The sequence below is a fragment of the Hwanghaeella sp. 1Z406 genome (assembly GCF_048892425.1).
Classification (GTDB): Bacteria; Pseudomonadota; Alphaproteobacteria; order UBA8366; family Aestuariispiraceae; genus Pacificispira.
In genome coordinates, this window is record NZ_JBLZHU010000006.1 from 171,792 (window position 1) to 229,462 (window position 57,671).

At 54.6% G+C, this 57,671-nt stretch carries 51 protein-coding genes and 1 tRNA gene (1 of these 52 only partly in view); 37 read left to right on the forward strand and 15 right to left on the reverse strand.

Features of this window, described 5'->3' with window-relative positions; translation table 11 throughout:
- Nucleotides 1-103: 103 nt before the first annotated feature.
- The 6 genes from hfq (at nt 104) to ACOSDR_RS13440 (ending at nt 5,935) form a co-directional block, all read left to right on the forward strand.
- Nucleotides 104-361 (forward strand): RNA chaperone Hfq, encoded by a 258-nt coding sequence (gene hfq, locus ACOSDR_RS13415; RefSeq protein WP_420723985.1) that lies wholly within the window; start codon nt 104-106, stop codon nt 359-361.
- A 6-nt stretch (nt 362-367) separates the two neighbouring features.
- On the forward strand, nt 368-1,726 hold the full coding sequence (gene hflX, locus ACOSDR_RS13420) for a GTPase HflX (protein ID WP_420731589.1): 1,359 nt from the start codon (nt 368-370) through the stop codon (nt 1,724-1,726).
- Nucleotides 1,727-1,914: 188 nt separating this feature from the next.
- Nucleotides 1,915-2,202: a co-chaperone GroES gene (gene groES / locus ACOSDR_RS13425; RefSeq protein WP_420724112.1), complete on the forward strand. Its 288-nt coding sequence runs from the start codon at nt 1,915-1,917 to the stop codon at nt 2,200-2,202.
- A gap of 92 nt (nt 2,203-2,294) precedes the next feature.
- Entirely contained in the window at nt 2,295-3,944 is a 1,650-nt protein-coding gene (gene groL, locus ACOSDR_RS13430; RefSeq protein WP_420723987.1) for a chaperonin GroEL, read from the forward strand.
- A gap of 159 nt (nt 3,945-4,103) precedes the next feature.
- On the forward strand, nt 4,104-5,120 hold the full coding sequence (locus tag ACOSDR_RS13435) for an Ldh family oxidoreductase (protein ID WP_420731590.1): 1,017 nt from the start codon (nt 4,104-4,106) through the stop codon (nt 5,118-5,120).
- Nucleotides 5,117-5,935, forward strand: a complete 819-nt coding sequence (locus ACOSDR_RS13440) for an inositol monophosphatase family protein (RefSeq protein ID WP_420731591.1) — start codon at nt 5,117-5,119, stop codon at nt 5,933-5,935. Before ACOSDR_RS13435 ends, ACOSDR_RS13440 begins: the two co-directional genes overlap by 4 nt.
- On the opposite strand, the gene ACOSDR_RS13445 is transcribed toward ACOSDR_RS13440, so the two are convergent.
- Nucleotides 5,932-7,215 (reverse strand): tetratricopeptide repeat protein, encoded by a 1,284-nt coding sequence (locus ACOSDR_RS13445; RefSeq protein WP_420731592.1) that lies wholly within the window; start codon nt 7,213-7,215, stop codon nt 5,932-5,934. The two genes, ACOSDR_RS13440 and ACOSDR_RS13445, sit on opposite strands and share 4 nt — an antisense overlap.
- 104 nt (nt 7,216-7,319) lie before the next feature.
- On the opposite strand from ACOSDR_RS13445, the gene ACOSDR_RS13450 reads away from it, so the two are divergent.
- The 4 genes from ACOSDR_RS13450 to ACOSDR_RS13465 all read left to right on the forward strand — a co-directional run bounded on the left by ACOSDR_RS13450 (nt 7,320) and on the right by ACOSDR_RS13465 (nt 11,251).
- Nucleotides 7,320-7,844, forward strand: coding sequence for a hypothetical protein (locus tag ACOSDR_RS13450; protein ID WP_420731593.1), 525 nt, complete (start codon nt 7,320-7,322; stop codon nt 7,842-7,844).
- Between the two features lie 88 nt (nt 7,845-7,932).
- Nucleotides 7,933-9,282 (forward strand): proline--tRNA ligase, encoded by a 1,350-nt coding sequence (gene proS / locus ACOSDR_RS13455; protein WP_420731594.1) that lies wholly within the window; start codon nt 7,933-7,935, stop codon nt 9,280-9,282.
- 33 nt (nt 9,283-9,315) lie between these two features.
- On the forward strand, nt 9,316-10,560 hold the full coding sequence (locus ACOSDR_RS13460) for a lipoprotein-releasing ABC transporter permease subunit (protein WP_420731595.1): 1,245 nt from the start codon (nt 9,316-9,318) through the stop codon (nt 10,558-10,560).
- A complete protein-coding gene (locus tag ACOSDR_RS13465; protein ID WP_420731596.1) occupies nt 10,553-11,251 on the forward strand; it encodes an ABC transporter ATP-binding protein in 699 nt (232 codons plus the stop codon). The genes ACOSDR_RS13460 and ACOSDR_RS13465 overlap by 8 nt, the downstream gene beginning before the upstream one ends.
- Before the next feature lie 36 nt (nt 11,252-11,287).
- On the opposite strand, the gene ACOSDR_RS13470 is transcribed toward ACOSDR_RS13465, so the two are convergent.
- Both ACOSDR_RS13470 and ACOSDR_RS13475 read right to left on the reverse strand, forming a co-directional pair.
- Complete coding sequence (locus ACOSDR_RS13470; RefSeq protein WP_420731597.1) at nt 11,288-11,890, reverse strand: HupE/UreJ family protein; 603 nt, start codon at nt 11,888-11,890, stop codon at nt 11,288-11,290.
- On the reverse strand, nt 11,887-12,492 hold the full coding sequence (locus ACOSDR_RS13475; protein ID WP_420731598.1) for a HupE/UreJ family protein: 606 nt from the start codon (nt 12,490-12,492) through the stop codon (nt 11,887-11,889). The genes ACOSDR_RS13470 and ACOSDR_RS13475 overlap by 4 nt, the downstream gene beginning before the upstream one ends.
- A 100-nt stretch (nt 12,493-12,592) precedes the next feature.
- Here ACOSDR_RS13475 and ACOSDR_RS13480 point away from each other — a divergent pair, with 100 nt between their 5' ends.
- Complete coding sequence (locus ACOSDR_RS13480; protein ID WP_420723997.1) at nt 12,593-13,435, forward strand: SapC family protein; 843 nt, start codon at nt 12,593-12,595, stop codon at nt 13,433-13,435.
- A 5-nt stretch (nt 13,436-13,440) separates the two neighbouring features.
- Here ACOSDR_RS13480 and ACOSDR_RS13485 read toward each other — a convergent pair whose 3' ends face one another.
- The gene (locus ACOSDR_RS13485) at nt 13,441-13,872 is read right to left on the reverse strand and encodes a cyclic nucleotide-binding domain-containing protein (RefSeq protein WP_420723998.1); all 432 of its coding nucleotides are present in this window, start codon (nt 13,870-13,872) and stop codon (nt 13,441-13,443) included.
- 3 nt (nt 13,873-13,875) lie between these two features.
- A complete protein-coding gene (locus tag ACOSDR_RS13490; protein WP_420723999.1) occupies nt 13,876-14,325 on the reverse strand; it encodes a cyclic nucleotide-binding domain-containing protein in 450 nt (149 codons plus the stop codon).
- Nucleotides 14,326-14,605: 280 nt separating this feature from the next.
- Here ACOSDR_RS13490 and ACOSDR_RS13495 point away from each other — a divergent pair, with 280 nt between their 5' ends.
- The 3 genes from ACOSDR_RS13495 to ssb all read left to right on the forward strand — a co-directional run bounded on the left by ACOSDR_RS13495 (nt 14,606) and on the right by ssb (nt 16,280).
- A complete protein-coding gene (locus ACOSDR_RS13495) occupies nt 14,606-15,118 on the forward strand; it encodes a response regulator (RefSeq protein ID WP_420724000.1) in 513 nt (170 codons plus the stop codon).
- A gap of 32 nt (nt 15,119-15,150) precedes the next feature.
- Nucleotides 15,151-15,663, forward strand: a complete 513-nt coding sequence (locus ACOSDR_RS13500) for an Hpt domain-containing protein (protein ID WP_420724001.1) — start codon at nt 15,151-15,153, stop codon at nt 15,661-15,663.
- 122 nt (nt 15,664-15,785) lie between these two features.
- Nucleotides 15,786-16,280: a single-stranded DNA-binding protein gene (gene ssb / locus ACOSDR_RS13505; protein WP_420731599.1), complete on the forward strand. Its 495-nt coding sequence runs from the start codon at nt 15,786-15,788 to the stop codon at nt 16,278-16,280.
- Between the two features lie 17 nt (nt 16,281-16,297).
- On the opposite strand, the gene ACOSDR_RS13510 is transcribed toward ssb, so the two are convergent.
- Together ACOSDR_RS13510 and ACOSDR_RS13515 are read right to left on the reverse strand one after the other, a co-directional pair.
- On the reverse strand, nt 16,298-16,696 hold the full coding sequence (locus ACOSDR_RS13510; protein WP_420724003.1) for a hypothetical protein: 399 nt from the start codon (nt 16,694-16,696) through the stop codon (nt 16,298-16,300).
- Between the two features lie 86 nt (nt 16,697-16,782).
- The gene (locus ACOSDR_RS13515) at nt 16,783-17,499 is read right to left on the reverse strand and encodes a glutamine amidotransferase-related protein (RefSeq protein WP_420724113.1); all 717 of its coding nucleotides are present in this window, start codon (nt 17,497-17,499) and stop codon (nt 16,783-16,785) included.
- A 217-nt stretch (nt 17,500-17,716) separates the two neighbouring features.
- Here ACOSDR_RS13515 and gyrA point away from each other — a divergent pair, with 217 nt between their 5' ends.
- The 3 genes from gyrA (at nt 17,717) to ACOSDR_RS13530 (ending at nt 22,171) form a co-directional block, all read left to right on the forward strand.
- On the forward strand, nt 17,717-20,539 hold the full coding sequence (gene gyrA / locus ACOSDR_RS13520; protein ID WP_420724004.1) for a DNA gyrase subunit A: 2,823 nt from the start codon (nt 17,717-17,719) through the stop codon (nt 20,537-20,539).
- Between the two features lie 57 nt (nt 20,540-20,596).
- Nucleotides 20,597-21,103 carry a pantetheine-phosphate adenylyltransferase gene (gene coaD, locus ACOSDR_RS13525; protein WP_420724005.1) on the forward strand — a complete coding sequence of 169 codons (507 nt, stop codon included), beginning with the start codon at nt 20,597-20,599 and terminating at the stop codon, nt 21,101-21,103.
- A gap of 189 nt (nt 21,104-21,292) precedes the next feature.
- On the forward strand, nt 21,293-22,171 hold the full coding sequence (locus ACOSDR_RS13530; protein WP_420724006.1) for a hypothetical protein: 879 nt from the start codon (nt 21,293-21,295) through the stop codon (nt 22,169-22,171).
- 19 nt (nt 22,172-22,190) lie between these two features.
- Here the strand turns inward: ACOSDR_RS13530 and ACOSDR_RS13535 are convergent, their stop codons facing one another.
- The 3 genes from ACOSDR_RS13535 to ACOSDR_RS13545 form a co-directional block, all read right to left on the reverse strand.
- Nucleotides 22,191-22,649 carry a hypothetical protein gene (locus tag ACOSDR_RS13535; protein WP_420724007.1) on the reverse strand — a complete coding sequence of 153 codons (459 nt, stop codon included), beginning with the start codon at nt 22,647-22,649 and terminating at the stop codon, nt 22,191-22,193.
- Between the two features lie 222 nt (nt 22,650-22,871).
- Nucleotides 22,872-22,947: transfer RNA gene (locus tag ACOSDR_RS13540), tRNA-Lys, on the reverse strand.
- Between the two features lie 357 nt (nt 22,948-23,304).
- Nucleotides 23,305-24,003, reverse strand: a complete 699-nt coding sequence (locus tag ACOSDR_RS13545; RefSeq protein ID WP_420724008.1) for a Crp/Fnr family transcriptional regulator — start codon at nt 24,001-24,003, stop codon at nt 23,305-23,307.
- A gap of 119 nt (nt 24,004-24,122) precedes the next feature.
- Here ACOSDR_RS13545 and ACOSDR_RS13550 point away from each other — a divergent pair, with 119 nt between their 5' ends.
- From ACOSDR_RS13550 to ACOSDR_RS13580, 7 genes are all read left to right on the forward strand, one after another.
- Nucleotides 24,123-25,865, forward strand: coding sequence for a sensor histidine kinase (locus tag ACOSDR_RS13550; protein ID WP_420731600.1), 1,743 nt, complete (start codon nt 24,123-24,125; stop codon nt 25,863-25,865).
- Nucleotides 25,866-26,033: 168 nt separating this feature from the next.
- Nucleotides 26,034-26,756: a DUF502 domain-containing protein gene (locus ACOSDR_RS13555; protein ID WP_420724010.1), complete on the forward strand. Its 723-nt coding sequence runs from the start codon at nt 26,034-26,036 to the stop codon at nt 26,754-26,756.
- 135 nt (nt 26,757-26,891) lie between these two features.
- Entirely contained in the window at nt 26,892-29,240 is a 2,349-nt protein-coding gene (locus ACOSDR_RS13560) for a transketolase (RefSeq protein WP_420731601.1), read from the forward strand.
- 1,265 nt (nt 29,241-30,505) lie between these two features.
- Nucleotides 30,506-32,062 (forward strand): ABC transporter ATP-binding protein, encoded by a 1,557-nt coding sequence (locus tag ACOSDR_RS13565; RefSeq protein WP_420731602.1) that lies wholly within the window; start codon nt 30,506-30,508, stop codon nt 32,060-32,062.
- Complete coding sequence (locus ACOSDR_RS13570; protein WP_420731603.1) at nt 32,059-33,129, forward strand: ABC transporter permease; 1,071 nt, start codon at nt 32,059-32,061, stop codon at nt 33,127-33,129. Before ACOSDR_RS13565 ends, ACOSDR_RS13570 begins: the two co-directional genes overlap by 4 nt.
- Nucleotides 33,129-34,052, forward strand: coding sequence for an ABC transporter permease (locus tag ACOSDR_RS13575; RefSeq protein WP_420731604.1), 924 nt, complete (start codon nt 33,129-33,131; stop codon nt 34,050-34,052). The genes ACOSDR_RS13570 and ACOSDR_RS13575 overlap by 1 nt, the downstream gene beginning before the upstream one ends.
- Before the next feature lie 67 nt (nt 34,053-34,119).
- Complete coding sequence (locus ACOSDR_RS13580; RefSeq protein ID WP_420731605.1) at nt 34,120-35,202, forward strand: BMP family ABC transporter substrate-binding protein; 1,083 nt, start codon at nt 34,120-34,122, stop codon at nt 35,200-35,202.
- Between the two features lie 58 nt (nt 35,203-35,260).
- Here the strand turns inward: ACOSDR_RS13580 and ACOSDR_RS13585 are convergent, their stop codons facing one another.
- Nucleotides 35,261-36,910 (reverse strand): adenylate/guanylate cyclase domain-containing protein, encoded by a 1,650-nt coding sequence (locus ACOSDR_RS13585; RefSeq protein ID WP_420731606.1) that lies wholly within the window; start codon nt 36,908-36,910, stop codon nt 35,261-35,263.
- Nucleotides 36,911-37,198: 288 nt separating this feature from the next.
- On the opposite strand from ACOSDR_RS13585, the gene ACOSDR_RS13590 reads away from it, so the two are divergent.
- The 6 genes from ACOSDR_RS13590 to mazG all read left to right on the forward strand — a co-directional run bounded on the left by ACOSDR_RS13590 (nt 37,199) and on the right by mazG (nt 45,734).
- Nucleotides 37,199-38,050 carry an outer membrane lipoprotein-sorting protein gene (locus ACOSDR_RS13590; RefSeq protein ID WP_420731607.1) on the forward strand — a complete coding sequence of 284 codons (852 nt, stop codon included), beginning with the start codon at nt 37,199-37,201 and terminating at the stop codon, nt 38,048-38,050.
- 47 nt (nt 38,051-38,097) lie between these two features.
- Nucleotides 38,098-40,893: an MMPL family transporter gene (locus ACOSDR_RS13595; protein WP_420731608.1), complete on the forward strand. Its 2,796-nt coding sequence runs from the start codon at nt 38,098-38,100 to the stop codon at nt 40,891-40,893.
- A complete protein-coding gene (locus ACOSDR_RS13600; protein ID WP_420724019.1) occupies nt 40,893-42,287 on the forward strand; it encodes a hypothetical protein in 1,395 nt (464 codons plus the stop codon). The genes ACOSDR_RS13595 and ACOSDR_RS13600 overlap by 1 nt, the downstream gene beginning before the upstream one ends.
- 223 nt (nt 42,288-42,510) lie before the next feature.
- Nucleotides 42,511-43,455 (forward strand): DMT family transporter, encoded by a 945-nt coding sequence (locus ACOSDR_RS13605; RefSeq protein ID WP_420724041.1) that lies wholly within the window; start codon nt 42,511-42,513, stop codon nt 43,453-43,455.
- A gap of 102 nt (nt 43,456-43,557) precedes the next feature.
- Nucleotides 43,558-44,925, forward strand: a complete 1,368-nt coding sequence (locus tag ACOSDR_RS13610) for a glutamine synthetase family protein (RefSeq protein ID WP_420724042.1) — start codon at nt 43,558-43,560, stop codon at nt 44,923-44,925.
- A gap of 8 nt (nt 44,926-44,933) precedes the next feature.
- Nucleotides 44,934-45,734 (forward strand): nucleoside triphosphate pyrophosphohydrolase, encoded by an 801-nt coding sequence (gene mazG / locus ACOSDR_RS13615; RefSeq protein WP_420731609.1) that lies wholly within the window; start codon nt 44,934-44,936, stop codon nt 45,732-45,734.
- A gap of 206 nt (nt 45,735-45,940) precedes the next feature.
- On the opposite strand, the gene ACOSDR_RS13620 is transcribed toward mazG, so the two are convergent.
- Nucleotides 45,941-46,099: a hypothetical protein gene (locus ACOSDR_RS13620; RefSeq protein ID WP_420731610.1), complete on the reverse strand. Its 159-nt coding sequence runs from the start codon at nt 46,097-46,099 to the stop codon at nt 45,941-45,943.
- Between the two features lie 477 nt (nt 46,100-46,576).
- Between ACOSDR_RS13620 and ACOSDR_RS13625 the strand changes: the two genes are divergently transcribed.
- The gene (locus tag ACOSDR_RS13625) at nt 46,577-48,223 is read left to right on the forward strand and encodes an autotransporter outer membrane beta-barrel domain-containing protein (protein WP_420731611.1); all 1,647 of its coding nucleotides are present in this window, start codon (nt 46,577-46,579) and stop codon (nt 48,221-48,223) included.
- Nucleotides 48,224-48,279: 56 nt separating this feature from the next.
- Here the strand turns inward: ACOSDR_RS13625 and ACOSDR_RS13630 are convergent, their stop codons facing one another.
- Entirely contained in the window at nt 48,280-48,927 is a 648-nt protein-coding gene (locus ACOSDR_RS13630) for a glutathione S-transferase family protein (RefSeq protein ID WP_420731612.1), read from the reverse strand.
- Nucleotides 48,928-48,937: 10 nt separating this feature from the next.
- Nucleotides 48,938-50,194: a divergent polysaccharide deacetylase family protein gene (locus ACOSDR_RS13635; RefSeq protein ID WP_420731613.1), complete on the reverse strand. Its 1,257-nt coding sequence runs from the start codon at nt 50,192-50,194 to the stop codon at nt 48,938-48,940.
- Nucleotides 50,195-51,172: 978 nt separating this feature from the next.
- Here ACOSDR_RS13635 and ACOSDR_RS13640 point away from each other — a divergent pair.
- The 6 genes from ACOSDR_RS13640 (at nt 51,173) to lexA (ending at nt 56,150) form a co-directional block, all read left to right on the forward strand.
- Nucleotides 51,173-51,748 (forward strand): anthranilate synthase component II, encoded by a 576-nt coding sequence (locus ACOSDR_RS13640; protein WP_420724048.1) that lies wholly within the window; start codon nt 51,173-51,175, stop codon nt 51,746-51,748.
- Nucleotides 51,749-51,759: 11 nt separating this feature from the next.
- On the forward strand, nt 51,760-52,809 hold the full coding sequence (gene trpD / locus ACOSDR_RS13645) for an anthranilate phosphoribosyltransferase (protein ID WP_420731614.1): 1,050 nt from the start codon (nt 51,760-51,762) through the stop codon (nt 52,807-52,809).
- A complete protein-coding gene (gene trpC, locus ACOSDR_RS13650) occupies nt 52,806-53,609 on the forward strand; it encodes an indole-3-glycerol phosphate synthase TrpC (RefSeq protein ID WP_420724050.1) in 804 nt (267 codons plus the stop codon). Before trpD ends, trpC begins: the two co-directional genes overlap by 4 nt.
- A 2-nt stretch (nt 53,610-53,611) precedes the next feature.
- Entirely contained in the window at nt 53,612-54,100 is a 489-nt protein-coding gene (gene moaC / locus ACOSDR_RS13655) for a cyclic pyranopterin monophosphate synthase MoaC (protein WP_420724051.1), read from the forward strand.
- Complete coding sequence (gene glp / locus ACOSDR_RS13660; RefSeq protein WP_420731615.1) at nt 54,100-55,320, forward strand: gephyrin-like molybdotransferase Glp; 1,221 nt, start codon at nt 54,100-54,102, stop codon at nt 55,318-55,320. The genes moaC and glp overlap by 1 nt, the downstream gene beginning before the upstream one ends.
- Before the next feature lie 134 nt (nt 55,321-55,454).
- Entirely contained in the window at nt 55,455-56,150 is a 696-nt protein-coding gene (lexA, locus tag ACOSDR_RS13665; protein WP_420724053.1) for a transcriptional repressor LexA, read from the forward strand.
- On the opposite strand, the gene ACOSDR_RS13670 is transcribed toward lexA, so the two are convergent.
- A protein-coding gene (locus ACOSDR_RS13670) for a ComEC/Rec2 family competence protein (RefSeq protein ID WP_420731616.1) crosses the window boundary here: on the reverse strand, nt 56,147-57,671 show its 3' portion. The gene runs 665 nt beyond the window's last position; only the last 1,525 of its 2,190 coding nucleotides appear in the window; its start codon lies off the right edge, out of view — the gene reads right to left on this strand; its stop codon occupies nt 56,147-56,149. The genes lexA and ACOSDR_RS13670 overlap by 4 nt on opposite strands.

Here is a 57,671-nt window from a genome sequence, read left to right on the forward strand (position 1 = left end):
CAGGGTTTAAGAGCGTATTCTTGTGGAAAGTCCCCGATGATAGAATAACTTAGACTGCGCGTTTGTGCTAATAACAACAAAGTTGCAAGGAAAGGGGGCATTTATGTCGTCCGACAAGAACCAGAACCTCCAGGATACGTTTTTAAATCATCTCCGGAAGAACAAAGCTCCGGTCACGGTGTTCCTCGTCAATGGCGTAAAGCTGCAGGGCATCGTTACATGGTTTGATAACTTCTGCGTGCTTTTGCGCCGGGATGCGCATTCACAGCTGGTGTATAAGCATGCGATTTCAACCGTCATGCCGGCGACGCCGGTGCAATTATTCGAGCCATCCGAAACGGATGGTGTCGAGGAAAGCTAAGCGGATTTGACTGAAAAGCTTCAAGACTCTGGTGAGTGGGGCTGGTCGGAGACCGGCGCCCGCCGCGCCGCTGTGCTGTATCCCGAAATACCGGGCGTGACATTGAAACGCCGGAACCCGGACGCACGTCTGGAAGAAGCGATCGGCCTTGCCCGGGCGATTGAACTGGACGTTGTTCATGCGGAACATGTGCGCCTGAACAAGCCGGTTCCGGCCACATTGCTGGGCGGTGGTCTGGTTGAGCGTTTGCATGGTTTGTGTGCCGCGCTTGAGGTTGAATTGCTGATCGTGGATGCCTCGCTTAGCCCGGTTCAACAGCGCAACCTGGAACGCGCCCTGGAAACAAAGGTCATTGATCGTACTGGGCTTATCCTTGAGATCTTTGGAGCACGGGCGCGGACCCATGAGGGGCGCTTACAGGTTGAACTGGCGGCGCTGACCTTCCAGCGGTCCCGGCTGGTGCGCAGTTGGACGCACTTGGAGCGGCAGCGGGGTGGTCTGGGCTTTATCGGGGGACCTGGGGAAAGCCAGATTGAGCTTGATAGACGTTTAATTGATGAGCGAATTGTCCGCCTGAAGAAAGAATTGGAGCAGGTGGCCAGAACCCGCGGGCTGCACCGTAAGGCGCGGGAAAAGGTGCCTTATCCGGTTGTCTCTCTGGTTGGTTACACCAATGCCGGGAAATCCACCCTGTTCAATCGGTTAACTGATTCCGCTGTCATGGCGAAGGATATGCTGTTTGCGACCCTGGACCCAACCATGCGCAAGGTGGTTCTGCCATCGGGCCGCACCGCGATCCTGTCTGATACGGTGGGATTTATCTCTGACCTGCCAACGGATCTGATTGCGGCTTTCCGGGCGACATTGGAAGAAGTGCGCTCTGCCCAAGTGCTGGTGCATGTCCGTGATATCGCCGCCCTGGATACTGATGTCGAAAAGGCCGATGTTGAGAAAGTTCTAGGCTCTTTGGATATCGCACCCGATACGGTGGTTATGGAGGCCTGGAACAAGGTTGATACAATGCCAGCCGATATCCGCGCCGCGACGGAACAGCGGGCCGCGCTGATCCGATCCGGGGAAGAGGATGTTGATGCCTTTGCCATCTCTGCCATGGAAGGCACGGGGTTTGATCCCTTGCTGACGGCCATTGATGAGGCCTTGGCGCGGTTCCGCGTTGAAGCAAATGTTGAGATATCAGCCGGTGACGGCGCTGCTATGGCCTGGCTGCATGAAAATGGGGATGTGCTGGACGATTTGACAGATCGGGAAGCTGGAGACGGAACCTCGGTTCTTTTGACCGTGGCCCTGGATCCGACCGATTGGAAGCGGTTTGAACAGCGTTTTGGCTATAAAGCCCTGTCATAAAACTTTCTTTGGCGGTTTCCGGCTTATTTCAGTTCGTCTCCATTGACAATTACACAACAATTCGTATATGCGCTAGCACTCACTAAGGGGGAGTGCTAACAGCGCTTTCTCAGGACAGATTGGGGGCGATGGTTCACATCAGGTGGGCCCGCCTAGACCAGGACGAAGTTTTTGAAGGGGAAATGACCATGAAATTCCGGCCTCTGCACGATCGCGTACTAGTTAAACGCGTTGAGAGCGAGACCAAGACCGCAACAGGCATCATTATTCCTGACACGGCACAAGAAAAGCCGATGCAGGGTAAAGTGATCGCCGCGGGCTCTGGCACGATCAAAGAAGACGGCAGCGTTCGTAAGCTGGACGTCAAAAAGGGCGACACCGTCCTGTTTGGCAAATGGTCCGGCACCGAAGTCAAAATTGACGGCGACGATCTGCTGATCATGAAAGAATCTGACATCATGGGCATCATTGAATAACAGCGCGATGACGGGGCGGGGAAAGGATCCTCGCCTTTTTTATTGCCAGCTGATTATTCAGGCTCAAACCACTATTAAGGAGTCCTACTGCTATGGCAGCCAAGGAAGTTAAATTCGGCACAGACGCACGGGCAAAGATGCTCCGCGGCGTAGACATTTTGGCCGATGCGGTCAAAGTCACACTGGGTCCTAAAGGCCGTAACGTCGTGATCGACAAGGCTTTCGGCGCACCGCGCATCACCAAAGATGGTGTTACGGTCGCGAAAGAAATCGAACTGTCAGACAAGTTCGAAAACATGGGCGCACAGATGGTGCGTGAAGTTGCCAGCAAGACCAATGACATGGCGGGCGACGGCACGACCACTGCAACGGTTCTGGCCCAGGCCATCGTTCGTGAAGGTGCCAAGGCTGTTGCCGCTGGCATGAACCCGATGGATCTGAAGCGCGGTATTGATCTGGCTGTGGATGCGGTTGTCAAAGACATCGCCAAGCGCGCCAAGAAAATCAAAACCAGCTCTGAAGTTGCACAGGTCGGCACGATCTCTGCCAATGGCGACAAAGAAGTTGGCGAAATGATCGCTGCAGCCATGGAAAAGGTCGGCAACGAAGGTGTTATCACCGTCGAAGAAGCCAAAGGCCTGACCACGGAACTGGAAGTTGTCGAAGGCATGCAGTTCGACCGCGGCTACCTGTCTCCTTACTTCGTGACCAATTCTGAAAAGATGGTTGTCGAACTGGAAAACCCAATGATCCTGCTGCACGAGAAGAAACTCTCGAACCTGCAGGCCATGTTGCCCGTTCTGGAACAGGTTGTACAAAGCAGCCGTCCGCTGTTGATCATTGCTGAAGACGTTGAAGGCGAAGCCCTGGCGACCTTGGTTGTGAACAAGCTGCGCGGGGGCCTGAAGGTCGCTGCAGTGAAGGCACCGGGCTTCGGTGACCGTCGTAAAGCCATGTTGGAAGACATCGCCATCCTGACCGGTGGTACGGTGATTTCCGAAGACACCGGCATCAAGCTGGAAAGCGTCACGCTTGCCATGCTGGGCCAGGCCAAGAACGTCACCATCAACAAAGACGAAACCACCATCGTCGATGGCGCCGGGAAGAAGAAAGAAATCGAAGGCCGTTGCTCGCAGATCCGCCAGCAGGTTGAGAACACCTCTTCTGACTATGACCGTGAAAAGCTGCAAGAGCGTCTGGCCAAACTGGCTGGCGGTGTTGCCGTGATCAGCGTCGGCGGTGCGTCCGAAGTTGAAGTGAAAGAAAAGAAAGACCGCGTTGACGACGCCATGCACGCAACCCGTGCCGCTGTCGAAGAAGGCGTTGTCCCAGGCGGTGGGTCGGCTCTGTTGTATGCCACCCACGCCCTGAAGAAGATGGAAGGTGCCAACCATGATCAAACCGTGGGCATCGACATCGTGCGTCGCGCCCTGACGGCTCCTTGCCGCCAGATCGTTGACAATGCCGGTGAAGATGGTGCTGTCATTGTCGGTAAGATGATGGAGTCGAAAGACCACAACTGGGGCTTTGATGCTCAAAACGGCGAATTCTGTGATCTGGTGAAAGCCGGTATCATCGACCCTGCCAAGGTTGTGCGTTCTGCGCTTCAGGATGCTGCCTCGGTTGCTGGCCTGCTGGTCACCACCGAAGCCATGATCGCTGATAAGCCTGAGCCTAAGGGCCAGGGCGGCGGCGGCATGCCCGACATGGGTGGCATGGGTGGCATGGGCGGCATGATGTAAGCATCACGCTGACCTAGCCTACGCCTAAGAAACTAAAGATTGAGGCCGTCGGATCCGTCCGGCGGCCTTTTTCTGTATCAGGCGTCTGGATTGAGTCTTTAATCCTTTGGCGCATCCCATTAGGTTGGCTCCATAACAGTTACAAATGAGGCCCTCTTTATGTCCCGCACATTGATGCTTGATCAGGTTCATGCGCTCAGTAAGGCAGCACTGATCGGGGCAGGGACATTAGAAGAGTCTGCGTCCATTGTGGCTGACAGCATCGTCGATGCGGAGGCCGAGGGCATCCGCGCCGTCGGATTGGCCTATCTGCCTTACTATTGTCAGCATGTCCGCGTTGGAAAGGTTTCAGGCCTTGCGGTGCCGAAGGTGAAGCAGACCGGCAAGGCCGCCCTGATGGCCGATGCGCGCAACGGGTTCTGCCATCCCGCCTATGTGGAGGGGGAGAAGAAATTCTACACCCTTGCCCGAAATTGCGGCATTGCCGGGTTTGGTATTCAGCATTCCTATGCCTCTGGCGTGATCGGTTGGTTCGTGGATCGCATTGCCAAGGCCGGACTGGTTGGATTCTGCTTCACCAATGCCTCGGCATCCATGGCGCCGGCCGGGGGAAATCGTCCGCTGTTTGGCACCAATCCCATTGCCTTTGGCGTGCCCCGTGACGGCAAGCCGCCCCTGGTAATCGATCAATCCTCTACAGCCACATCCCGTGTCAGTATCGCGGCCAAGATGGAAGCGGGGGAGCCGATACCGGAAGGGTGGGGCCTGGATGCGATGGGCAATCCCTGTACCGATGCCAAGACAGTTCTGGGCGAGGGGTCTATGGCCCCGTCTGGCGGCTATAAAGGGGGCGGATTGGCGTTATTGGTGGAAATCATGGCCGCTGGATTGACAGGGGCGAATTGGTCCTTTGAGGCATCGGATTTGGGCAATGATGCCGGTGGCCCGCCGGATATCGGACAATTCTTTATGGCGATTGATCCGACCGCTTTTGGAGGCGCGAATTTTTCCGCCCGGATCGAAACTCTGTTTCAGGCGATGCTGGATCAGGACGGGGTGCGCCTGCCGGGGGACCGGCGCCACGCGCATCGCCTGAAGGCGGCACGGGAAGGGGTCGTGGTTCCAGATAATCTATTTCAGACGTTGCGCGACTATGCCCGCGGAGAGGCCGCGTGACAGCGGCGGCGCGGGTTGATCCGGATAAGGTTCAATCGATCCTGCGGGATGTCGCGGAAAGAATCGTCCTGCCGCGCTTTGATGGGTTGGCAAAGCATGAAATCATCGAAAAGGCCCCCGGTGATCTGGTCACCGTCGCGGATATCGAGGCGGAACATGTCCTGACAGAGGCTTTGTCGGCCCTGTTGCCGGGATCCCGTGTTGTTGGGGAGGAGGCTTATTCCAAATCCAATGACATCCTGGATCGGTTTGATACGCCAGGCCCTGTCTGGCTGATTGATCCGATTGATGGTACGAAGAACTTCACCAAGGCGAGTGAAACCTTCTGCATGATGGTGGCCCTGGTGGAGAATAACCGCCCGGTTATGGGCTGGATCCATGACCCCATTCCCAATCGCACCGTCTTTGCAGCAGAGGGTGAGGGGGCCTGGCTGGACGGAACACGGCTGATAATACCAGACCCGCCAGCAGATTCAGCGAAAGTCGGTTTGATCAATACTTGGTATTTTGATGAACCCAAGCGCAGCGCGTTGCGTAGTGCGGCGCGGGCGCGGTTTGGCGAATTGGTGTCCCTATCCTGCGCCGGCCATGACTTTTTGGCCCAAACATTGGGGTCGCGCCATTTCAGCTTTTACCGACGGTTATGGCCCTGGGATCATGCGCCAGGAACCTTGTTGATCCGAGAGGCAGGCGGCCATGTCGCGCGCATCGACGATGCCCCCTATCAGGCCGGAACACGCGTCCACGGTCTGTTGAGCGCACCAAACAAAGAGGTTTGGACGTCAATCCGCGATTACCTGTTGCTGGATTTTTAATCCACCAGAAGAACCAGTGCCTCTTCCGAGAAGGCTTGAATGGCAGCCTCTATCTTTTCATCGATCTTACCATCGATTGGGCCCTGATAGTATCCGCGCTTCTGGAGGTATTCCTGATACATCTGAACGCGATCTGCACCGCCTAATTCCATGGACAGGCGATAGAATTTCATCGCCTGACCCTGATCGCCCAACAGGGTATGAACCGCAGCCGCCGTATCAGCATTATCGGCATTTTCGTCCAGTTTCAGCGACTTTTCGACATAGTCCAATGCCGCTTTCGGGTCGCGAAAGGATTTGTCTTCCGCAGCGACAAGCAACCATGCGATGGAATTGTAATAGTCCGATATCGGCTGGATCTGGACCGCAACATTCAGATTATCAAACGCCTGTTGATAGTCTTTGCGGTCCATATAAATCATGCCGCGGCGATGCCAGGCAACGGCCCGTGTCGGGTCCAGATTGATCGCCTGGGTATAATCCGCCAGCGCGGCATCGATGTTATCGGTCCGCTGATTTGCCATTCCCCGGAACATAAGGGCATCCGGATTTTCTTCGCCATGGTCGATAGCGAAACTGAAATCTGTGAGCGCCTCTGTCGGATTGCCCCCGAACAGATAGGCCAGGCCCCGTCTGGTATACAGCGAATACCGGTTAGGATCGATGTCGATGGCCTTTGTATAGGCGGCCTGCGCGGTATCGAACTGCTTCAGTTCTACATGCAGATTACCCAGCGTCACCAATGTGTTGATGTCCAGCGGGTCAATTTTCTGTGCCTGATCAAGGTCACGCAGGGCGGCGTCAATATTGCCCATCTGGGCATAGCTGGAGGCACGACCGGCATAAAGTGCCGCTACCTTTGGCGCGATTTGTAGGGCCAGGTCATAGTCCTGTATCGCCTTTTGATGCTCCCCCATATCGTCAAATGTGCGGGCGCGCCCATCCAGAAAGCCGATATTGTTGGGCGCCAGATCAAGTGCTTCGGTAAAGTCTCTCAGCGCCGCAGTATAATCAAAGAGGTCAAGAAAGGCCGATGCGCGATAGGCCAGGGCGGTTGCGCGCCCCTCAGTGGACAGGATTTCACTATCCAGCAATGTTGTGCATATGTCGCGTCGTTGACTGGGCGTATTGCCTGCCCCCAGACAGCCCCTCAGCAATTGGGTCATTTTCTGCGGGGTGTCGCCGTCCGGGCTGTTGTTTAGCATCTGACCATAGCCGATCGTCGGCAGAAGGCAGGAAAGAAACAGGGTGAAAGCAAGGGTTCGAATGCGTACCATCATGAACTGAGCCTTTTGGATCGTCTGTTGCTATAACGTAACGCAGTATGGCGGTGTTTCAATCTGTCATCCTTCCATTCCGGCCTGGATATTGCGAGAGTGTGGGCATGAAGACAGTATTCTTGACCGCCCTGATCCTCGTATTGTCTGGCATGTCTGCTGCGGCGCAGACAGTGCCGGATCATCCATTCACCAATGCCACGGGCGCAGGGCCTGAAACGACAACAGAGCGGGAACAGGATAATCTGCCCTATCCCCCTGCAAAACCTGAATTTCTGTTGCGTATGTCTAAAAAGGAATGCCAGACGGTCTTGCGCCGCGCCGTTGTGCCCAGTGCGGACTATGTTCCGGGGCTGGATATACGGGGCAATGCCGTTGCCGGGGCGACTCTTCCGGGGACCTTAACCGCACAGGATATCCTGCCGGAAGAGATCGCCTTCGAACTGGCGCTGAATCCGATGGTTTTCGCTGGAAATCCGACGCTGCAGACCCTGTTTGCCAATTCATCAACCAGTCTGGGGATGGTCCGATACAATCTTGCATCCGGGAAGCTGACCCTGAATGACAAAGCCCTGACACCTGATACCGAGGCAGAAATAATCGCCCTGTGCCAGCAGGCCGTTCAGCGATAGCGCATCCACTGACTGCGGCTTTACCTTCACGGCGCTAGGCCTTAGATTGCGCGCACTTAACAACCTTAGCCTTAAGGGTAGATTTCTGATGCGCTTGTCCCCTGCCGTCCGCTTGAGTGAGTATTTCATGCCCACCCTGCGGGAAACCCCCAGCGAGGCGGAAATCGTCTCCCACCGTCTGATGTTGCGTGCAGGCATGATCCGGCAGGAATCTGCTGGTATCTATTCCTGGCTGCCGACAGGCTATCGGGTGCTGCGCAAGATTGAACAGATTGTCCGTGATGAAATGGACCGTATTGGCTGTCATGAAGTCCTAATGCCAACGATCCAATCCGCAGACCTTTGGCGCAAATCCGGTCGGTATGAAGATTACGGCAAGGAGATGCTGCGCATTACCGATCGGCACGAGCGGGAAATGCTGTATGGCCCCACGAATGAGGAAATGATCACCGATATCGTTGCGGAACATATCAAGAGCTATAAAGACCTGCCCCGAATGATGTATCATATTCAATGGAAATTCCGCGATGAGGTCCGCCCGCGCTTTGGCGTGATGCGGGGTCGGGAATTCCTGATGAAGGATGCCTATTCCTTTGATATCTCCCAGGAAGCGGGCCGTATCTCCTATAACAAGCAATTCGTTGCCTATCTGCGCCTATATGCCCGCATGGGCTTGAAGGCCATACCGATGGCGGCCGATACGGGTCCCATTGGTGGTGATATGAGCCACGAATTTATCATTCTGGCCGAAACCGGCGAAAGTCAGGTCTGGTGCGATACGGATCTGCTGAAGCTGGACCTGCTGAACATGGATATCGATCACCGCAATGCCGACCAGATGAGCGAGGTCATCGGCAAGGTGACGTCTTTCTATGCGGCAACCGATGAGATGCATGATGAGGAAAAATATCAGGCAGAAGTTCCAGCCGATCGTCAAATGACGGCCCGCGGGATCGAGGTCGGCCATATCTTCTTCTTCGGCGACAAATATTCCGAGCCTATGAACGCCAAGGTTCAGACGGCGGATGGCGGCTTCGCAACGGTCCAGAGTGGATCTTATGGTGTGGGTGTCTCACGCCTGTTGGGGGCGATCATTGAGGCCTGTCACGACGATAACGGCATTATCTGGCCGGAAGAGGTTGCCCCGTTCCGCGTTGGCCTGATCAATCTGCGGGTGGGGGATGAGGCCTGTGATGCAGCCTGCGAAGACTTCTATGCCAAGCTTCAGGCCGCAGGGGTGGACGTCATGTATGACGACCGCGATACGCGCGCCGGTGTGAAATTCGCCGATATGGACCTGATTGGCCTGCCTTGGCAGGTGGTGATCGGACCAAAAGGCGTTGCAAATGGCATCGTCGAGCTTAAATCCAGAAAAACCGGGGAGAAAGAAGAGCTCTCTCCAGAAGCGGCCCTTGCTAAGTTGTCTGGGTCCAAATAAGGCTTTCCGCCGCTGTGAAAGGGCGCTTTGACGATGTTTACAGCTGTTGAGCGGTTGGTTGCCTTTCGCTATTTGCGGGCCAAACGGCAGGAGGGATTTATCTCTGTCGTTGCCTGGTTCTCTTTATTGGGAATCATGCTGGGCGTGGCGACCCTGATCATCGTCATGTCGGTGATGAATGGGTTCCGGGCTGAATTGCTGGGGCGCATTATCGGACTGAATGGGCATGTTACCATCGGGTCCGTTGAAAGACGGATTGAGGCCTATCAGGAGATCACCGACCAATTACTGGCCCGCCCGGACGTGCTGGCCGCAACCCCGATGATTGAAGGTCAGGTCATGGCAAGCGCCAAGAATGGCGCAGCAGGGGCTTTGGTTCGGGGCGTGCGGGCAGCAGATTTTGAAGCGCGCCCAATTCTGCGGGATTCCCTGATCGCCGGCAGCATGGATAACTTCACGCAACAGGACGGAATCCTGATCGGGGTTCGGATGGCCAGTCGCCTGGGGCTGACCTTGGGGGACTCGCTGACGCTGATTTCTCCCAATGGAACGGTAACAGCATTCGGCACCGTGCCCCGCATGAAGGCCTTTCCCATCGTCGGCATTTTTGAAGTTGGCATGTATGAATATGACAATACCTATGTCTATATGCCGTTAAAAACAGCGCAGGCCTTCTTTCGAACAGGCGATGCTGTTGGATCAATTGAGGTCATGTTGAAAGACCCTGATGCGGCCAAGGCAACAGCCTTTGACCTGCGGGGCAGTCTTCCCCCTGGATATACGGCCACAGATTGGCAGCGTGTTAATTCCAGCTTTTTCAATGCGCTACAGGTGGAACGTAATGTTATGGCGCTGATTCTGTCACTGATCGTTGTGGTGGCGGCCTTCAATGTCATATCGTCCCAGATCATGTTGGTTCAGGATAAATCCCGCGGCATCGCCGTATTGCGCACCATGGGGGCGACGCGGGGATCCATCCTGCGGATATTCTTCATGACCGGCAGCTCGGTTGGCGTCATTGGTACTGTTCTGGGGGCCACGCTGGGTATTTCCTTCGCGCTGAATATCGAGAGCATTCGACAGGCGATTCAAAGCCTGTCGGGCGCCAAGTTATTCGATGCGGAAATTTATTTCCTGTCTCAATTGCCGGCTAAAATTGATCCGACAGAGGTGATCGTCACCGTGACATTTGCCCTGGTAATCAGCCTTCTGGCCTCAATTTATCCGGCCTGGCGCGCGGCGCGATTGGATCCTGTAGAGGTGCTGCGCTATGAGTGACGAGACGACCGTATTGCGCATGGACGCGGTTGAGCGAACCTATAAGACAGCCGCCGGACCCCTGACAGTGTTGGATGGTGCGTCTTTGCATGTCAGCAAGGGGGAGTTGGTTGGGCTGGTTGCGCCCAGTGGGACCGGGAAATCCACCCTGTTGCATATGGCGGGTCTGTTGGAATTGCCTGACAAAGGCGATGTCCTGATCAATGGACGGGCCTGTGGCACGCTGGGGGACCTGGAACGCACGGCGATTCGGCGCAAGACCATTGGGTTTGTGTATCAGTTTCATCACCTGCTGCCGGAATTCTCTGCCCTGGAGAATGTGATCTTGCCGCAAATGGTGGCGGGGGAAACAAGACGGGCTGCCCGTGATCATGCAGCAGAATTGCTGGAAAGCGTTGGTTTGACGTCTCGCGCCACCCATCGGCCCGCCAAGTTGTCGGGTGGCGAGCAACAGCGGGTTGCCGTTGCGCGGGCCCTGGCGAATTCACCGGCTATCCTGTTGGCAGATGAACCGACCGGCAATCTGGACCCCAAAACTTCTGAGATCGTGTTTGATCTGTTGGTAAAGCTGGTGCGGGAGCGCGGGATGAGCGCCCTGATCGCGACCCATAACATCGCCCTGGCACAGCGTATGGACCGCGTGGTGACATTGGGGGCTGGCAAAATTCAGGGTTTTTCTGCCGAGTCCTGAAGGCGTTCAGGGGATCGGATGCCTTTCAAGATTCCATCACCGAAGCTCGAAGGCCAGCAGGATCAGGGACATGGCAATCAGCCAACTGCCTGCGATTCGAATGCCAATCACCGCGATGGGGTGCTGAAGCTTCGCGCTGAGTGCCATAATATTCAGGGCGATGATGTTCACCCCGATCCATATCCCAAAGCCCAGCAACAGGGTTTCGTTTGCCTTTAGGGCTTCCGGCTTTGAATCCAGGCCAACGCACAATCCGGCCAGCGCAAAAACACTGACATTCAATAAGCTGGGCAGGGGTCTGTTTACAGCCAGCAGGGTACCAGCGATCAGGGTCATAGCGGCCAGTGTCAGGCTGGTGATCTGGGTCAGATCTATCCAGATCGTTGCTGCATATCCGACGACCAGTCCTGCATTCAATGCGGCCAGCAAAGGCGGAATTTGGCGATCCTGACGACGGCCCATCCATAAACCGATCCCAATCAACAGCAACAGGTGTTGGGGAACGGCGACAGGATGCAGCAAACCGTTTGGGAAAAGGCCAACGCCGGAGATGCTGGTATGGGCATCTGCCGGTGTCGCAAGGCCCAATCCGCCCCCCACCAGGATAAGCAGGGGGAGAAAGAGACGCTGACCCGTCACGCGATGCCGGTCATAAAGGCGACGCCGACCAAAGAGATCGCAACGCCGAGACCGCGCACTGCGACGCGGCCCGATGGCATTTTAACCAGCATACCAAAGGCAATACCGACCAGGTGCAGCATGCCCGTTGAGAGGACGAATCCGATGGAATAGGTGATCGCATTCGCGGCATGGGGCAGTTCCGCACCATGGGCAAAGCCATGGAATATGGCGAATGCGCCGACCAGACAGGACGCAATCCAGATTGGGGGTCGGGCGGCCAGAGCCACCAACAGACCCAGCACGATGGCAGATCCCGCAATGCCGATTTCAACGCCGGGCAGGGGAAAGCCCAATACACCCAGCGCACCGCCAAATGCCATCACAACCGGGAAAATGATCGGTAAAAGATACAGGGCCGGACGCCCCAGAAAGGCCCCCCATAATCCAACGGCGACCATTGCAACCACATGATCCAGACCAAACAGCGGATGCGTTAGGCCGCTGACGAACCCACCCGCCATCCCGGCCCCTTCATGGGCAAAGGCAGTGCTGGAAATCATTGTTGTCGCGGCAAGAATACAAGCGGCAAGGGGGGCAATCCGGAGGACACGGGATGTCATAAAACTATCCTTTTAGGCAGTGGTATTTTTTTGGTTTGCTTGATTGATGTTAAACAGCCGATAAAGTATCGCTTCGGCCCAAGGATTGGAAGGTGTAAAGATGGGCAAGACCCCGGTGGCAAGCCGAAAGAAATCTGCATCAAAGAAGCCACCTGTAAAACCGGTGGCAAGCCCTGCTGCAACCGGACTATCGGATCAGGTGGGGGAAACGTTGCGGCAATTGCTGCGCCGTGCGGAACCGCTGGACCTGAAACGACACGCCGATTTTAAAGTTAAGGATGGTCGGGATTTCAGCTTTGCCAGCAAGCTGCATACCATCCCGCTCAGCGCTGTGGAGTTCATGCCAACTGCACGGCATTATCCGATTATATTTGCCGGTGAAAAAGATATTCATCCGGTCGCCCTCCTGGGATTGCGATCCGATGAAAATCTATTTGTCGAGGCAAACGGGCGCTGGAAAGAAGGCTGTTATGTTCCTGCGATTCTGCGGCGCGCGCCTTTTGTTCTGATGCAGGATACAAAGCATGGCAAAGATGGCGTCGGTCTGTGCCTGGATGTCGAATCTCCGCTGGTGTCGAAAACCGAAGGCACTCCGATTTTTGCCAATGGCAAGCCAACAGCAATGCTGGCCAAAATGGCGACCTTTGCGGCGTCTTATTCCAAGGAACAGGCGCGAACCCGTCAGTTTGTGAATGCCTGTATGGCCAATGATCTGTTGGTAGAACGCCGGATGGAGATCACATTGGCAAGCGGCCAGAGAATCATATTTTCCGGCTTTCGTGTCATTGATGAGGAACGCCTGCGCAAGCTGGATGATACAACGGCGCTGAAATGGTTCCGAACGGGATGGAGCGCCCTGGCGCTGGCGCATTTTCTGTCATTGGGAAATATGGGCCGTTTACATCATCGCTCTAACGCGCGTGTTACTCAAAAAGCCCCCTGAAGCACTTATTTTTCGTTCGTTTCCGATGGGACTTCTTCATCCTGGGTCAAATCTTCCAAAGAGGCCATTTGTTCGAATTTGTTCTTCTGATCCATGACCGATAAGAGGTTCTGTGCCAGGATTTGAAACAGCGCTTTCACAAAAGGATCGGTTTCTTTTAATTTTTCGTTCAGTCTTGTGCGCTGAATGGTAATCACGGTGCTGGCGGTTTCGGCGCGCGCACCTTCGGTTCTGGGGCGACTGGTCAGCAGGGCAAGTTCCCCCAGGACCTGACCTGGTCCGCGCTTTTCCGTGATATCGACAAAGCCGTCGCTGCCGCGTTTCAATATCTCGATGGATCCGGCCTGGATCATATACATGGCCGTGGCGTCATCGCCTTCGTGATACAGCATATCGCCAGCAGCAAATTCTTGGCGCAGAACCAGGTTCCCACTCATGGATCAGTTCCCTTTTTCGGCCCGCAATGCGGCCGCATGTTCTGCAGAGTTTGCGGCACGCGCCATGGCGGCGATATCGTCCGCGGGCAGCGGTGTTTTGCTGGCCGCCTGGCGCAGTAAACGGATTAACATCAGAATCAGCATTTTTAATCCAGGATCGGCATTGCCCAGCTTCTTTTTCAACAAATCCTCAGTGATGACGATGCAGACACATGACTCTTCAGCAATTGCAGACGCCATGCGTTTGGATTGATCGATCAGTGCCATTTCACCAAAAATGCCACTGGCTTCGACAAAGCCTAATGTGCCGCGCGCCCCCCCTGGCAGGGATTTCGTGATGCGCACACGACCGCTTTGCAGGACATAGGCCTGGTTGCCGTAATCGCCCTCATTAAAAATGACATCGCCTTTATAAAAGGTTCGTCTGTTCAGGACGCGTGAAGAGTCGGACAATAAATATCCCCCAGTGGCTTATTACGGAAAAATATCGCGAATATTACCTTCGCATGCTTTTGTTAACTATAATCGAATTCACGGCCAATGCGTAACACTGATTGACGGTTTTGCTGATATTCTATGATACTGCGCAGCGAATCGATATGTGTGAACATGAATGTGAGGGTTGTTAAAGTCACCTCCTTCCTGTAGGCGGAAAGGGGGCATTGATTACGGTTAAAAAAATATTCCACTTGGATGGAAGTATCGGGGCGTGGAAATCAATCGGTCTTAGAAAATGTCTAAAAACTATGATTTCAGAAATCTGCGCGTGCTTGTCGTTGATGACTGCAAGTTCATGCGTGGCATCTTAGAGCGGATGCTGGACGCGCTGGGCATTGGATATGTGCGCGTTGCTATCGATGGCATCAGCGCGTGGGATCTGTTGCAGACAGAGGATTTCGATCTGGTCATAACAGATTGGGAAATGGAACCAGAAGACGGCGCAACCTTTGTTCGTCGAATTCGCCTGGATCCGGAAAGCCCCGGGCGATACATTCCAGTAGTGATGCTGACGGGGTATACCGAAAAGGCAAAGGTGATGAATGCCCGCGATATTGGGATAACGGAGTTTCTGGCCAAACCGCTGGCGGCCCGATCGCTTCATGCACGGATCGTGAATATCATTGAGAATCCGCGCCCCTTTGTCAGAACCACGTCTTTCTTTGGTCCCTGTCGTCGGCGTTTGAATTTGCCCAGTTTTGAAGGGGCGGACCGTCGCGCCGCCCAGGACGATGCGCTTGAGATTTAACCGCCGTTACGGGTTTGAGGAGAGTTTGGTCAATGGGTAGGGAAAAACTTCCAGAGATACCGGCAAATGCCTCCAAATCGTGGCATGAGGTCGTAGAGCGCCCGAATGACCTGGCGAAAAAAGTGCCGCGGACTGGTGGCATTGAACCGGAAAAGGCATTTGAGGCCGCAGAAACCGTCGTCAAACAAATGACGAGTGATTACGTCGACAAGCTGGCTGAAGATATTGAGCAGATGAAGCGGTTGGCCGCGAAGTATCGAGAAGACAATTCGGACGCGACGCTGGATCAATTATTTCGATTGGTCCACAACATGCGTGGGCAGGGTGCCACCTTTGGATTCCCGCTGATCACCGAAATTGGCCGACATTTCTGTCGCTATGTGCGCGAACGCCCAAAGGGAAAAGCGGTAAAGCCGGCCTTGGTCGATCAGCATCTGAAGGCCTTGCTGGTGGTGTATAATCAGTCCATCAAAGGCAGCGGCGACGAAATTTCACAGGCCGTCGTTTATGCCCTGGCTGAAGTTGTTGATCGCGAATTGTCATAAATTTCGATCCATATGCGCCGTTGTGCTTTAAAGCCGTGACGCACTGTCATAGACTGTTGGCAGTCACACCAGAGCCAAGGGCTCACCATTTCCAGTTATAGATACATTTGAAGGGGGCTTTTATGTCCGGCAGCTTAAACAAAGTCATTTTAGTCGGAAATCTGGGCCAGGACCCCGATGTGCGCTCTATGCAGAATGGCGATAAGGTCGCCAACCTATCCATCGCAACGTCCGAAAACTGGAAGGATCAGTCTGGACAGCGGCAGGAGCGGACTGAATGGCATCGCGTCGTGATTTTCGGCAAGGTCGCTGAGATTGCAGAGCGCTATTTGAAAAAAGGCTCAAAGGTTCTGATCGAAGGCCAGTTGCAGACCCGCAAATGGGAAAAAGACGGCAAGACCAACTATACGACAGAAGTCGTGGTGCGCGGTTTCAACGGTAACATGACCATGCTGGACAGCCGCGATGGCAGTGGCAGCAGCGGGGGCGGTTCGCGCGGTGGTTCCGGTGGCGGATATGATGGCGGTTACGATGATCGCGGTGGCCCCAGTGGGGGCGGCAGTGGTGGAAGCGGACGCGACTATAGCGCCGATCTGGACGACGAAATCCCGTTCTAGGCTACAAATACGCCCTATCAGGTCAGCGGATCGGTCTCTCCCAACAGATACCGCACGACATCCTGTGCGTCGAAGGCAAGACAGATCAGCAAGGTTCCGATCAGGATATACAGAACCTGTCGATACGGTGTTTCGATTGGCGTTCCGCGACAGACCCGCAGGATCAGATAGATCACCAGGGGTATCCAGAAAATCAGGTGGGGCAGGCCCAACAACCGCACATATCCCATATGGTCATACATTTCTGGAACAATGATAAAGACCGGAATATGGGCGATAATCGTAAATAACCCGGCGCGTCGCGTGCTTCGTGATACCAGCAGGATTAGGGGGGCCAGGACCAGCACAAGCATCAGCCACAGCAGCCAGATTTTAACCCACATTGGTTGCAGCATGGCGGCATCAAAGAATGACATCAAATCCTCCTCCTGACGGGTTTCACTTAAATCTGGTCCATAACAAACACAAGGCAAGGCGGTCAAAAGCATAAAATGGCAGTGGGCTAAAAGGGGACCGCCCCTTTGATCCATTTTTCCAGGAAGCCGATGAACCACTCCTTCATGGGTGTGTGATAGACATCGGCCAATTGGCGTTGTGTAAACACATCCTGAGCGCCCGGAATCGTCGTCATGTCGATACTATGCTCCAGCCAATGCTCATGCTGTTCCATGCTGAGTTCCGGATGGAATTGGAAGCCAAAAGCATTTTCTGAATATCGAATGGCCTGGTTGGGAAAATATCCCGATGTTGCCAACAGCGTGGCGGAATCGGGCAGGGTGAATCCCAGAAAGTGCCAATGGGCGACCATCATGCGGTTTGGAAACACCGACAGGCCATCTGGGGTCGGGTCGAGGGTGTAGTAGCCGATTTCAGAAAGACCATCGGGGCTGGGATGCAATTCCGCCCCCAAAGCAACCGCCATGACTTGCGCACCGGAACATATGCCCAGAAACGGGCGTCCAGTCGCCAGATATTGGGAAACCCAGTCAACCTCTTGCGCCATAAAGGGATAACGCCGCGTTTCGGTTGCGGCATACTGGCCCCCATAGACGATGGCGCCAACGTGATGCTTCTCTATAGCGGGCAGGGAATCCCCTTTCGCCGGACAAACCCATTCCAGGTGATAGCCAAGGGCCCCCAGATGATCAGACGCCGTATCGGGCGAATTGGGGCGCTCGTGCGTGATCAAAACAATGGTTGGTTTGCTGGATGATTGCATATCCACACTGTAATCTGCTTATGGGAAATAAGGAAACAAAAGACATCATCCGCTAAGGGGTCTAAATCATGCCATTTTCCCTTATTTGGTTGTTCACCCGGTCACCAATATGCTAAATATATGACAGATCGCGACTCTCGCGGTCTGGTCATTGAAACACCCTTGTGACTGTTTCCGTGCCCTTTTATCCCTTCAGTAAAAAGCGACGATTTGACCCTTGTCTGACGAGAGCAACGCCCCTTCGAATTTCGATATTTCATCGGTCCTGATTGAGGACGAGATGCGCCGCAGCTACCTGGATTACGCGATGAGCGTGATCGTCAGCCGCGCGCTGCCGGATGTCCGCGACGGGCTGAAACCGGTGCATCGCCGCATTTTGTACACCATGAAGGAAAATGGTTACGATTCGACAAAAGCGTATCGTAAATCGGCGCGTATCGTCGGGGATGTCATGGGTAAATATCACCCCCATGGCGACAGCGCGATCTATGACGCCATGGTGCGCATGGCGCAAAGCTTCTCTCTGCGCGTGCCCCTGATTGACGGCCAGGGCAATTTTGGCTCCATGGATGGCGATGCTGCGGCGGCCATGCGATATACGGAGGCCCGCCTGTCCAAGGCCGCAGAGGTCATGCTGGACGATATCGACAAGGATACCGTCGACTTCCAGCCCAACTATGACGAATCAGAGTCTGAACCCCGCGTTCTTCCTGCTCGTTTTCCGGCCATTCTTGTCAATGGTGGGGGCGGGATCGCGGTTGGGATGGCGACAAACATCCCCCCCCATAACCTGGGGGAAGTGCTGAATGCCTGTGTCGCCTATGTCGATAATCCAGACATCACCATTGACGAATTGAATGAGATTATCCCTGGTCCCGACTTCCCAACAGGGGGAGAGATTTTGGGGCGGTCTGGGATTCGCGCAGCTTATAATACCGGACGCGGGTCTGTTGTGATTCGATCCAAGGTTACGACCGAGACTGTTTCGAAGGATAAAGAGGCACTTGTCGTTACCGAGATACCCTATCAAGTCAATAAATCTCGTATGATAGAGCGCATTGCTGAAGTTGTACGTGAGAAGATGGTTGAGGGTATCAGTGACCTGCGCGACGAATCGGATCGCGACGGTGTGCGCGTTGTAATCGAATTGAAGCGCGGCGTTGAGCCGGAAGTCGTCAAGGCGCAATTGTTCAAGCATACGCCCTTGCAGACCAGTTTCGGCATGAACATGCTGGCGATCCATGACGGTCAGCCAAAAACTCTGAATCTGAAGGACATTATCGGGGCCTTCATCTATTTCCGTGAAGATGTGATCAAGCGCCGCACGGCCTATGAGCTGAGCAAGGCGCGGGACCGGGCGCATATTCTGGCCGGTCTGATGATCGCGATCATGAGCATTGATGAAGTGATCGAACTGATCCGTCGTGCACCGGACCCTCAGACGGCCCGTGAGAATCTGATGGCGCAACCCTGGCCCGCCGGGGAGATTCTGCCCTATCTGAAATTGATCGATGATCCAGACGGCAAGATTGAGGGCGAAAGCGCTTGGCTGAGTGAACGTCAGGCACGCGCAATCCTGGACCTGCGCCTGCAACGCCTGACCGGTATGGAGCGGGAGAAGCTGGAGCAGGAAGCGCAGGAAATTCAACTGCGTATCACCGACTATCTGGAAATTCTGGCGTCGCGTCCCCGCCGTATGCAGGTCCTGTCGGATGAATTGATCGATATTCGCGACCGGTTTGCCGATCCGCGCCGCACGATCATCCTGGAAAATGAATTCGAACATGATATCGAAGACCTGATCCAGCGCGAAGACATGGTGATGACCGTCACCCATGGCGGCTATATCAAGCGCACGCCTTTGACGACCTATCGTGCGCAACGGCGCGGCGGTAAGGGACGCACCGGTATGGTGATGAAGGACGAGGATGTTGTTTCCAGCGTCTTTGTAACCTCGACCCATACGCCGGTCCTGTTCTTCTCGTCACGCGGCATGGTTTATAAGATGAAGGTCTATCGCCTGCCGGCCGGGTCGCCACAGTCCAGGGGCAAGGCGCTGGTCAATGTGCTGCCCCTGGAAAAGGACGAATGGATCACGACCGTGATGCCCTTGCCGGAGGAAGAGGAAAGCTGGGCCAATCTGGATGCCGTCTTTGCCACTGTTTCCGGCAATATTCGCCGCAACAAGTTGTCAGACTTCACCAATGTGAAGGCCAACGGCAAGATTGCGATGAAACTGGACGAGGGGGACCGTCTGATTTCCGTCAGCGTCTGTTCTGACGATCAGGACATCATGCTGTCCACGAAGCTGGGCAAGAGCCTGCGGTGCCAGGTTGAGGCTGTGCGGGTCTTTGCCGGTCGATCTTCCACCGGGGTGCGCGGCATTCGATTGGCCGAGGGTGATTCGGTGATCGGGATGTCCATTCTGCGCCACAGCGATGATACGCCAGAGCAACGCGATGATTATCTGCGTGCCCAGGCGGCGGCCAAACGCCTGCAATATGGTGAATATTCTCAGGAAGAAGACCGTAAGCGGGATGAAGAACGCGCTGCGATGTTACAACAACCGCATTTCGCCGATATGGCGGAACGGGAAGAATTTGTTCTGACCGTATCGGATCAGGGCATGGGCCAACTAGCCTCAACCTATGACTATCGCGTCACCAATCGTGGCGGCCAGGGGATCAACAATATGGACCTGCGGGGCGCGAATGTGGCGGCCTGCTTCCTGTTTGACACATCACTGGACGAATTGATGATGGTCAGCGACGCGGGACAAATCATCCGCATCCATGGCAACGGCATTTCCGCACGCCGACGGGGCGGCAAGGGTGTCATCGTGTTTGATGTCGGTGATACGCAAAAGGTCGTGTCCGTTGCCCGCCTGCGCGATGAAGAAGGGGGCGACGAGCCGCCTTTGGATGGGGAAGAAGGGGCAGCCCCGCCAGTTCAGCAAGACATGCCAGAGGCGGATGGCGATAGCCCAATCGAAGAGGGCGATGAAGCAGCCTCTTCCGATCCGGATGAAAGCAGTCTATAAGACGCCGCAACGAGAAGACTGATTTGGCTTAACGACTTCCGGGGAGGGTCCGGCATTATGGGCACTGTTGAACGCATTGGGATTTATCCGGGTACTTTTGACCCCATAACCAATGGGCATTTGGATATTATCCGCCGTGCGGCCACACATATGGTCGATAAGCTGATCGTCTCTGTTGCGATCAATGCGGGGAAGGGGCCGTTGTTCAGCCTGGAAGAGCGGACCCAGATGGTGCGTGAAGAGGTTCAAAGCCTGCCGGAAGACCTGCAAACCCGCATCGAAGTTGCCCCATTTGAGGGCCTGCTGATGCATCATGCGGTCAATGTCGGGGCAGAGCTGATCGTGCGGGGACTGCGCGCGGTTTCTGATTTCGAATATGAATTCCAGATGACCGGTATGAATGCCCGCCTGAACCGGCATGTCGAAACCGTCTTCCTGATGGCCTCAGAACGCCATCAATTCATCTCCAGTCGCTTTGTCAAAGAGATCCACGAACTGGGCGGCGATGTCGAAGACTTCGTCAGCCCCCGCGTCCTGGACCGGCTGAAAGTGAAGTTTGGGTGATTTGAATAGGAAATCTACTGATTTAATCGTTTAACGACCAACAAAAAGAACAAAACGGCAATTTTTAAGGCTAAACTGCTATCTCCAAGGAATTGTTACCATCAACCCGAGCAAGCGATATGTTTTAAGTTGCCTTGGTAGATCGGTTCACTTTGACGTTAGAGACTTGAGGAAGTTGGGAAAAGGCCTATGGCACGTTATACAAGTCTATGGTCGATCATTATTGAAGTGTCAGGTTTATGCGATGAAGAAAAAGTTGAGCTTCGTCATATTATTGCTGATCAAATCGTGCAGGATGAATATTTAGTATTAGGTACTCTTTTCCGTGCTATGGACCCATCGGAGTATGTGCTCTTTGTGGGGGATGGTGATCGGCTACTAATAACCCCATGGGGATTTCAATGCAGTTCCTTCATAAAATATAATAAATATGATGGCGAACGGCTTCCCTACGTTAACGAATTAATGCCAGATCGATTTGCGATTAGCGATAGCGGGCTACGAAGTTTTTTCTGCATGCTAGAACTTTCAATATTTAAACTACTTAAATTGCATGAGGTTTCTGCAGTGATGGGCAAGGATTTTCATAAGCTAACTCTAGGAAAATTAAGTCTCGAGCTGCGAAAGTCTGGTCTCTTGAGTGAAATAGCCATTGATGTGCTTGATAATATTATTGAAACACGCAACGAGTTTAGTCATGCCATGAAGGATGTAAGGGAAGTTAGATACTGCGACCGACCTTTGGCGGTTAGCCATTCAAGCAAATACATACCTTGGGACGACAAAGATAGCACCGTGCAACACTTTTTCATTGATGATGCTTTTCTCGTTACTGAAAAAATCATAGACGCTTACAAGATGAAACAACATAAGGTCGTTAACGGTGAAATCCTCCTGGAATTTATGCGTGGAAACCTTGGGCTCCCCATAATTCAAGGGCAATTAATTAAGTACTTTCGTGACTGTGCACTTGAAGATAAGCACTGGAGTGATCGCCAAAAGTCGGTGGAGGAAACTCAGAAAAAGTTTCTCTCATCAAGTATATCAGAACCGACTTGGGATATTTAAAAGTGAGATAAGTTAATTACTAATTAGCCAGCTGAAACCCAAGGTCTAGTGGCTCAGACCGTTCCGCTTTCTGCGAGACGGGCAGGCCACAGGCACTTTGGGCGGCTGCGCCTTTGGCTTCAATTACTATTGCGTCACCTTCTCCTAGAGCGACATATTGGGCTTGTGTCCCGATCCAAAACGACAGAGAGACATAGGCAACCCAGCCCTTTGATTTGAGAGTGTTATCCCCCCAAGTCCCCTCGCCAAGCCGGGTTAGGGACAGGATTACTTCTTCGTTGCTAGGCAATTCCGCCAAGCCTGGGCAAGCGTCAAAGATCACCGTCTCGGCACGGCGGATTACTTCTACGTCTTGCAAGCTATAATTGCGACCAGTGGCTATAGGGACCTCACTGGCCGCGACCGCGGTTCCAGCCATCATAAAGGCGACAAAGGCCAATCCCCAGACTTGGAACACTGTAAGCAATATGTAACGCATATTTACCTCAGTGGATTGATTAGTGGCACAACTTGAACGTTGTCCCCGTACCATCGCATTTTTATATCCGGAAAGTTCAAAGTTTTTTAGTTTGAACACCGTAAACTGCCCCAGCCACGTCTAAAAGCAAGCCCAAAAAAGTCCAAAATCTCGCGCGCCGCCACAAACAGGCACAACTGGCCGTTTATGGACAGTGCAACTGATTAAAAAATTAGGAAAAAATGGTGGGCACTATAGGATTCGAACCTATGACCTAACGATTAAAAATCGTGTGCTCTACCAACTGAGCTAAGTGCCCGGAGAGGGACGGGACCCTGTGTTTTTGCAAACCAACGGGGTGTTCCCTCGAACCGGGGCGGAACATAGGCAAGTGTTTCGGAATGGTCAATCATTTGCAGCCCTGAAAAGACAGCAAAAATGCATTTTATCCAAAAAAGAGGATGCGACCATATACCATCTCGGACAAGAGCAGTGCCAAAAGGCTGATTGGCACCCCTAAAATCAAGGTTTTCAGCGTTACCATGCTCCATTCCTCCACCGCGTTCTGCGTAAAGTTACGTCAACACAGCACAGCATGCAGTGATACGGGTCACAAAATCGGGCAGGTTCTGGGTGATTTCAGGGCAGGGGCCGGGATTGGCCTGGAAGCAGGGTGTCAATCGCCGCGGAATTGCTCGACCATATCGCGCAGGCGGTTGGTATCGGTCAGAATCAGGACGGAACCTGTACGTTTTACCAGCCCTTTGCGGGACAGGTCGCTGAGCACGCGGGCCACGGTTTCACGGGTGGTGGATACCCGGCTGGCCATTTCCGAATGAATGGGGATGGGTTCGATTCGCCCGGTGCCATCCGGCTGTAAGGTAGGTTTGGCCAATCGCAGCAGTTCGGCATAGATCCGGTTGTTGGCGCCTAACGTGCTGAGATCCATGATGCGCTCAACAGATACCCGAACCATTTGGGTCAGCCGCCGCATCAAACATAGTGCAACGGTAGGGTGTTCTTCCATCACAGAGCGAAAAATCTGAGGATGCATCATAGCGACCGTTGTATCGGTAATCGCAACGACGGTCGCAGAGCGCGGTTCGCCATCAATAGCGGCAAGTTCGCCAAAGATCGATCCCGGTTTTAAATCGTCAAAGGCGATTTCGCGTCCAGAGACGGAATAATTCACAACACGGGCAACGCCACTGGTAATGAAAAACACATCCTGTGTGTCATCCTGGAAATCAATCATTTGTTCCTGGGGTTTAAAGTCACGCCAGCGGCAGCGCGCTTCAATGCGTTTCAGGGCATCTGCCGGTAAATCTTTGAAAAGAAATATTGATGCGAGACTTCTCGCTGTCTCTGCAAGCATCTGACCCCCCGAAACAATCCATATTCATTAAAATATTACCCCAACCCTGTCAGCAAGGCGATAGGATTGTCGCCAATCTACTCTTTAGCAGCTAGTTTGCTATAGAAATTATTTCTAAAATGAAAGACGTGGCACAGGGAATGGAGCAATCGGCACCGGGCTCAAAGACGAAATCATCGACCCTCTGGGTCGTGGTATTAGCCGTGAGCATCATCTTTGGCGGCATTGCATTCAGCTTTTATGCTGCCGATCAAGTGGATGAATGGGAAGGGGCGGCCTGGAAAGCGCGGGCACAGGACGATACCCGCAGATTGACGGAATTCGGGTCATTGGCTGTAAGTCAGGCACGGAGAACTCTGGTGGCTATCGCGGCCCGGTTGAATTCTGACTCGATGAATCCGATAAATCCGTTGAGGGACGGCGCGGTCGTTCAACCTGACACGATCACGTTTGAATTTATGGTTTTTGCAAAAAGTGCTGATGATCCCAACTCATCCACCCCTCGTATTGAGTCTGTTTCCGCCTATTTTCTGCCAACCTCACAAGCAGAAATGGATTACGCACAGTTCATCGCCAGTGACACTTTCAAAAAATTGACGATGGATACCTATCTATCCGAATCGCTGGGGAACGTGCCAGAAGTCCTGGTCGGCGGAACCTTTTCCCCTGATGGCACAAAACGCTTTACGTCATTGGGTGTCCGCGTCCAGTCGCAGCGGGATCAGGGGGTCTTGATAGCGATCTTTGATCTTGTTGGCTTCTTTAAGTCCTATATGGCGACGATCGCCCCGGATGGACTGGTCCTGAGGTTGAGTGAAATCACCGCGGCCGGCGAACAACATGCTGTAATCGGCGGTGATAACCCTTTACCCGATACAGTCGAAACATTCGTTTTCCCGATATCCTTAGGTGATACAGAATGGCGCTATAGTTGGGATGTGCTCAGCAACTATGAAGGCGGAAGGGACCGTTCGACCGGTACGTTGGTGCGCTATGGTGGCGTGGGGCTATTTACCATGTTCGGCCTGCTTCTGGCTGTGCTGCTGCAGGTTAATCATCGTATTTCCAATGCCGTGCGCCGCCGAACCGAAGAACTGGCGCGGGCGCGCGATCAGGCGGAGGTTGCAAACCGTGCGAAATCAGAATTTTTGGCGAATATGAGCCATGAATTGCGCACCCCTCTCAATTCTGTGATCGGGTTCGCTGAATTACTCGAATCTCAGGTATTAGGTCAGGAAAGCTGGCAGCGTTATCGTGACTACGCTACGGATATCCGACAAAGCGGCCGTCATCTGCTGTCCCTGATTAACGATATTCTGGATTTATCCAAAGCAGAGGCCGGACATCTGGCGCTGGACGATGCCTATATCTCACCGGAAGTGTTGATCGATGCAGCGGTTCGATTGGTTCATGAGCGCGCCCGCAATTCCGGCCTGGAATTGACCGCATCTGTTGAGGATCCCACGCTGTTGCTGCTGTGTGATGAGCGTCGGGCGAAACAGATCCTGCTGAATCTGCTCTCTAATGCGATCAAATTTACCCCCCGTGGCGGGTCCATCACTGTTCGTGCACAGCCCTGCCCGGATGGGGGAATGGAATTGCAGGTAATTGATACCGGCATTGGCATGAAGCCGGAGGAAATCCCGTTAGCTCTGACGAAGTTTCAACAGTTGGAGTCAAAACCAAGAGGGGATTTCGCCGGCACGGGCCTTGGTCTGCCCCTGGTTGAAAATCTGGCCAGACTTCATGATGCAAGCCTGAACATTCAATCAAAACCGGGGAAGGGAACAACGGTCATTGTGAAATTCGGTCCAGACCGCGTCGCCAAGGCAGACGACATTTTCGGGCAAGCCCCCGTATAAACAGGCCCCCGTATAAACAAGCCCCCGTGTAAACAAGCCCCCGTGTGAAGCTATGCACCTCGTATCAAATTCTGATCATTGAATCCTGATGTCTATTGCGTATAGTGAGATACGTATATTTTGCGGTGCAGCATCACTCTCTTAAAGTTATCTGTAAGGAAATAATTTATGGAGTCCGAAGGCTCTAACATGCCAGAACCAGAAAAGACGCCCGCGCCATCGGAACAGACGTCCAAGCTGGGCATATTCGCCCGACTGCGTGCGTATTTCTTTGCGGGCGTATTGGTCACGGCACCCATCGCTATCACCATTGCTTTAGCGGTATGGATTATCGGCTATATCGATGATCAGATCGTGCCGTTGATCCCCCAGCGCTATAATCCAGATACATATTTCCAGCAGTATTTGGGCGTGGATTTCGGGCTGCCCGGATTGGGGGTTCTTGTCCTGATTTTGGCGATCACCCTCATCGGGGCGTTTACGGCAGGGCTGGTCGGTCGCTGGATCGTCCGATTTGGCGAAAAGCTGTTGGACCGGATGCCGATCATCCGCAGCCTGTACAAGCTGACCAAGCAGATCTTTCAAACCGTTTTACAGAACCAATCCAATGCTTTCCGGCAGGCGGTTCTGGTAGAATATCCACGACCGGGTTTGTGGGCGATTGCTTTTGTCACAGCCGAGACCCAAGGTGAATTACACGAGTTGTTACAACGTGATACAGTCAATGTCTTCCTGCCCACGACGCCGAATCCGACCTCCGGGTTTTTGCTTTTCGTGCCCAAGGAAGACATTAAAATACTCAATATGCCGGTAGAAGATGCCGTCAAACTGGTGATTTCTGCAGGTATTGTTCATCCTGGGGATGATCTGGCCGGAATTGACCTTAAATAGCTTAAGCGAGGCAAAGGTCCTATAATCCGCGCAGGCTAAAGTGCTGTTCTTTTCACTATGCTGGTTTGACAGGCTCTCTCGCTTTACTGTCGGCGCAAAACAAGAATTGCATAGTGGACAAAAGGAGACGACCGCATGGATCAATCATACATATCGTCAAGCGCTGAAGCTGATATCGAAACCCTGGAAGCGTTAGAGGAAAAGGTGCGATGGCTCGCATCCTGGACCATTCACAACGCCAATCATTTGCGGGAAAGCCGCGATGGTTTGAAAGTTGGGGGACACCAGGCTTCCTGTGCGTCGCTGTCTGCGATTATGACCGCGCTGTATTTTCATGTCCTGCGGTCAGATGATCGTGTCGCGGTTAAACCCCATGCCAGCCCTGTTTTCCACGCCATTCAGTATCTTCTGGGTCATCAGACTCGCGAAAAGCTGGAATCCTTCCGTGCCTATGGTGGGGCTCAGTCTTATCCGTCCCGTACAAAAGACAATGATACCGTTGATTTCTCGACTGGATCTGTCGGGCTGGGGGCGGCGGTCACCAATTTTGCAGCCCTGACCCAAGATTACCTCAGGCTTAAGGACATTATTCCATCCAGCAAGCCGCCCGGGCGCATGATCGCCCTGGTGGGCGATGCGGAATTAGACGAAGGCAATGTCTATGAAGCCCTGATGGATACATGGAAACATGATATCCGAAATGTCTGGTGGGTGATTGATTATAACCGTCAAAGCCTGGATGGGGTGGTAAACGAACAGCTGTTCCGGATTATCGGGCGGTTCTTCCGCGCTGTTGGTTGGAACGTCATCACGCTGAAATATGGCTCTAAACAAATGGCCGCTTTCGCAAAGCCAGGCGGGCAGGCCTTGAAGCGGTGGATCAATACATGTCCCAATGATGTCTATTCCGCCCTGGCATTTCAGGGCGCGGCCGCCTGGCGCGCCCAAATCAAGGGGGACATGCCCCATGATCAGGACTTGCACAGCCTGATCGACAGCTATGACGATGCGGGGCTAAATGCCCTGATGACCAATCTGGGCGGCCACGATATTCCGGCCCTGCTGCATACTTTTTCCACGGTTCCCGATGATCGCCCGACATGCTTTATCGCCTATACGATCAAAGGATGGGGCCTGCCCTTGATGGGGCATAAGGATAATCATGCCGGCCTGATGAACCCGCAACAAATGGCGGCATTCCAGAAACAACTAGGCGTCCCGGAAGGCCAGGAGTGGGAGCCATTCTCCGGCATGAAAGTACCGGCGGATCGTGTTCAATCCTTCCTGAACCGATTGCCTCAGAAGCAGCATCGTCTGCATGAGGCCAATAAGATTTCCATCCCCGATACTCTGACCTATGGCGCCACCGCCAAATCGTCGACGCAGGAAGTCTTTGGAAAGCTGTTGAATGAAATTGCCAAGGCGGGCGGACCGCTGGCAGATCGTATCGTCACCACCTCTCCGGATGTGTCGGTTTCGACCAATTTGGGTCCCTGGATCAATCAACGCGGTCTGTTTGCGCGCGAAAGCCGGCCCGACGAATTCCGGGAGCGAAATTTGCCATCCGCGCAAAAGTGGATACGCTCCCCCCAGGGCCAGCATATTGAACTGGGTATCGCGGAAAATGACCTGTTTTTGAACCTGGCGGCTTTAGGCCTGTCGGAAAGCCTGTTCGGGGCGCGGCTGTTTCCCATTGGAACATTGTATGACCCCTTCATTGCGCGCGGGCTGGATGCGCTAAACTATGCCTGTTATCAGGACAGCCGCTTCATTGTGGTCGCCACCCCGTCCGGGATCACATTGGCCCCGGAAGGTGGTGCGCATCAATCCATATCAACCCCGATGATCGGGATGGGGCAGCCGGGCTTAACATCTTACGAGCCCGCCTATGGGGATGAACTTGCCGTTATTCTACGCCATGCCTTCGTGCATTTGCAGGATGAAGAGAAGGGGGGCTCCCTCTATCTCAGGCTTTCAACCCGCCCGATTGAGCAGCCTGATCGCAAAATGACCCCGGATCTGGCACGTCAGATCATCAAAGGGGGCTATTGGGTCGTGCCGCCTAAGAAGGGGGCAAAGATGGCAATTGTCTATATGGGTGCCGTCGCCCCCCAAGCCTTGGAAGCGTTCGAGGCGCTGCGTGAAGATAACCCAGATGCCGGACTGATGGCGATCACCTCAGCCGATAAGCTGTATTCTGATTGGCAAACAATTGAACGTGCCCGCTTGGCCGGAACTGATTCGGGTGAAATGGCCCATGTGGAAGACCTGTTTGCCCCCCTGGCATCGGATGCCCGGTTTACATCCGTGATTGATGGCCATCCCGCGGCTGTTGCCTGGATGGGGGCCGTTCGTGGTCACTCCGTTGCCCCTCTGGGGGTGGAAAGCTTTGGCCAAACGGGCGATCTGATCGATCTGTATCGCCATTATGGCATAGATGCGGACCACATCCGCCGCGCCGCAGAACGCAAGCCCAAAAGCTGAGGCGCGCGGGGAATTTAGGGGATAATGACACCGGCCATCCAGGCGGCACGCACCAGTCGCGCTTGCGGCCCTGGATCCCGGATCAAGTCCGGGATGACGAAGTATTAGCCAAATGCATCCTCACCCTGAGGAGCGCAGCGTCTCGAAGGGTGTGCTTGCTGAAAGCACTACACTTACAGCCCCTCCTTCGAGACGGCGCTATCGCGCCTCCTCAGGATGAGAGTGGTGCCGAAGGTCAGAAGCGACGTGTCATCCCCTCAGCGCTCTTTGCGCCTCCTTCGCGCCCTTCGCGGTTAATCTTCTCGTCCCTCCCGCGCAGGTGGGAGTCCAGGGCGGCATGCACCAGTCGCGCTTGCGGCCCTGGATCCCGGATCAAGTCCGGGATGACGCAGTATTAGTCAAATGCATCCTCACCCTGAGGAGCGCAGCGTCTCGAAGGGTGTGCCTGCTGACAGCACTACACTTACAGCCCCTCCTTCGAGACGGCGCTATCGCGCCTCCTCAGGATGAGAGTGGTGCCGAAGGTCAGAAGCGACGTGTCATCCCCTCAGCGCTCTTTGCGCCTCCTTCGCGCCCTTCGCGGTTAATCTTCTCGTCCCTCCCGCGCAGGTGGGAGTCCAGGGCGGCATGCACCAGTCGCGCTTACCGCCCTGGATCCCGGATCAAGTCCGGGATGACGAAGTATTAGCCAAACGCATCCTCACCCTGAGGAGCGAAGCGTCTCGAAGGGTGTGCTTGCTGAAAGCACTACACTTACAGCCCCTCCTTCGAGACGGCGCTATCGCGCCTCCTCAGGATGAGAGTGGTGCCGAAGGTCAGAAGCGACGTGTCATCCCCTCAGCGCTCTTTGCGCCTCCTTCGCGCCCTTCGCGGTTAATCTTCTCGTCCCTCCCGCGCAGGTGGGAGTCCAGGGCGGCCGAGTGAGATGATAAGGCGTGTGGAGATCAAAAAAGTAGGGGCTGCCTTTTGAGCAGCCCCGTCTATCCCGTCCAAACCCACAATGCTGCTGGTGTTTTACCGCGCATTATCGATTAAAATGCTGCCCTCCCTAAACTTGGGCCCCGTTGACGTTCTTTTATCTGTTCTATTGCCAGATGCCGCCGTTCGGTGAGGAATTTATGACAGTAGTTTCCTCGCCCTGTCAACTCATCCCCTTATTGATTTTTGAGTGTAGGGAAAGAGTCTCATCTGGTCACGGCAAAAATGCATCTAGGATTAAAATTCTTACACTTGGAATTTTCACATAGTTTGATTAAACACGATAGATGGACTCTGAAACACCTCTCGCCGTTCCCCCCAACACGCCGCCTCGTTTGCGGCTTCGTGATATTACAAAGCGGTTTCCGGGCTGCCTGGCCAATGATGCCGTCTCCTTGGATCTGGCCCCTGGAGAAATTCACGCGCTTTTGGGGGAGAACGGGGCGGGCAAGTCGACCCTGGTGAAAATCCTGTATGGGGTACAGGGGGCGGATTCCGGCACAATCGAATGGGAAGGGCAGAATGTTGATATTCCAAGCCCCAGCGCGGCGCGCGCGCTTGGTATTGGGATGGTATTTCAACATTTTTCTTTGTTTGAGACGCTCAGCGTCGCAGACAATGTCGCACTGGCCATGGAACGAGGGACAGGGCGTGATCCCGACTTGTTGGCCGAAATTAAAAAGCTGAGCATCGAGTATGGGCTGGCTTTGGATCCCACACGCAGTGTGCATGAGTTATCCGTGGGCGAGCGTCAGCGGGTCGAGATTGTCCGGTGCCTGATGCAGAATCCCAGCCTGATCGTGATGGATGAGCCGACATCAGTCCTAACGCCCAGTGAGGTTGAAAAGCTGTTCACCGTTCTGCGTCGCCTGCGTGATGAGGGGCGCACGATCCTGTATATCTCCCATAAATTACAGGAAATTCGTGATTTATGTGATCGGGCGACCATTCTGCGCGGCGGCAAGGTTGTTGCCAGTTGCGACCCGCGCACAGAAACGCCCAATTCCCTGGCGGCGCTGATGATCGGGCGTGCGTTTGATGGACCAAAGCCAGGCAAGCCCGTTCAGGTGGGCGAGGGGGTTCCCCTATTGTCCGTCCAGGGGTTGAGCATGGAAGCGGACTCTCCCTTTGGCACATCGCTGAAGAATATCAGTTTCACCGTCCGCTCCGGGGAAATCTTTGGCATTGCTGGCGTTGCGGGCAATGGACAGAACACGCTGCTGGCTGCGCTGAGTGGGGAACGCACGGCCCCCCGGGATGACTGGGTGAAATTTGAAGGCCGGTCAATCGGGCGCGTAGGGGCGCGCGGACGCCGTGATATGGGAATCAGTTTCGTGCCGGAAGAACGCCTGGGCCATGGCTCTGTCCCGGATCTACCCCTGGAAGAGAATGCGCTGCTCAGCGGCTGGGGCCGGTGGGGGTTGATTCGCCATGGCCTGATCTCACGGGGGAAATCACGCCAGAAGACAGAGGATGTGATTGAAGCATTCAATGTTGTCAGCACTGGGGTAGGGGCCGCCGCCCGCAGCCTGTCTGGTGGCAACCTGCAGAAATTTATCATCGGGCGCGAAATCATGCAGGATCCCAAACTTTTAATCGCCGCCCAGCCAACATGGGGCGTCGATGCAGGATCCGCAGCGGCCATCCAATCCGCGCTGATCGAACTGGCACGGGCCGGCGCCGGAGTTGTTGTGGTCAGCCAGGATTTAGATGAACTTTTCACCATCGCCGACAGGGTGGCGGTCATTTTTGACGGGACCTTATCGGAAAGCCGCCCGACCCAGGCCACATCGGCAGAAGATGTCGGGTTGCTGATGGGTGGATTGTTTGAGGGGACGCCATGATCGCCCTGGAACGCCGTCCCAATTCATCGCGACTTTGGCTGTATGCAACACCGATTCTGGCAGTATTTCTGACGGTTCTGTCCGGGGCGATTCTGTTTTCAGTGCTGGGCTTTAACGCGATTGAGGCATTGACCGCCTATTTCATAAGTCCCTTGCGGGATTCCTATGGGTTGGGGGAATTGACCATCAAGGCAACGCCCTTGGCGATCATCGCCATCGGGCTGGCCATCGGATTCCGCGCCAATGTCTGGAATATTGGGGCAGAGGGGCAATTGACACTGGGGGCAATCACCGGGGGTGGGTTGGCATTGCTGTTCTACGGTGCGGAAGGACCCTGGCTGCCGCCGCTTATGCTGATCGGGGGAATGATTGGCGGTGCTGCCTGGGCGGCGATTCCGGCCTTTTTGCGCACGCGGTTCAACGCCAATGAAATTCTGGTCAGCCTGATGCTGACCTATGTCGCGGGATTGCTGTTAAGTTATCTTGTCACCGGTCCGTGGAAGGATCCGATGGGCTTTGGCTTTCCCCGCACGCGGATGTTTGGGGATGGGGCTTTGCTGCCGACCTTGTTTGCGGGATCACGCATGCATATCGGCTTTCCCATCGCCCTGGTGACAGTCGCTGCGGCCTGGTTTCTGATCGCCCGCAGCTTCATTGGCTTTCAGATCAAGGTGGTGGGCCTGACCCCACCCGCGGCGGGCTATGCGGGTTTCAGTAACAAGCGGATTATATGGGCAACGCTGTTGGGCAGCGGCGCATTGGCGGGCCTGGCAGGCGCAATAGAAGTTGCCGGGCCGATTGGTCAATTGACTCCGTCTATTTCTCCTGGATACGGCTTTACAGCAATCATTGTTGCTTTTCTGGGACGATTGCATCCAATGGGGATTCTGTTTGCGGCACTGTTGATGGCGCTTAGCTATATTGGCGGAGAATCGGCGCAGATTGAACTGGGGCTTCCCTTGGCGGTGACCGGCGTCTTTCAGGGCATGTTGCTGTTCTTCCTGTTGGCCAGTGACGTACTGGTCCATTATCGCATCAAGCTGCGCCCGGCGCGGGAAGGGGTGTGATGGATATCCTGGCCCCGATCCTGATTTCAATTATCGCTGCCTCGACCCCTTTGCTGTTTGCCGCCATTGGTGAATTGGTGGTCGAGAAATCGGGCGTCCTGAATTTGGGTGTCGAAGGCATGATGCTGGGCGGGGCCGTGATCGCTTTCATCATTTCGGTGGAAACCGGCAATAGTTCCCTTGCCATTGTCGCAGGCGCAGCCATGGGCGCCATGATGGCCGGGCTGTTTGCCGTCTTGACCCTGGGACTTCTGGCCAATCAGGTCGCAACAGGCCTGGCCCTGACACTGTTTGGCATCGGTCTTAGCGCGCTATTGGGTCAGGGCTATGTCGGCACCCCGCTGACGGCTTTACCAAAGCTGAACATTGCGGGCCTGACAGATATTCCAATTCTGGGACCGGTTGTCTTTGGTCAGGATATTCTGGTCTATCTGTCCTTTGTTGTGACCGCTATTGTCGCTTGGTTCCTGTATCGCACGCGGGCGGGACTGATCCTGCGATCGGTCGGAGAAAATCCGCATGCCGCCCATGCAATTGGATTTCCCGTCATCCGGATACGGTTGTTCGCGGTTCTGTTTGGTGGGGCCATGGCGGGATTGGGCGGCGCCTATCTGTCGCTATCCTATACCCCGATGTGGGCAGAAGGAATGTCGGCCGGGCGCGGCTGGATCGCCCTGGCGCTGGTCGTGTTTGCGACATGGCGGCCGGGCAGGGTGGTCCTGGGGGCCTATCTTTTCGGGGGGCTGACCCTGGCGCAATTGCATCTGCAAGGGATGGGCAGTTCCGCAATTCCTTCGCAATTCCTGAATATGGTTCCCTATATCGCAACCATTGTGGTGCTTGTTCTTATTTCCAGGGACGCCACACGAATTCGTATGAATGCACCAGCCAGCATCGGGAAAGTGTTTCATCCTGATGGCTAAACGGTTACAATTTTGCATCGCAGCACACTTCTAAAACACCATATTTCAAGAACAGGGGGTTCCCAGCATGACCAAACTGACCCGGCGGTCCTTCTCCGCCTTGACGCTTGCCGCCGGTGCGGCCGCAGCCTTTCCCGCCCGCGCAGCAGACCCGTTAAAGGTCGGCTTTATCTATGTCGGGCCAGTCGGCGATTTTGGCTGGTCCTATCAGCATGACCAGGGCCGCCTGGCGATTGAACAGGAACTTGGAGATCGGGTTAAGACCAGCTTTGTCGAATCCGTACCGGAAGGCGCGGATGCGGACCGCGTGATCACCCAATTGGCCCGCAGCGGTCACAAGCTGATCTTCACAACGTCCTTTGGCTATATGGAACCGACCAACAAGGTCGCCAAGAACTTCCCGGATGTCATGTTCGAGCATGCTACGGGCTATATGCGGGCCGACAATGTCGCGACCTATGCCGCGCGCTTCTATGAGGGGCGTTATGTTGCGGGCATTCTGGCCGGTCGCCTGAGCAAGACCAACAAGATTGGCTATATCGGGTCGATCCCCATTCCCGAAGTTATCCGGGGCATCAATGCCTTTACCCATTCCGCGCGCAAAATCAATCCGGCCATCGAAGTAACCCCGATCTGGGTGAACGAATGGTACAATCCAGGCAAGGAAGCGGATGCAGCAAAGGCGCTGATTGACCAGGGCGCTGATATCATTCTGCAGCATACGGATTCACCAGCCCCCGTGCAGACGGCGGAAGAACGCGGTGTTCTGTGCGTTGGTCAGGCTTCGAATATGGAACGGTTCGGTCCAACAGCCCATATGACCGCCATTGTCGATCATTGGGCTCCTTATTACGTGGCACGGACCAAGGCTGTTCTGGACGGCACATGGACGTCCGGCGATGTCTGGGGCGGATTTGACAGCGGGATGGTCGAAATGTCCCCGTTTAACAAGAACCTGCCTGAAGCCGTGGTTGCAGAGGCCAAAGCGGCCCAACAAGCCATTCATGACGGCAAATTGCATCCGTTCAGCGGTCCGATCAAGAATCAGGCTGGCGAGATAGCGATTGCCGATGGCGCAACGGCCCCGGACGGAGAGCTGTTGGGCATGAACTGGTATGTCGAAGGGGTGAATGGCAAGGTGCCTGGCTGATAGGTACTACAACATACCCTGAAAAGCGCCCTCCATCGCTTGATGGGGGGCGCTTTGTTTAGAGGGGCAGGATGCGGTTCGGGTCCCGGATCGGGAAGAACACCACGGGTGCGGTTCGCCCCCGAACCGGCACTTCTGACCTTTCCAGGCCAGTTGTATCCATCCCCGCAGCCTGTGCGACTTCCTGAGAGAATATGACGGAAACATCATGGGTCTTGGTCAATCCTTCCAGGCGTGCGGCAATATTGATCGTATCGCCAATGGCGCTGGTGATTTGGGCGCGTGGCGGGCCCATGGCACCGACGATTGCCTCTCCATGATGCAGGCCGATGCCAACCCGCAGCGGGAAGGGAAGCTCACTGGCTAAAGATTTGTTCAGCGCTTCCAGCCGGTTCAGCATGGCCCGTGCCCCCTTAAGCGCGCTTCTTGCCCCATCCTCTTCAGTACCCATCAATCCGTATAGGGCCATTAACCCATCGCCATTGAATTGCGCATAATGGCCATTCGTTTCGGTGATTGCGCTGCTCATTTCTGAAAAGAACTGGTTCAGGATGAACAGAACATCATAAGGCAGCTTTTCTTCCGCCAGTTTTGTCGAGGCCCGAATGTCGATGAACAATGAGGTGACACGGCGTTCTTCCCCTTCCAGCCCGCCCAGTTGCTGGCCATCCTTGGCCGTAGCCGTTGGCGGCAGGAGAGGGGATATCCCCAGCGAGTCCTTTGGGCGGATCTGACAGGCCAACCGCACCCCTGCCATGGCCTTAATACGGGTCAGGGCGGTCAGTTCCAGCCCTTCCGGTGGTTCCAGAACATCGCCCCCTTCAAGAATCTTCACCCGACAGGTGGTGCATCGCCCGCGACCGCCACAGACTGCCGCATGCGGACGCCCGGACGAACGCAGCGCTTCCAGTGCCGTGGCGCCGGCAGGGACCGGTACTTTTGTGCCATCTGGCAGCAACAGGAGAATACGCGACTTCTGCTCCAGCACGGCACGCAGTTTTCGGGCACCAAAAGGCGCAACTCCCAACAGGGCCAATCCAAATGTTATTGGTGTGACAAGGGCTTGCAGGGGTTCAATGGCACTGCTGTTGTATCGGGCATTCTCCAGAATGGTGGAGATCATATGATCCCGGTCCAATTCGAACAGAATTTCAAAACCGGCGGATACATATCCTGCCAGAGACAAAACCGGCAGGATGATCGCGACGACGGTCAGCTCACGCTGCCAATTCTGATACCAGGGTTTCACCCGCAGCCACAGATACAAACCGATGCATCCATGCATCCAGGCCAAAACCAGTGTTATCGCCTGCAACACGCCCAAAACCGGGCTGGCGACCCATAATGCGGCGATGACATATTCATATGTGGGCTCAATCCCGGCAATTTCTTCCGCAACCCGCGTACCGATAATATGATTGACCATCAGCATTGGTATGACAAAGCCAGACAGAATCTGAGTGATTTCCAACCCGGTCAATTTCAGCGTCCGGCGTTTGTAGACACTCAAAAAAGCCACGGCGATATGGGTCACCATGGCGCTGATCAGTATAAAACTGCCCAAGGGTGTGCGCCAAATCTCCATAAGGATGTCGTGGGCGATCCCAAGTGCATCGAAGGAAATCAAACCAAAGGCGTGATTCAATAAATGACAGGACAAATATGCAAAAAGAACTGACCCGCTGAGGGCACGCAATCGCGCCTGCATACATTCAAAACCCTTAAAAGAGTTAGACGTTCACTTTAGTTTATCATGTTATTCGTATGTGTGTCTGAATCAGACAATAAGTCTAAGATTAAGTGAGCGGCCAGCCTTTTGGCTCGCCTATTTTTAGATATGAACAAATAAGAGCGCCAGTCGTTCATACTTGAAAACATCAATTGAAAACACATTCAATGTATTGAAACTATTAATATATTTCTCCTTAAGCCTTGGCTTCCAAGTGTGCTTTATGATAGTCAAAATAGAGTGAATGTCACAGTCTTGGGGAATTACGTGTTACAGGTATCTGGTTCGGTTTTTCGGTCGTTGTTTGTTTTCATTTTAGCAACGGTTTTCATTTTTTCGGCCCATGCAGATGATTTAAGCGGACGCCAGATCATGGACGAGGTTTCAGCCCGGCATGATCGACCGTTTGAATTTGAAGAGCAGGCGATGGTGCTGATCGATGACAGGGGCAACACAGAAAATCGTGAAGTTCGGCGATATGCCCGAGAATGGGAGAATGGCCTGTACCGATATCTGTTGGTATTTGATTCGCCTGCCGGGGTGCGCGGCGTTGCCTTGCTGACCTGGCAAAACAAAGGCGCCAGCGACGATCAATGGATGCACCTGCCAGCCTATGGACGGGAGATGAAGCGATCCGCAGATGGCGGCAAGCGCAATTACTTCATGGGAACCGATTTCGCCTTCGAAGATATGACATCCGAGGAACGGGAGAAATTCCGCTATGATCGGCAACCCGATGAAACTTTTGAAATAAAAGACGAAACTGGCGCAGTCCTGGATACGGTTGAAGGCTATGTCGTTGATGCCTATCCCAAAGACGAAGAACTGGCCAGTCAGACCGGATATCAATATCGTAGACTATATGTCAGTAAAGACCGCTTTTTCATTCGCCGGATTGATTTCTATGATCGGCGCGGGCGCTTCCTGAAAACTCAGTATTCCTGGGACATGGAACAGATAGAAGGCGATACCTGGCGCGCCAACCGGATCCTGATGGACAATGATAAGCTGAACCATCAAACCCTGATCCGGGTTAACAGCCGCGATCTGACCGAAGGCTCGGTCCCAGCCAGAATGTTTGAACAGCGTTGGGTGACATCAGGACGGCATTTGCGCTGACAATATCAAACTATTGAATTGTAACATTTTTCTGGGGCGTTTGCCAGATGCAGAAGTTTTTAACGTTTGGGGTGAACCATCGCGGCATAGCTATTGCCATAATCGCTGCAATCACGATCTTTTGCGGCTTTGGTCTGGATAAGCTGAGGATTGATACCAGCTTTGACAGCCTGATCAGTGATAATGATCCAACCAAACTGGTCTATGAACGAGTAAAAGAGGAGTTCGGCTCGGACAATACGACCATTGTCTATGTTAGGTCGTCAGATCTGTGGACGCAGGACCGTCTCGTCGCCCTGGAAGATATGCATTTCGCGCTGGAGGATTTGCCCTTTGTCCAGCGGGTCGACAGCCTTTTCACTGTGCGCAGTATTCGTGATCGCGATGGCATGATTGACTCGTCCACCGTCTTGGATGGTGTGCCGTTTGATGATGTGGAAATGCAGGCGGCCCGGGACAATGCGTTGTATTCCCCGCTGGTCGTCGGCAATTTTATCTCTGCCGATGGTTCCGTAACCGCGATTAATGTTACCATCATTAAAGACCCCGACAATCCTGATTTCGATCATTATGCCTATGGCGCGATCGATGCTGTGATCGCACCTTACGCGGATCAGTTTGAAGAGATATTTCAAGTCGGTCCACCACGGGTAAACGCCGATACCGAAATCGGCCTTATGTCGGATCTAAGTTTACTGGCCCCGCTGTCCCTGGGCGTGCTGACGGTTACCATTGTTTTGTTCCTGCGCAGTGGGCTTGCCCTGGTCTTTCCGGTGATCACATCGGCGATCAGTCTGGTCTGGGGCTTCGGGTTGATGGGGTATTTTGGTATTCCCATCAATATCTTATCGGCCATGCTTCCCTCCCTGGTTATTGTTATCGGGTCGACAGAAGACACCCATATGCTCTCGACCTATCTGAACGGTATCAATGCGGGCGATAAAAAGGGGACCGGGGCGGAAAAACGGCGCTATGCGGTTCTGTTTCTGATCCGGCATTTGGGCCTGCCGCTGGTCCTGACGGCGGTTACAACAACCCTTGGCTTTGCCGCAAATTCCTTTGCGGATATGGGATTGATGCGCAATTTTGCCTATGCGGCATCGATAGCGATTGCCGCCAATGGGGTTATCACCCTGATGCTGGTGCCGTCGTTGCTGTCACTCTTTGGGCCATTGCGCAGCAGATTGCACAACACTTCCCCCAATCAAGAGGCTGTTGATCCAGAGGAAGAAGGATATCGCGGGCTTATCGGGGCCATTCTGAAACTGTGCTATGCCGCGGCGCGCCATCCGCGCTATGTCATCGGGGGAACGATTGTTCTAACGGTCTTCTTTGGGATTTTTGCCTTTCAGACAAAGGTTTCCAATGATCCGATTGCGTTCTTCAAGCCCAAGCACCCTCTTGTCCAGGACGTCAACACGCTGGCTGAGACACTGTCGGGGATGGAGATTTTCTATATCAACCTGTCTTCGACCAAGCCTGATGCGTTCCGCAATCCGGAAAACCTGCGCCGATTGGCAGATATCAAAGACTATATCTTGCGGGACGGGCGGTTTGATACTGCCTTGTCGATTGCCGATCATCTATCCCTGGTGAACCGGGAATTCCATGGTGGCGATGCCGATATGATGGTTGTTCCCGATACGATAGCACTGGTGGATCAATATCTTCTGTTCTTCCAACGGGCCGATCTGGAAAACTATATCAGCCATGATTTTGAACGGGCCAATATGGTCGTGCGCCATAACATCCATAACAGCCATGATTTGAAACAGGCCTTGGTGGATCTGGATCGGGAAGTACGGCGGATCGCAGGGCCTGATTTGACCGTCAATCTGGTTGGTCAAAACCTGATGATCAATAACGCCGCTGATGATCTGATCGCAGCCCAGGTTCAGTCTGTCGGCCTGTTGCTGCTGGTGATATTCATCATCATGTCCATCGTTTACAGCTCTCTGGTCGGTGGATTTCTCTCTCTGGTGCCAAATATTTTACCGATTATTGCGGTATTGGGGATTATGGGCCTGTTTGGCATTCCCTTGAATCCAGGAACCGCCACTGTGGCGGTAATTGCAATCGGGATAGCGATTGATGACACCATTCACCTGCTGTCATCCTATACTCATGAAAGCCTGCGCACGGCTGATCGCGGGTTGGCTGTTCGCCGAACGGTGAGGGGGCAGGCGGTGCCGGCGATCTCAACCTCTATCGCCTTGGCGGCGGGATTTCTTGTGTTGAGCGGGTCAAGTTTCTCCATCATCTGGCAATTTGGTGCGCTATCGGCCATTGCTATGATCGTTGCCATGATCGCCGATTTGATCGTTACACCGGTCTTGATGTCCATGGTGCGCCTGGTCGGATTGTACGAGATATTGACGCTGAAGGTCGGGAAGGACGTGCTGACCAACAGCCCGTTATTCACCAATATGACGTCCTATCAAATCCGGAAGGCTATCTTGTTGTCTGAACTTGTTCCCTTTAAAGCGGGTGACCGGTTGTTGGAGCAAGGGACGATTGGCCGGGATTTATATGTAATCCTGTCTGGATCAGCAGCTGTCACCCTGGATCATCGCCACGGCCATACCGAACTGGACACATTGGCGGAAGGGGCCGTTCTGGGTGAGGTTGGATTTGTTACGCAGCAGCAAAGAACGGCAAATGTTGATGCTGTAACCGACGGCGAGATGCTGCGCCTGAATGCCGATACGGTTCAAAAGAACATGCGTCTATATCCCCATATCGCCAACAAACTGAACATGAATATTGCCCGCATTCTGGGAATGCGGCTTGCCAGCACGTCCAACCGTCTGTCGCGATATGAGAAGCAGGAAGGGCTGACATAGTGATAGATAAATCCGCACTTTCTCGTGGCCTTGCGGTGGTTGTTTCCGGTCTGACCTGTGTCGGAATTCAGGGCGGTGCCGCGGTAGCGGAGCAGGGGGCAGAGGCCTCCCTTCTGGGGCAGGTTCTGGAAAACGCGACCTACGAGTCAAAGACGGTCATGACGGCCTTTCCCCGGGCCGTTCATCAGGCGGATTCCAGCGGGATTGAGGATGAACCGGTCGAGGCGTGGACCCATCTGAGTTTAGACAGCACGACCTTTCTGGATGATTATTGGACTTTTGGCCTGGGGGTGGAGGCTTTGGCGTCAACCTATCGCGGCGCGGAAAGGGGGGCTTTCAGTGCGCCTGGTGTCCGTAAAGGCCATGGCCGCTATGTCGATTTAAGCCGCATGACCCTATCGTATCTGGGCGATACGGTTGAGGTTCTGGCGGGCAAGGATGCTATCCCAATCGGACTGGCCGAAATTTACTCTCCAACCGATCTATATGGCGCTGAAAATACGGCCAATCCCCAGCAACCCGTCGACTATGGCGTCTGGCAATTGCGCACCGATCTGTATGTCGGCAGTGATCGATTGACCGGCATCATTCTGCCAATTGAAGAAAGTGCCCCAGGCCCCGCTGAACATTCGCGCTGGAATGGCCCGAACGGGTCTGGTGGGTCGGACTTCGCCAATTTGAACATCACCGGACTGCCACTCGGCATTTCGCCTGAAATCGTTGATGATTACCGGGATAGCACGCCATCCAACTGGAGTTATCTGCTGCAGTATAAAGGCACGGCAACGAATCTTGATTACTTCATAACTGCTTACAACGGGGTTGGTCCTTATCCGGTTTTGAAGAACCCAGCTTCAGGACAATTCAATCCCTATACAAAGGTATATCCCACCGTATCGATTGCCTCTGCAGGCAGCGCGCTGGTTCAGGGATCCTGGAAGTTCTATGGCGAAGGTCTGGCATATTGGGCAGAAGAAGATACCGATGATGATTTTGCACGCGCGTTGATCGGTGCGAAATATCGCGAAACCCAATTTGCGAATTCAATCGGCTGGAAAGAGATCACGCCAATTATTGAATATTCAAAAGAATGGCGGTTCGGTCTTCAGGATCATCCAGATTACAATACATCCTCGAAAGAGGCGCGACCCAACCCGAATAATGTCCTGATGTCGCTGACAGTTGAAGCGAACGATGAATGGAAGTTTGGGGGCATGCACGGTCATTCCTTAAAAGACTGGGATTCCACCAGCCAGGTTTTTGCGCGCTATCAACCCAACGATAATTTATGGACAATGATTTCCTTTGTTGAATATCACGGGAATGAAGGCACTCAGTTTGGGCGCTATGACAGGAACGACAACGTTTCTTTGACGGTGAATTATAGTTTCTAGTCCTCAATACGTTTCTTAGAAAAAGTGGATAATTGATTGAATTATAATGTATATTCTGTTTTGTTTTGTATTTATATATTTTCCATAATATACATTATCACGATTAATATAAAGAGATACGTGGAAGAGTCGGCCACTGCCTTGCGCCACCCTCTTGCCAATAAAACGGAAACCAACTACGCCGTTAAGCATACAAGGTATCCTGCGATCAGAAACGGACGTCATGACAAACACATCAACCCGGCCCTCGGATCACAGCGTCCCTGATCAGCAGGTATTGGGCATTGTGCTGATCCTGGCGTCCAACGTGATCATGGCGCTGGGCGATGCGCTGATAAAATATGTTAGCGCCGATCTGACGATCTGGCAGATATTTGTCGTCCGGTCTGTTTTCGCGTTTTGTTGTCTGGGCGCCTTTGCCTATTGGAACAGAGGCCCGGTCGCGCCCAGGCACTATGGCTGGGTTCTGTTACGCAGCCTGTTCCTGGTATTGACCTGGTTGTCATTCTACGCCTCCCTTCCCGTTCTAAACCTCTCTCTGGCCGCCGTGGTGATTTACACCAATGTGATCTTCACAACGCTTTTGTCTGCGGTGCTGTTCAAAGAGCGCGTTTCCGTCAAACAATGGCTGGGCGTTCTGTCCGGATTTGTCGGCGTCGCAATAATCTTACGGCCCGGCACCGACAGTTTCTCCTGGTTCGTCCTGATGCCCTTGGCGGGCGCATTGTGTTATTCCTTAGCCAGCCTTGTGACGCGCCATAAATGCCAGGGGGAACGCGCCCTCACCCTCGCCGCATCTCTGCATGTCTCTTTCATCTTCATTGGGGCGCTGGCGACGGTTCTGATTGCAGCGATTGGTGTCACTGACACGGTTAGAGACTTTTCCTACTTTCTGTTTGGCAGTTGGACACCCCTGACAATGAATGCCTGGGGTATCATGGCGCTGTTAGGGCTGTTATCGGCGTCTTTCTCCCTAGGGGTGGCGCGGGCCTATCAGGTCGCCCCCTCCCAGATCATCGCCACATTTGACTATAGCTATCTGGTTTTTGCCGCCGTCTGGGGGTTCCTGTTCTTCGCAGAAATCCCTTCGATCACAACTCTCATCGGGATGGCTGTCATTACTTTCGCAGGTGTTCTGGTTTCAGGCCGAACCAGGCCCCGCGCTTAAAGTCAGCACGGAATAGGCAATCAAGTCTGGACTAGGCCTCGACGGGTTTGATCATTCTCCCTAAACTGACCAAAAGCTGACATTGTGAATGGGTCATTTCCTATGCCAAAGCCTATCAGAGTGAAAGAAGTTGAAGACTTTCTGTCCACCCATCCCGACACGAAATATATAGATGCGTTTATCTTTGATCTGTGCGGATTTCCCCTGGGAAAGCGCTATCCGATCCAGGATATCGACAAGCTGTATGCAGATGGACTGACGATGTGTGCGGCGGTGTCGCTGTTGGATGCGACGGGCAATACCAGCGACCCGATGGGGCTTGGCGTCTCGGATGGGGACCCGGATGCGCTGGCCCTACCCATCCCGGGCACGTTAGCCCCGGTTGCCTGGGCATCAGAGCCCACAGCACAGGTTCTGCTGGAAATGCGCCGGCCCCAGACAGGCGATATTGTCCCGTTCGAGCCACGCCAGATTCTGCGTCGCGTTGTGGATCGCTTTGCGGACCTGGACATCACACCGGTCGTCGCACTGGAACTGGAATTCTATCTGATCGATATGGACAGAGCGGAAGATGGCGGGCCCCTGCCCGTTAAATCCCCGCTGAATGGCCGCCCGGCCCGGGCCAATCAGGTTTATAGCATTGAGGCATTGGAAGAATATGCCGAGATCCTGACGGCGATTACCGATGCCTGTGCCTTACAAGGTGTCCCCGCCTCTATCGCGTCGGGTGAGTTTGCCCCTGGGCAGTTTGAATTGAACCTGACTCATGTGGCTGATGCTATGGCGGCCGCTGATCATGCCTGCCTGCTGCGGCGTACCGTGCGCGCCGTGGCACGGACTTTTGGCATGGAAGCGACCTTTCTGTCCAAACCCTTCCTGGAAGAGTCCGGTTCCGGCCTGCATGTCCATATGAGCTTCTGTGACAAGGATGGGCATAACATCTTCCACGAAGAAACGGACACGGATGAAATCCAGATGCGCCGGGCCATGGCGGGATTACAGGCCGCAATGCCGGAATCCATGGCGATCTTTGCGCCCAATCTGAATGCGTTCCGACGGTTCGCGCCCAACCTGTTTGTGCCGGTCACACTAGATTGGGGCTATGACAACCGATCTGTCGCCTTCCGCATTCCATCCGGACGGGGACAGGCCAAAAGGATTGAACACCGGGTCGCGGGCGCGGATGCCAATCCCTATCTGGCGCTGGCCAGTGTTCTGGCAGGCGTTCATCATGGCCTATCGAACAAGTTGGAGCCGATCAGTGAGGCACGCGCGGGCAATGCCGGCGAAGAGGTCGACCCGCGCCTGCCATTGACGATTTGGCACGCTCTGGAGCGATTGGAGGATGCACCCATTCTCAATGACTATCTGGGGGCGGATTATGTACAGATGTACAAAACCGTGAAAGAGAATGAATTTAAAGACCTGCTGTCTGCCGCCCTGCCCCGTGAATATGACTGGTATCTGTAAGGAACCCCATGACCGACACATCCAATATTGATCGCCTGTTGGCGGTCATGGCCAGATTGCGCGATCCCAACGGCGGCTGTCCCTGGGATCTGCAACAGGACTTTACCAGCATTGCCCCCTACACGATCGAGGAAGCCTATGAGGTCGCAGACGCGATCGAGCGCGGCGACCGCAATGACCTTAAGGACGAACTGGGCGATCTGTTGCTGCAGGTCGTGTTCCATGCCCGCATGGCACAGGAGGAAGGCAGCTTCGATTTTGATGCGGTCGCAGGCGCGATCACGGACAAGATGATCCGCCGTCATCCGCATGTCTTTGGAACAGATGGCGCGGATACACCTGACAAGGTCAAGGCAAGCTGGGAGGAAACCAAGGCTGTGGAGCGTGCCGAAAAAGGCCAAGATGACAGCGCCCTGTCCGGGGTGGCCCGCGCCCTTCCCGCCCTGATCCGCGCAGAGAAACTCTCCAAGCGCGCGGCACGGGTCGGCTTCACATGGTCAGAGCCCCGCGAAGTCTTCCGCGATCTGGAGGAGGAAGTCGATGAGTTAAAAGAGGTTATCGCTGAAGGCGGCGATCCCGACCGGCTGGAGGACGAAATGGGCGATATCCTGTTCGTCGCTGCCAATCTGGCCCGCATGCTGAAAGTTGATCCCGAAAAAGCCCTGGCCCGCACCAACCGAAAGTTCGAAATGCGATTCCGCGCGATAGAAGCCGCCGTCGCAGCGGAGGGCAAACGCGTCGAAGATGTCCCCCTGGCAGAACTGGACCGCCATTGGAACGCCGCAAAAGGTGTGGAGAAGAAGTCTTAGAGGGCTTGTTGTTTCTTACACGTCTTCAAAACCAAAAAACGCCCCGCATTCGGAATGGGATGGGACGATAAGACGGTCATTGTGACGATTGAAGCGCACTTGATTCCGCTTGAACAGGTTTTCGACCGCCCCTAAATTATCGACGTCGAATATCAACCCTCTATGTCGCAGTTCCGTGTCGCCCAGGGTTTGTTCTATGCCATATTCTATTGCGATATGATCCGGCGTTCGGACGGAAACACGACCATATAGGTCCCAAAGGGGTGAACACCATTTGGCGTAACGGTAAACCCCATTCGCTGATACCGTTCCCGGGCCAAATCCAGACTTACCGCGATCAGCACGTAAAGATCAATTAAACGCATAATACTCGATTTTCAGTTTAATAATGAGTTTGCAGGTCTCATCTTTAATCATAATTGATCCCCTATAAAAATTCTCATTATATCATATACAACTTTATATATATTTATAAAAATGAGCTTCTCCAGCACTGACAACGGAATGCTCCAGAGAAACCCGATGCTCGTTACAAGGCATCAAACGATAAATTTTTGTTTTAATTGACATTCTTCTTGAAGCGCTTCATTAAAATATTCAATCACTGAGATTTTGGGGTGGGCGCTTCAATACACGTTTAGATCGGTATTATTGTGTTAAAGAACATTATTGCCTTGAAAACGTGGACTCGAAAACTCGGCTGTGCATTTGCCTTTTTTGGTCTTTCACTGCCTTTGGTCAACAGTGCCTTCGCAATCAGCGCTGGGTGCACTGCTTGGAATGTGACAAACCCCAACAACGACGGCTTATTAGCCACCAACGTAGCTTTTAGCGCCTGGGAAGTGGCCAAGATCACATTCACACATAATTCCGGCGCATCGCCAAACAATTATACCTACACCTATACGGACAACAATAACGCCGCCAATTCTCGCTCCGCCACGGCGGGAAGCACCACCACCGGCGAAACCGTCACCCTCACCATCCAAATCCCAGCTGATACAACAGACGGTCGGCTTTTTTGGAATGCCTCCGGCACAACCGCGCTTTACAGCTTTACTGGGAACTGTGTTGCCGGAACAGAACCGGTCATCAAGGCATCAACATCTTCCGCCAGCACCACAGCAGCCGTTATCAGCGCTGTCTCGCGATCCCAAACCACGGTTATTCAACGGAACATCGCGTCGCGCGTCTCATCGGCAATCAGTACTGACAACAATTCCAGCACGGATAACGTACAACGCCCTCCCCCTTCAATGCGCGAAACCGGCACCCATCGTACCGGCCTGACTGGCGCCACCGCCAGTGATGATCCTGATAGCATCACCGACCGCAACGAGGCGTTGCGGCTGATGGCAATGATGGGCAGCTTTGATAGTTCCACTGGTCATGGCATGAACATGCTTGGTCTTGGCCCTGCAGACCCGGGAAATAATGGTGATATTGGCGGGGTCAGCGACATTGATGGGCGATCCGCATTGCAAAGTGAATCGCCCTTCACAGTGTGGGGTCATGGATCCTTTACCTCGGTCGAGAGTAACTATGTCAATGGCGCAACGAACAACAGCTATGACGGCGATGTCTGGGGCTACAGTGTTGGGCTGGATTACAAATTCGCCGATGCCCTGATAGCGGGCCTGTCACTTGGCTACACCGATACTGATCTGAGTACGGCCTTCAACAATGGCAGCTATAAGGAAACCGGTTGGACCGCATCGCCCTATGTCATTTATCGTCCGATGCCAAACCTGAACATCGTCGCTGAAGCCGGGTATGGCATTGGTGACATTGGTGTTACACGAGGGAATAGTACGACCTTCGGCACGACAGAATCTGACATGTGGTATGCGGCACTTAGCACATCCTATCGGATCCAGGCGCATGACACTCTGCCGGTATCCCTGACACCGTCAATGGCCTTCATTGCCGCCCGTAAAACCGTTGATGGCTATCGCGAAAGTGACGGTACGGCGGTTGGCGAAACAACGTCCAACACCCGCCAGATCAAACCGGCCATTGAGGCCGCCTATAGATTCACGCCCACTCAAAGCCTGACCATAACGCCATTCCTTGAAACTGGCCTGATTTATGATTTTACCGATGAAACCAACAATGACAAAAACGCGTTCAATATCGGCGGCGGGGTTCGCCTTTTCGAAAGCGCCATAGGGCTCAATGCTGCCCTCGAAGGCAGTTATCTTGCCGGGCGATCCGATTACACCCAATACACCATCGGCGGAACCATCACCTATGGCTTTGCTCTAACAAATCAAGACGGACAACAAGTGGGCATTCTCACACCGTCCTTCTCAAGCGACCTGAACGAATATGGCAATCAGCGACTGCAGGCAGGTGTTGGTTTTGACAGAGGCCGTTTCTCAAGTCAGGTCGCGGTAGAACATATGATGTCGGGCATCAGTGACGCTGACAATGCTGCGCCAATTGCCGGGGACAGTCGCGTTTCGGTGCGCATGTCGATGCCCTTCTAAACATGGGGCATTACCATGATGTCACACGAACCACCCCTTAAAACATCTCCTTCAATTTATGAATCGGGTTGCAGAAAAACATCATAGGACACCATGACATGCGCCTGATAGGCGGGGCGTTCGGTCAGGCGGGCATAATAGCGGGCAATATTTGGTAAGTCGGTGCGGTCAATATCGATATCGAAATACCGATACAGGACATGGCCGAAATGGATATCGGCAAGGGTCAAGCTGTCCCCGACCAGAAAGGCCTGATCTTTTAGTCTTGCATCCGCGATAACCAGTTTTTCTTCCAGAGCGGCGACAGATTGGTGAATGGCCATAGGGTCGACTTGGTCCTTTGGCGTGCGGATCAGACGCCAGAAGATCGGGACAGTAAAGCCCATGGCGACATTGATTTTGGACCATTCGGCCCATCGGTCCACCTCTGTCCGGGCCAGCAATTCCTTGGGCCAGAAGGCGTTGTCTGCATAACGCGTGGCCAGATAGCGCAAGATCGCTCCAGTTTCCCACAGTGGCGGATTTGTCCCATCCTGCAACACGGGAATGGCGCGATTAGGATTGAGTTGAAAGAACGCGTCGGTATCGGTGCCGCCAAAATTATGGCCGATGTCATGGCGTTCATAGGCAAGGCCCAGCTCCCCGATGCACCACATTAGGGCTTGGACATTTGATGAGGTCTTTCGACCCCAGACGGTTAACATTGTTCAATTCCTAACTGCGTGGCGAGATTTGTTGCAGGCGCACAATGGTGGAGACCGGGACAAGTTGAAATCCCTGTTCACGTGCTGTCTTCATCCATTCTGACACAACCGCCAATGTTTCGGGATGCGGGTGACCAATGGCGATGGCATAGCCTTGGCGCTTGGCAGTCTCTTCAACCCGGCTTAACTGCTTGCGGATCGCATCGGTATCGATTGTGTTGTCCAGAAACACATCCCGCACGGCGTATGGCATCCCCAGCGCGGCGGCAGTGCTGTATCCTTTAGAGTCCGAGGTTGTAACTGAATCGACGAAAATCAAACCGCGTCGCTTTAATTCGCTCAGGACAAGGCGCATCCCCTCCGAATCCGCCGTGAAACGGCTGCCCATATGATTGTTGATCCCGACATAGCCGGAAAACTGGGAAAGGCCCCAATCCAGTCGTCGCAGGATTTCCTGGGGTCCCAATTCCTTTTGTAATGCATTGGGGCCGGGATCAACGCCAAGGTCCAGCGGAGCCATGGGCATATGAACCAGAATTTCATGTCCCCTTTGGCGCGCTGCGGAAACCATTTCCTGTAAATGATGACCATAGGTCAGAAACGCCAGGGTCAGCGGTGCTGGCAGATTGATTGCCTCCCTGCTGTGCGCCTGATCAATGCCCAGATCATCAAAAATCAGGGCGATCATGGGCATACCGGGAATGGGCGTCAGTGGGACGGCATTGGCAAGCCAGGTATCTGGATCCGCCATCGGACCGGGAGGCGCCAAAGCGGGCGCGTCGGGCAATCCGTTTTCAGAGTTTCGGTTCTCTGGGGCCGCGGGTTCCGGTACAGATAGCTCCGGGGCTGGCACTGGCGCGGCGGGTGCAGGAATCGGGGTGACCAGGGCAGGTTTTTCTGCCTGTTTTGGGGCCTCATTCGGGTCCGGGCGCAATGCTTCTGGTTGGTTTGCCAGACTTTCTTCATACAGTCGTTTCGCGGTTTCTGACCCCTGTACGATGACAGGTAAAGGCGGGCCTTTGGGCAGGGTCGCTTCGTCAATATCGTTCTGATTGATCTGAACCGTGGATTGGGGAGATGGCACGGTTTCAGAGGGGCCCAACCATAAACCCAAGCCGGTCCCCACCAGGATGCCAATAACCAAAACCCCGCCGACAACGGCGCTGTAGAGAAACCGGGTTGTCCGGAACCAAGGCAGACGATGCGCTGCGTGATGAATGCGCGCGCCAGACGCCCCCTTGCCTTTTTTTCTTGAAGCTGTCGCCATAAGGCTTTTCCAAAATCTGTGCCTGGCCAAGAATGCCAGATGCCGTGGTCGCTGAGTCTAAAGCCGAAGGATGAATAAAGGCAAGGCGCGGACATCTGATCCCGTCCGACCCTAAGGTCAAGCCCCTTCGCGCAGGCGGGTATCCAGGGCCACACGCATCAATCGCGCCTGCCGCCCTGGACCCCGGATCACGTCCGGGGTGACGATGCTGATGATGGATACGCCGATACCGCCCCTCCTCAGGATGAAATCTGTGAGGGTGGTGAGAATATAGACACATAAAACGTGCACTCACCCTGAGGAGCGCAGCGCCTCGAAGGGTGCCTTTCTGCAAGCACCCCCCCTCCCCGTCATGCCCCCGCGCAGGCGGGTATCCGGGGCCACACGCATCAATCGCGCCTGCCGCTCTGGACCCCGGATCACGTCCGGGGTGACGATGCTGATGATGGATACGCCGATACAGCCCCTCCTCAGGATGAAATCTGTGCGGGTGGTGAGAATGTGGACACATAAAACGTGCACTCACCCTGAGGAGCGCAGCGTCTCGACGGGTGCTTTTCTGCACGCACCGCCCCCTCCCCGTCATATCCTCGCAGGCGGGCATCCAGGGCCACACGCACACTTTGAGCCTGCCGCTCTGGACCCCGGATCACGTCCGGGGTGACGATTCTGATAATGGATACGCCGATGCAGCACCTCCTCAGGATGAGACCTGTGAGGGGGGTGAGAATGTGGACACATAAAACGTGCACTCACCCTGAGGAGCGCAGCGTCTCGAAGGGTGCCTTTCTGCAAGCACCACCCCCTCCGCGTCCTTGGCGCCTCCTCAGCGCTCTCTGCGGTTACTCTTTACAGCTCAGACAGGGCGTTGGGGCCGATCCTTTGCCAGATGTCTTTTCCCATGCCGGAACGCTTGCTATAACGCGAACATCTTATCACTTGTGGGCCGATAGGTCCTTACCCGCTCGGATTGGGCCTATGTATCTCTTGATCGATAACTATGACAGCTTCACCTACAATCTGGTCCATTTTTTGGGCGATCTGGGGGCGGAGTGTGAGGTATATCGCAACGACAGGATTGATGTTGAAACGGCGATCGGTCTGAAGCCGCAAGGCATTGTCATTTCGCCTGGCCCCTGCGATCCGCCAAAGGCTGGCATCTGCCTGGACTTGATCAAGGCGGCGGCAGAAAACAATGTGCCTTTGATGGGGGTCTGCCTGGGGCACCAATCCATCGGCTACGCTTATGGTGCGACGGTTGAGCGCGGCCCTGCCCCCATGCATGGCAAGGTCTCTGAAGTCTCTCATACCGGGCAAGGTTTGTTTGAAGGCCTGCCGGATCGGCTGAAGGCAACGCGCTATCACAGCCTTGTCGTGTCGGAACGGGATTTACCGGACTGTTTTACCGTGACCGCGCGCACCGATGATGGCGTGATCATGGGCATGGAGCATAAAACCTATCCATTGCACGGCGTGCAATTTCATCCAGAAAGCATTGCGTCGGAACATGGTCATGAGATATTGGCCAATTTCCTGAAAAGAACGCGGAATTAGGGGGATTTGGCATGGCAGCCGACCTGCAGGATATGAAACAACTGATCGGGAAAGTCGTTGGCGGCGAAACCCTGACCGTGCCAGAGGCAGAGCGCGCGTTTGACATTATCATGTCGGGCGACGCGACCCCGTCCCAGATGGGCGGATTCCTGGCGGCCCTGCGCCTGCGCGGTGAAACCGTGGAGGAAATCACTGGGGCGGCACGGACCATGCGCGCCAAGGTGTCGCGTATTCATGCGCCGGATAATGCCATGGATATCGTCGGAACGGGCGGCGACAAGCTGGGAACACTGAATGTCTCGACCGCTGCGGCCCTGGTCGTTGCGGGGTGTGGTGTGCCCATTGCCAAACACGGCAATCGTGCCGCCTCCTCCAAATCAGGCACAGCGGATGCGTTGGGCCAGTTGGGTGTCGATCTGGATTGTCCCTTCCCCAATATCGAACGGGCCATCAAGGAAGCGGGCATTGGATTCATGATTGCCCCGCGCCACCACGGGGCGATGCGCAATGTCATGCCGACCCGGGTGGAACTGGGCGTTCCCACAATTTTCAACATTTTGGGGCCCTTATCCAATCCGGCCTTGGTGAAGCGCTATCTGATCGGCTGTTTCCGTCCTGAATTTATTGAAAAAATGGCAGAAACCCTGGGAGATTTGGGGGCAGAGCGCGCCTGGGTCGTGCATGGGCACAGCGGTATGGACGAGATCAGCACGACCGGCCCTACTCGGGTCGCCTCGCTGGAAAACGGGAAAGTCACCACATTTGACATCTCCCCAGCGGACATTGGCTTGCCGGTCGCGGCGTTGAACGACCTGCTGGGTGGCACGCCGGAGCATAATGCGGGGGCCATCACGGCCTTACTGGACGGGACGCCGTCGGCCTATCGTGATATTGTGGTCTTTAATGCAGCGGCTGCATTGCTGATTGCTGGTAAGGCCAAAGATTTGAAAGACGGCGCGACACAAGCGGCCGATAGCATCGATTCAGGCCGTGCCAGACAGGTGCTGACAACCCTTGTGGCTGTTACCAATGATTATCCAAAAGAGGGAAAAGCCGGATGAGCGACGTCCTGGCCAAAATCTGTGCTGACAAGCGCAACCATATCAAGGCCCGCAAAAAGGCTGTGCCAGAGGCGGATATTCGTGCCCAGGCCGAAACCGCCCCTGCACCGCGCGGATTCGCTGAAGCATTGAGGAAAAAGGTTGCGGCGGGTGACTATGCGCTGATTGCCGAAATCAAGAAGGCATCGCCGTCCAAGGGGCTGATACGGGCTGATTTTGCGCCTGCTGCCCTGGCCCGGGCTTATCAGAAAGGCGGTGCGGCCTGTCTGTCCATCCTGACGGACGAACCCTATTTCCAGGGTAAGGATCAGTATCTCAGCGCAGCCCGCATGGCCGTGACCCTTCCGGTTCTGCGCAAGGATTTCATGCTGGACCCCTATCAGGTCTATGAATCGCGCGCCTTGGGGGCCGATTGCATCCTGCTGATTATGGCAGCCCTGACGGACAAGGTTGCGATTGAATTGGAAACCCTGGCCCATGAACTGGGTATGGATGTCCTGATCGAAGTCCATAATGAGGAAGAAATGCAGCGTGCCTTGCAGCTAAAGTCCCCTCTTCTCGGCATAAATAACCGCAATCTCAAAACTTTAGAGGTGGATCTTAAAGTTACTGAGGAACTGTCTGAAATGGTACCTGAGGGCAAGGTTCTTGTGGCGGAAAGTGGTTTATACGGCCCGGCTGATCTGGCACGGATGGAGAAAGTCGGCGCGATGCGCTTTCTGGTTGGCGAATCTCTGATGCGTCAGGACGACGTGACGGCTGCTACGCTGGCCCTGTTGACCCGTGCACAGGCAGCCTGACCATGGCAGAACTGACCCATTTTGACGCGAACGGCAATGCGGTGATGGTCGATGTCTCCGACAAGGGGGAGACCGAACGCACAGCAACGGCCCGTGGTCTGGTGCGCATGGCGCCGGAAACCCTGGCGACGATCAAGGAGGGCCGCGTGAAAAAGGGCGATCCCCTGACCGTCGCGCAATTGGCAGGCATTATGGGGGCAAAGCGCACGCCGGACTTAATCCCGCTGTGTCATCCCCTTGCCCTGACATCGGTAAAGGTTTTCCTGAGCCTGGATGAGGAGATTTCTGGGGTCAGGATTGAAGCCACGGCGAAGCTGAAAGGCCGAACCGGTGTGGAAATGGAGGCCCTGACTGCGGTGTCCGTGGCCGCACTGACCGTCTATGATATGGTCAAGGCGATTGATAAGGCGATGCAAATTACAGATATCCATCTGGTTCATAAAGCGGGGGGCAAATCAGGCGAGTATCGGGTTGCGGAGACAAATTCCTGATGATTTCCGTCGCTGAGGCCCGTGAACGCATTCGGTCAGCCCTGACGCCGGTTGGGATTGAAACCATATCACTGGATCAGGCGCTTGGCCGGGTCACGGCCTCTCCTTTGCTGGCGCGTCGCACGCAGCCTCCTAAGGACGTATCTGCCATGGATGGCTATGCGGTGCGTGGCGCGGATGTCCAGACGGTGCCGGTATCGCTGAAAGTCGTTGCGGAGGTTGCAGCAGGCGCATCTTATGAAACAGAGGTGCCTGCCGGTCATTGTGTGCGGATTTTTACCGGTGCCCCCCTGCCCGCCGGCACCGATACGATCGTCATTCAGGAAGACGCGGATGCGGACGAACAGACCGGCACCGTCACCATCCGGGAAGGCGCGCGGATAGGCACCTATGTGCGCAAGGCCGGGTTGGATTTTGCCCAAGGCGATGAGTTAATACCCGCAGGCTATCGCCTGACCGCGCGGGATATTGGCACAATCGCCGGAATGAACATTCCCTGGCTGTCGGTATATCGTAAACCCCGCATTGCGATCCTCTCGACGGGAAATGAAATTGCCATGCCGGGCGATCCGCTGGGACCCAATCAGATTGTCAGTTCCAATGGACCCGCCCTGGCGGCTGCGATTACAGCGGCAGGCGGTGCACCAACGCTGCTGCCCATTGCGGCGGATAATCCGGAGGCGCTGAAAGCCCTGGCTCATCATGCCGCCGGTCATGACCTGCTGTTGACGACGGGGGGCGCCTCGGTCGGTAAGCATGATCTTGTCGGCAGTGTGTTGCAGGATGTCGGCCTGAAGCTGGATTTCTGGAAGATTGCTATGCGACCCGGCAAGCCCCTGATGTTTGGCCTGTTAAACGAAATGCCGATGTTGGGGTTACCGGGCAATCCGGTCTCTGCGCTGGTCTGCTTTCTGTTGTTTGGACAGTCTGCCCTGGCGCGCCTTGCCGGCATGAAAGATACAGACCCGGCCTTCGAAACAGCGCGTTTGGGCGTTGAACTTGGCCAGAACGATCAGCGGGAAGATTACATGCGCGCAACCCTGCGACGCGATTCGGATGGTTTTCTGGTGGCGGAGCCTTTTCAGCGTCAGGACAGTTCCATGATGCGCCGTCTGGCAGCGGCGGATTGCCTGGTGCGACGCCTGCCACATGCTCCTCCGGCAGTAATGGGGCAACCGGTTGAAATCATGCTGTTTTCTGGTGGGTATCTTAGCTTTTAGGGGAACATATACCCGCTAAAGAGAACATATGTTCTAATTTTACCCCTTGACACAGAGTGCGAACAAAATTAGTCCATAGAACAGGTAATCACGGTCTGAGCGCCATTGCGCCCCATGAACAGGAGAAGAACAAGATGCTGACCCGGAAACAATATGAACTCCTGATGTTCATTCACGACAAACTTCAAGTTTCGGGGGTATCCCCTTCTTTCGAAGAAATGAAAGAGGCATTGGACCTGAAATCGAAGTCTGGGATTCACCGCCTGATCACAGGGCTGGAAGAGCGTGGATTCCTGCGACGCCTGCCCAACCGCGCCCGCGCCTTGGAAGTTGTGCGCTTGCCTGAGAATTCGACGCCGGAGCAGTTGCCGATCCGCAATCGCCGCGTCGAAATGCTGCGCCAGAAGGAAATTGGCAGCAAACGATCCATGATGCGCGGCGGCGGTAACACCGTTCAATTGTCCCTGTATGGCCGGATCGCTGCCGGAACACCGATTGAGGCGCTGCGCGATCATTCCATGCTGGTTGATGTGCCCGCCACCCTGTTGGGCCGCGGCGATCATTATGCCCTGGAGGTTGAAGGGGATTCGATGATCGATGCCGGAATCCTGGACGGGGATACTGTAATCATTGAGCGCACGGAACATGCCAGCAATGGCGATATTGTCGTCGCGCTGGTTGAAGGGATGGAAGTCACCCTGAAACGCCTGCGCCGCAAGGGGGAAAGCGTCGCCCTGGAACCCGCCAACCAGAATTACGAAACCAGGATTTATCGCCCCGATCAGGTAAATGTTCAGGGTCGGCTGGTCGGTTTGCTGCGGAAATACTAATCCACGGACCGTTGGCTGGTTAACCCGGATTTGGTCCAGGGTCTGTGTCCCCGCGCTGCCTCAACCGTTTCCACGCCAAGGGCTGGCTTGCTGTCATAGAATACATGCACGCCATCGCGATACAGATCGGCGGGAGTGATCGCGGCACGTTCCCGGCACAGGCTGGGATGCGGGACGATGGGCAGCCGGGTCACATCGGCCTGCAGGCAATCTTCGGCAACCGCCCTTGGGTCCTGGGTAAAGGCAAACACCCCTGCCCGACCGTCTGACAGGGTAATGTTCAGGCTGCATCCCAAAGGATCACAATGCAATGGGGTTTCCCGCAAGGCCATCAGATCCTGCCAATCCCCGCCCAGCGGAAGCGCCGTCTTTTCCTGCCAAACCGACAGGGTGAATTTATCGCGCCGTGTGGACTGGACCCATAGTTTGCCCTGCCAGATGATCGCAGCCTGATCCGTAGTTTCATGGAACAGCACCAAAGGCGTTGGCTGTGACAGGGGAGAGGCCAATCCGGCGATCACAAAAGGCGCCCCCAGATATCGCCACCGATGCCGCCAGATTGCCGCCCATAACCCGCCCAACGTGACACAAATCAGGCCCCAACCGGTCATGGGGGGCAAGTGTCCAGTGGCACCGGGTAACGTCGCGACCCAATGGGCGATGGTCAGCACCGCATCGATCCCCCATCCCGCCGCCGATAAGGGCCATGCTTCCAGGCCGAAGGGCATCACCAACAGGCTCAACAGCCCCATGGGCATCACCCAAAAGGTGACAATTGGCACAGCGACGAGATTGGCCAGGACCGAATAATGCGCAATCCTGCCGAAATGATGGATCGCAAAAGGGGCGGTCGCCGCCCCGGCGATCACCGTGGTCAGGCACACCGCTGCCATATAGAAGGCCGCCTTTCTGCTCCATCCGCGCGCCCCATCCTGTTTCCCACCCCCAAATCGATAGCTTTCATAAACAGCGACCAGGGCAATCACGGCGGCAAAAGATAACTGGAAGCTGGGGCCGATCAGGCCTTCCGGCGCGATCAACAACACCACCATGGCTGCAAAGGCGACCAAACGCATGGAAATCGCCTGTCGATCGGTCAACACTGCCACCAGAACAAGGCCGGTCATAAGAAAAGCCCGTTGGGTTGGAACCGTCGCGCCGGAAAGCAACAGATAGCCAAAAGATGCGATTAACGCCCCGAAAGCAGCCCATTTTTTGATTGGGCGATCGCGTGCCCAAGATTCCCGCAGGGCAAGAAGGAAACGCAAGGTCACAAAAACGATCAGGGCGATCATGCCGATATGCAGCCCGGAGATAGCCAGCAGATGGGCCAGTCCGGATTGGCGCAGGTCTTCCAGAATTGGTTCAGGCACGGCGGCGCGATCCCCGGTCAACAGGGCGGCCATGACCCCGCCCCGTATGCCAGGCAGGGCAGCCTGCAACGCGGCGGAAACATCCATTCTGGTTTGCTGTATCGCTATATGGGCTGTTTCCCATAGATCGGGTTCTGAAAGGCGCGGA

Excerpts from the sequence above, each read along its gene's own strand:
- ACOSDR_RS13465 (WP_420731596.1), top strand. The coding sequence starts at position 10,553 with ATGAGTGACGAGACGACCGTATTGCGCATGGACGCGGTTGAGCGAACC.
- ACOSDR_RS13585 (WP_420731606.1), bottom strand. The coding sequence starts at position 36,910 with ATGCAGGCGCGATTGCGTGCCCTCAGCGGGTCAGTTCTTTTTGCATAT.
- ACOSDR_RS13575 (WP_420731604.1), top strand. The coding sequence starts at position 33,129 with ATGGATATCCTGGCCCCGATCCTGATTTCAATTATCGCTGCCTCGACC.
- mazG (WP_420731609.1), top strand. The coding sequence starts at position 44,934 with ATGACCGACACATCCAATATTGATCGCCTGTTGGCGGTCATGGCCAGA.
- ACOSDR_RS13515 (WP_420724113.1), bottom strand. The coding sequence starts at position 17,499 with ATGCAATCATCCAGCAAACCAACCATTGTTTTGATCACGCACGAGCGC.
- ACOSDR_RS13535 (WP_420724007.1), bottom strand. The coding sequence starts at position 22,649 with ATGCGTTACATATTGCTTACAGTGTTCCAAGTCTGGGGATTGGCCTTT.
- ACOSDR_RS13485 (WP_420723998.1), bottom strand. The coding sequence starts at position 13,872 with ATGAGTGGGAACCTGGTTCTGCGCCAAGAATTTGCTGCTGGCGATATG.
- moaC (WP_420724051.1), top strand. The coding sequence starts at position 53,612 with ATGGCAGAACTGACCCATTTTGACGCGAACGGCAATGCGGTGATGGTC.
- ACOSDR_RS13450 (WP_420731593.1), top strand. The coding sequence starts at position 7,320 with ATGAAGACAGTATTCTTGACCGCCCTGATCCTCGTATTGTCTGGCATG.
- ACOSDR_RS13510 (WP_420724003.1), bottom strand. The coding sequence starts at position 16,696 with ATGTCATTCTTTGATGCCGCCATGCTGCAACCAATGTGGGTTAAAATC.
- ACOSDR_RS13640 (WP_420724048.1), top strand. The coding sequence starts at position 51,173 with ATGTATCTCTTGATCGATAACTATGACAGCTTCACCTACAATCTGGTC.
- proS (WP_420731594.1), top strand. The coding sequence starts at position 7,933 with ATGCGCTTGTCCCCTGCCGTCCGCTTGAGTGAGTATTTCATGCCCACC.
- ACOSDR_RS13595 (WP_420731608.1), top strand. The coding sequence starts at position 38,098 with ATGCAGAAGTTTTTAACGTTTGGGGTGAACCATCGCGGCATAGCTATT.
- ACOSDR_RS13580 (WP_420731605.1), top strand. The coding sequence starts at position 34,120 with ATGACCAAACTGACCCGGCGGTCCTTCTCCGCCTTGACGCTTGCCGCC.
- trpC (WP_420724050.1), top strand. The coding sequence starts at position 52,806 with ATGAGCGACGTCCTGGCCAAAATCTGTGCTGACAAGCGCAACCATATC.
- glp (WP_420731615.1), top strand. The coding sequence starts at position 54,100 with ATGATTTCCGTCGCTGAGGCCCGTGAACGCATTCGGTCAGCCCTGACG.
- ACOSDR_RS13475 (WP_420731598.1), bottom strand. The coding sequence starts at position 12,492 with ATGACATCCCGTGTCCTCCGGATTGCCCCCCTTGCCGCTTGTATTCTT.
- groL (WP_420723987.1), top strand. The coding sequence starts at position 2,295 with ATGGCAGCCAAGGAAGTTAAATTCGGCACAGACGCACGGGCAAAGATG.
- ACOSDR_RS13550 (WP_420731600.1), top strand. The coding sequence starts at position 24,123 with ATGAAAGACGTGGCACAGGGAATGGAGCAATCGGCACCGGGCTCAAAG.
- ACOSDR_RS13630 (WP_420731612.1), bottom strand. The coding sequence starts at position 48,927 with ATGTTAACCGTCTGGGGTCGAAAGACCTCATCAAATGTCCAAGCCCTA.
- ssb (WP_420731599.1), top strand. The coding sequence starts at position 15,786 with ATGTCCGGCAGCTTAAACAAAGTCATTTTAGTCGGAAATCTGGGCCAG.
- ACOSDR_RS13460 (WP_420731595.1), top strand. The coding sequence starts at position 9,316 with ATGTTTACAGCTGTTGAGCGGTTGGTTGCCTTTCGCTATTTGCGGGCC.
- groES (WP_420724112.1), top strand. The coding sequence starts at position 1,915 with ATGAAATTCCGGCCTCTGCACGATCGCGTACTAGTTAAACGCGTTGAG.
- ACOSDR_RS13605 (WP_420724041.1), top strand. The coding sequence starts at position 42,511 with ATGACAAACACATCAACCCGGCCCTCGGATCACAGCGTCCCTGATCAG.
- trpD (WP_420731614.1), top strand. The coding sequence starts at position 51,760 with ATGGCAGCCGACCTGCAGGATATGAAACAACTGATCGGGAAAGTCGTT.
- ACOSDR_RS13610 (WP_420724042.1), top strand. The coding sequence starts at position 43,558 with ATGCCAAAGCCTATCAGAGTGAAAGAAGTTGAAGACTTTCTGTCCACC.
- ACOSDR_RS13495 (WP_420724000.1), top strand. The coding sequence starts at position 14,606 with ATGTCTAAAAACTATGATTTCAGAAATCTGCGCGTGCTTGTCGTTGAT.
- ACOSDR_RS13565 (WP_420731602.1), top strand. The coding sequence starts at position 30,506 with ATGGACTCTGAAACACCTCTCGCCGTTCCCCCCAACACGCCGCCTCGT.
- ACOSDR_RS13480 (WP_420723997.1), top strand. The coding sequence starts at position 12,593 with ATGGGCAAGACCCCGGTGGCAAGCCGAAAGAAATCTGCATCAAAGAAG.
- ACOSDR_RS13560 (WP_420731601.1), top strand. The coding sequence starts at position 26,892 with ATGGATCAATCATACATATCGTCAAGCGCTGAAGCTGATATCGAAACC.
- ACOSDR_RS13620 (WP_420731610.1), bottom strand. The coding sequence starts at position 46,099 with ATGCGTTTAATTGATCTTTACGTGCTGATCGCGGTAAGTCTGGATTTG.
- ACOSDR_RS13435 (WP_420731590.1), top strand. The coding sequence starts at position 4,104 with ATGTCCCGCACATTGATGCTTGATCAGGTTCATGCGCTCAGTAAGGCA.
- ACOSDR_RS13500 (WP_420724001.1), top strand. The coding sequence starts at position 15,151 with ATGGGTAGGGAAAAACTTCCAGAGATACCGGCAAATGCCTCCAAATCG.
- ACOSDR_RS13530 (WP_420724006.1), top strand. The coding sequence starts at position 21,293 with ATGGCACGTTATACAAGTCTATGGTCGATCATTATTGAAGTGTCAGGT.
- ACOSDR_RS13445 (WP_420731592.1), bottom strand. The coding sequence starts at position 7,215 with ATGATGGTACGCATTCGAACCCTTGCTTTCACCCTGTTTCTTTCCTGC.
- ACOSDR_RS13570 (WP_420731603.1), top strand. The coding sequence starts at position 32,059 with ATGATCGCCCTGGAACGCCGTCCCAATTCATCGCGACTTTGGCTGTAT.
- ACOSDR_RS13545 (WP_420724008.1), bottom strand. The coding sequence starts at position 24,003 with ATGCTTGCAGAGACAGCGAGAAGTCTCGCATCAATATTTCTTTTCAAA.
- coaD (WP_420724005.1), top strand. The coding sequence starts at position 20,597 with ATGGGCACTGTTGAACGCATTGGGATTTATCCGGGTACTTTTGACCCC.
- ACOSDR_RS13635 (WP_420731613.1), bottom strand. The coding sequence starts at position 50,194 with ATGGCGACAGCTTCAAGAAAAAAAGGCAAGGGGGCGTCTGGCGCGCGC.
- hfq (WP_420723985.1), top strand. The coding sequence starts at position 104 with ATGTCGTCCGACAAGAACCAGAACCTCCAGGATACGTTTTTAAATCAT.
- ACOSDR_RS13555 (WP_420724010.1), top strand. The coding sequence starts at position 26,034 with ATGGAGTCCGAAGGCTCTAACATGCCAGAACCAGAAAAGACGCCCGCG.
- lexA (WP_420724053.1), top strand. The coding sequence starts at position 55,455 with ATGCTGACCCGGAAACAATATGAACTCCTGATGTTCATTCACGACAAA.